A 56,979-nucleotide genomic window follows, 5' to 3' on the forward strand; every position below is an offset into this window, starting at 1 on the left:
CTCCCGCTTGAGCATTGCCAGCAGCCGATCGGCGTCGGCGTGCTGCCCGGCCTGACGCATGCGCAACACATTGTGCAGTTGCAGCTCCAGGGGCGGCGCCTCGGGCACATCGGAATGGCCCAGGGTTTCGGCCAGTTGATCCTCGCTTAGCTCCTCATGCAACGCATTGCCTGCCTGTATCTCCGAACGTTGCTTAGCCGCTTGCGCCGCTGCCTTAGCCTTTGCCTGAGCAGCTGCCTGAGAGCGGGCCTCCTCACGCGCCGCATCGGCTTCGGCTGGGGCGGCGGCAGAGTCGGCCATGGCTTCGACCGGCGGCGCTGCCAGGGGCTTGGCCGGGGCCATCTGCCGCGGTGCGGCGGTAGCCGCTGGCGAGACCGAGAAGGAAGCGCCCGAATCCAGGGCGCCTGCCACGGACTGCTCCGGCTGCTCGGCCTTCTTGTACTCGCGCTCGGCGCTCTGCTTGCGCGCCTCCGCTATCGGTGCCGGGGCCATCTCCTGCAACGCCGGGGCGGACGCCGGGGCCGGCGCATCGTAGGTCTGCGGCAACTGCTCACGGGTATGCAGCGACAGATTGAGGCCGATGCCGAATACCGCCAGGCCGGCCACAGCCATGGACCAACGGGTGCGGCTGCCGGCGCCAAACAGCCAGGCGTGCAGGCGCTGCGACCAGCTCAAGCGCGGTTGCGCCAGGGCCTCACGGGCGGCCGCCATGATCAGCGCATCCACGGCGGCAGACGGCTCGCCCTGGCTGTGCTGACGGAAATGCTCCAGCAGTTGCTGTTCCTGCTGCAGATCGTGGTCGTGTTGGCTCATGCGGATACCTCCTCGGCCGAAGCCGGATCGGCCAGCAGCCGACGTAACTTGTTCAGCGCATAGCGCAGGCGGCTCTTCACGGTTTCCGCCGGAGTACGGGTGAGTTCGGCGATCTGGTGAAGTTCAAGGTCGCCGTGGGCGCGCAGCAGGAACACCTCGCGCTGCTCCTCGGGCAGATCGGCCAGCGCCGCCTGCAGGCGCTCCTGGTCGCGACTCAGCAGCAACTGCTGCTCGGGACCGGGCCCCGGATCGGCACTGGCGTGCTGCGCCTCGTCGTACTCATCGAGCTTTCCCTGGTGGCGCCCGCTCTTGCGCCAGTGGTCGATCAGGCGGTTGCGCGCGATCTGGTACAGCCAGGTCTTGAACAGCACCGCCTCGCGCTGCTCGCTGGCGCTGCGGATCAGGCTCATCCAGGTGTCCTGGAACACCTCCTCGGCCAGCGCATGATCGCCGCACAGACCGAGGAGGAAGCGAAACAGACCGAGGCGGTGGCGCTCGTAGAGTTGGGCGAACGCCGCCGCCTCGCCATTGCGATAACGCCGCAACAGCGCGGCATCATCGTCCATCAGTGGTTGGTTCAATTAGTCGGCCCTGACTTGAACGTTTTGCGGAGTTTGCAGGCTCTGCGCCAATTCGACCAGCTGGACGAACTCGCCACGCAAGCCGAACGGGTCCTCGCCCTTGGCGCCACGTGCCAGCTTGGCACTGTCGGCCAGCGAGAAGTTGCCAGTGTATTGACCATCGCGCAGCTGTTGGGCAAAGGCGGCTACCGCGGCGGCGAAGCGTAGATCGTCGCTGGCATTAGCGATAGGCGTCGCTTCGTTCTTGGCAATCGGGCGCTCGACCAGCTTGCTGGCACCGCCCTCCGGCGCCTTGTAGCGCAGGCGCAACCAGGCGATCTCGCCGGCCTTGCCCTGTTCCTTGACTTGGGCATAGCGCAGTGGCTCCAGCCAGCCCTTGGCGCCCACCGGCACCACTTCGTACAAGGCTGTAACGGTATGCCCGGCGCCGATCTCGCCGGCATCGACCTTGTCGTTGCTGAAGTCTTCACGCTTCAGGGCGCGGTTCTCGTAGCCCAGCAGGCGGTATTCGCTGACCTCGGCCGGGTTGAACTCGACCTGGATCTTCACATCCTTGGCCACCACGGCCAGGGTCGAACTGAGCTGGTCGACCAGCACCTTGCGCGCCTCGCGCAGGTTGTCGATGTAGGCGTAGTTGCCGTCGCCGGCATCGGCCAGCTGTTCCATCAGTTGCTCGTTGTAGTTGTCGGTGCCGAAGCCCAGGGTGGTCAGCGACACACCGGTCTTGCGCTTGTCGGCGGCCAGTTGCTTGAGCGTCTCGAAGTCGCTGATACCGACATTGAAGTCACCATCGGTGGCCAGCAGGATGCGGTTGATGCCGCCCTTGAGCAGGCCCTTCTGCGCTTCCTGATAGGCCAGCTGGATGCCCGACTCGCCGGCAGTGGAGCCACCCGCGGTGAGTTGATCGATGGCAGCACGAATCTTGGACTTCTCGCTACCGGCGGTGGACTCCAGCACCACGCTGGCATTGCCGGCATAGGTGACCAAGGCCACGCGGTCCTGCGGGCGCAGCTGATCGACCAGCAGCTTGAGGGTGCTCTGCACCATCGGCAGGCCTTCGCGACGATCCATGGAGCCGGACACGTCGACCAGGAACACCAGGTTGGCCGGTGGCAACTCGGCGGCGCTCAGATCGGCGGCCTTGATCGCCACGCGCAGCAGACGGGTCTCGGGATTCCACGGGGTTGTTGCCAACTCGGTGGCAACGCTGAACGGCACGTCGCCCTCGGGCTTGGGATAGGCGTAGGGGAAGTAATTGACCAGCTCCTCCAGGCGTACCGCGTCCTTGGGCGGCAGGCTGCCGTCGTTGAGGAAGCGCCGTACGTTGGCGTAGGCACCGGTGTCCACGTCGATGCTGAAGGTCGATACCGGCTGCTGGGCCACGGCCTGCACCGGGCTGCTCTCGATCTTCTGGTACTGCTCGCGGTAGACGTCCTGGTAGCCGAAGGCGGCGCTATCAGCCATCGGCGCCGGGGCGATCATCGGCACGCTTTGCGGCATGGCCTTGCGCGCCTCCAGGGCACCGGCCACGACCGACGGGGCGTAGGCGGCGTTGGCGTCGACCTCCTCGCGCAGCACCTCTTGCTTCATCTTGGGCTCCGCCACCTTGGGTACCACGAGGCTGGTGGCAGGCTCATCGTTGGAGGCGCTACAGGCGGCCAGGCCCAGCAACAGGGTGGCACCGAAGCCGGCGAGCAGGGGTTGGCGGATCAGAACGGTGATGCTGGACATGGCGGGTTCTCCTCGGGCGAAAAGTCCATTCGCCTGGGTAGACGCAGCGCCATGTCGGTCCGGGTTAAGCCCCCTGCGAAATTCCCTCGGCGGCCCGGGTGGCGGCCTGCTGGTGGAACTCGCGGAAGCTGATCATGCGCCTGGCCGCCGGGTCCCAGAGTTTGAGATTCAGGCAGCGCCAGATATCGCGCGGATGCAACGAGGTGACCGTCGGCTCGCGCAGCGCCGGGATCGCCGCCATCGCCTCGGGCAGGCGATAGAAGGGAATCGTCGAGTTGGCGTGGTGCACGTGGTGGTAGCCGATGTTGGCGGTGAACCAGGCCATGATCGGCCCCGTGCGCATATAGCTGGAGGAATGGATCGCGGTCTCCACGTAGTCCCAGTCCTCGCCCTGTGGATAGCGCGCGCCGGGGAAGTTGTGCTGGCAGTAGAACATGTACACGCCCAGCGCCGAGCCGACCAGGATGGGGATCAGCAGCAGGTACAGCAGCAGGTCGGGGGCGAAGTGCGACAGCAGCAGCACCGTGGCCAGGTTCAGCGACAGGGCCAGCAGCGACCACCAGCGGTGGCGGGGCTGGGTGATCAGCGAAACCAGGCAGATGCTGAATACGAAGATGGTCTGCGAGCCGAGCAGGATCATCAGCGGGTGGCGGGCGACGTGGTAGCGCAGGCGCTTCCAGGTGCTGGCGCGGGCGTATTCCTCGGTGGAGATCAGCGGGAAGGTGCCCAGGTCGGTGTGGGTGGACAGCAGCGGCAGGCGTCCCTGCTCCGCACCAACGTACTGGCAGCTGTGGCCGTGGTGGTAGTCGTGGGACTGCTTCCACAGGGTGGGCGGCGCCAGCAACATCAGGCCGTACCCCTTGAAGAACAGGTCGGCGAAGCGCGAGCCGCGCAGGATCGCGCCATGCATGTAGTCGTGGAACAGCACGAACATGCGCACCAGCGCCAAGCCGAGGAGCACGCTGAACACCAGGCGCAGCGGCCACCACAGCGGCGTGGCGGCGCCAGCGCCGAACAGCGCCAGCGCCGCGAAGCTGGTCCAGAAGTGCCACCAGCTGCGGCGCCGGTCTTCGACGGCGAAGGGCAGCGTCTGGCGGATCAGCTCCTTGCCGAAGCGCGCCAGTTCCTCGCGGCTCAGCGCGTCGGTGGGCCAGGGCACAGCCGTTTCCGCGGTTTGCCCCTGGGGCTCGTGGACCGTCATCGCGCCTTCCTCGCTCAAGCCAGGGCCGGTGTGGCTGCCTGCAGCTGCAGGAACAGCTCGGGCCGCCGCTGCTTCCAAGGCTGTGCCTGTTCGAGCTGGCCGGCCAGACGCAGCAGCAGTGCCTCACCACCGAACTCGGCGCTGAGCATCAGGCCGATCGGCAGCCCCTCGGCGTTCCAGTGCAGCGGCAGGGAGATGGCCGGCTGCCCGGAGGCGTTATGGATGGCGGTGAAGGGGCTGTAGTCGAGCAGCGGCGCGTAGGCCTTCTCCACGTCCTCTTCCTGCACGTCGACCACGCCATTGCGGATCGGCGGTGTCGCCAGGGTCGGAGTCAGCCAGCAGTCGTAGGTCTGATGGAAACGCGCCATCTCCCGACCGACCTGCTGCAGCACCAGCTCGGACAACTGGTATTCCACGGCGCTGACGGCACGGCCGCGCTGCTGCACCGCACGGGTCAGGCCTTCCAGCTCGCCCTCCTGCGGTGGGCGCCCCAGCTGCAGGCTCATCAGCTCCACGGCGAAGGCGATGCCGGAGAACCACAGGGTGGTAAAGGCGCCGACGAAGCTCTCCGGCTCGATCTGCGGCTGCGCCTCCTCGACCATATGGCCGAGCGATTCGAGCAGCCTGGCGGTTTTCTCCACCGCCTCGATGCAATCGGGATGCAGCGGCCGCCCGGCCGGATCGACGCGGGAGAAGGCGATGCGCAGCTTTCCGGGCTCACGACCGACCTCGTCGAGGAAAGCGCCGTTCATCACCGGAGCACGGTAGGGATCACCCGGCACCACGCCGTGGGTGGCGTCCAGCAAGGCGGCGCTGTCACGCACCGTGCGGGTCAGCACATGCTCGTCGAGCAGGCCGCTGAGCAGTTCGCCGAAATCGGGGGCCAGCGAGTTGCGCGCCCGGGTCGGCTTGAGCCCGACCAGGCCGCAGCACGAGGCGGGAATGCGGATCGAGCCGCCACCGTCGTTGCCATGGGCCGCCGGCACCATGCCGCAGGCTACCGCCGCCGCGGCGCCACCGCTGGAGCCGCCCGTCGAGTAGTCCAGATTCCAGGGATTGCGCGCCGGCCCGTAGAAGGCGCACTCGGTGGTCGGCAGGATGCCGAACTCCGGGGTATTGGATTTGCCGATGAAGTTCAGCCCCGCCTTGCGCCAGCGGCTGACCAGCTCGCAGTCCTGCTCCATCACCCGCTCGCGCAACATGCGCGACGACAGCGCCGACGGCATGCCCTGGCAATCACCGAGGATGTCCTTGAGCAGGAAGGGCACGCCGTGCAGCGGGCCGGCAGGCGTGGCCCGGTCCTGTTGCGCCGCCAGCGCCCTGGCCATGTCGTAGGCCTTGTAGACCACCGCGTTGGTCGCGGGGTTGAGAGCCTCGATGCGGCGGATAGATTCCTCTACCAGTTCCGACGGCTTTACCTCGCGCTTGCTGACCAACTCGGCCAGCCCGAGGGCATCGAATTCCGCGTATTCGGTAAAGGGCATCGCACTCTCCTGACTAGTTGTTCATTCAACGCAACGCAATCTTGAAAAGTGGCTGTCACAGGCCTGTGTAAGTGTTCGAAATAACGCCACCAATTCCAATAGCGCTGGCTTTGCAATATCGCGAAATATAGAACCTGTCGGTTCACATATAAGGACACCAAAAGACCGGAAATCCTTCGGGAGTTGAACTCGTCGACATATCGGACCGTTTGTCGAATATGCGGTAGGCAGAGAGATGGCAGATATACGCCGTTTGGAGTATTCCCTTCGGATAGATGCTTCAAGAGGATGAATGCGGCAAAGCCTTCTACGCAGACGGCTCCGGTTGTTCGAAATAATGGTCATAGAAGATCGATATAAGTGATCGGGGAAAGTTGAGCACATGATCGAAAAAGAGCATAACCAGCACCTCTCTTACGCAAACTTTGCCGAGAGTCTGCAACACCACGCCCGGACCATTCCCGATCAACTCGCCTACCGACTTCTGCTGGATGGCCGCGACAGCCAGATCACCATCACCTTTGCCGAACTGGACCTGGCCGCCCGCGCCACGGCCGCCACCTTGCAACGCCATTGCGCGCCTGGCGACCGGGTGCTGATCCTGCTCAAACCCGGCCTCGACTATGTGACCGGGTTCCTCGCCTGCCTGTATGCCGGCCTGATCGCGGTGCCCGCCTACCCGCCGGGCGCCACCAAGACCCTGGATCGCCTGGATGGCATCCTCGGCGACTGCAACCCGGCGGCGGCCCTGACCACCCGGGAAGACACCGAGGCGATTCGCACCCGCTTGGCCGAGACGGCGCCGGCCACCCGGGTGCTGGACATCACCCAGCTCGACACCAGCGCCAGCGACTGGAACCCGGTCGCGGTCACCCGCGCCGACGCGGCCTTCCTGCAGTACACCTCCGGCTCCACCGGCACGCCCAAGGGCGTGGTGGTCACCCACGGCAACCTGATCCACAACTCGCAGAGCATCCACGAGAACTTCTCCACCCATCAGGGCAGCCACAACGTCAGCTGGCTGCCGCCGTACCACGACATGGGCCTGATCGGCGGCATCCTGCAGTCGGTCTACGTCGGCTACCCCTGCACCCTGATGGCGCCGATTCACTTCCTGCAACGCCCGCTGCGCTGGCTGCAGGCCATCAGCAAGTACCGCGGCACCATCAGCGGCGGGCCCAACTTCGCTTACGAGCTGTGCCTGAAGAAGGTCAAGGACGAGGAACTGGCCGACCTCGACCTCAGTTGCTGGGAGATCGCCTACAACGGCGCCGAACACGTAAGGGCGCAGACCCTCGAATCCTTCCATGCCAGGTTCTCCCGCTGCGGCTTCCGCAGCGGTGCCGCCTTCCCCTGCTACGGCCTGGCCGAAGGCACCCTGCTGGTAACCTGCGACCGCGCCCTGCGCGAACCGGTGATCCGCCACTTCCATGCCCCGCTGCTCGAAGACAACCGCGCCGAGCCGGTGGCCAACGCCTTCGTCATGGAGTCACCGGAGGTGCGGGTGCGCACCCTGGTCAGCAGCGGGCGCGGCATTCCTGGCCACGAGCCTTTCATCGGTGACCCGCAGACTGGCGAACGCCTGCCCGAGGGCCACGTCGGCGAGATCTGCGTGGTCGGCGACAGCGTCGCCCAGGGCTACTGGCGGCGTCCGGAGAGCACCGCCGAGGCATTCCTCCCGGCGCGCCCGGAGCAGGCCGAGCACAGCAGCTACTTCCGCAGCGGCGATCTCGGCTTCCTGCTCGATGGCGAGCTGTATGTCACCGGCCGCCTCAAGGACCTGATCATCCTCAACGGCGTCAACCACCATCCCGGCGATATCGAGAGCACGGTATTCCGCGCCGACGAGAGCTTCCGTCCGGACGGTTCGGCCGTGTTCAGCGTCGACCTGGGGGACAGCGAACAACTGGTGGTGGCCCAGGAAGTGGAGCGGCGCTCCGTCCGCCAGCTGGACGTGGCCCGCGTGCTGGCCGATATCAAGGCCGACCTCTGGCAACAGCACCGGGTGGCACAACCGATAGTCCTGCTGGTATTCGGCGGCACGCTGCCGCGCACATCCAGCGGCAAGGTCAGGCGGCAGGAGTGTCGCCGCCTGTTCGAGCCATTGATCCGCACGCTGCAGGAGGAATTGCCGGCGGACAGCATCGAGGTGAGCAGGAAAGTCGTGGTCGCCGAGCTCGGCGGTCGCGTCCTGCTCGATTCCACCCTCAACAGCCAGACCCTGGAAGCATGAGCTTCCTCTCGGGCAGCGCCCTGCTCCGGGCCCCGGCCACCAGCCTGCTCCCTCGTACGCTGAGGGCACCGCTGGCGGCCGTGTATGACGGCGAACGCAACTCGCCGCCGGTGCTCCCCCTGTTGCCGGAAGCCAATCAGGAGCGTCTGAGCCTAGTGAGGATGCTTACCGCCATCGCCTCGGTACGCACCATCGACGACCTCAAGCTGCGCACCCAGCAGGCCCTGGCGATGTACCTGCCGTGCGAACACTTCATCTTCGCCAGCGGCCGGATCAGGGCGCACCGCGCCTTCGTCTACAACCTGATCCATACGGACGCCATGTCGGAACAGTGCCTGGGCGAGATCGTCGGCAACGAAGGCATGGTGCCGCCGCTGGACATCGACCTGGCCGAGCACTACGGGCGACCCAAGTTCACCACCACCAGCGAGATGAAGACCCCGACCGAGCGCATCTGGGCCGATATCTTCCGCCGCCACGGCATCGCCAACGTGGCCTGGATGGTGCTCCCCGGGCTGCAGCGCAACACCTTCACCGGCTACTACTTCATTAACGCGACCGCGGACATCAGCCACGAGAACAAACTGCGCATGACCGTGCTGGCGCCCTACCTGCACATCGCACTGAACCGTGTGCGCGGCAGCAAGCAGCTGCGTGAGCAGCAGAACGACAGGGGCAGCCCACAGGCCTCTTCGCTGCTGTCGAGCCGGGAAACCGAGATCGCCCGCTGGGTGGTGCGCGGCAAGACCAACTGGGAGATCGGCCAGATCCTCGGCATCAGCGACAAGACGGTGAAGACCCACATGCAGAACATCCTCAGCAAACTGCATGCATCGAGTCGGGCGCAGATCGCCGCCTTATTCTCCGACGAATAACAGATAACTCCTTCCGGATATAACTGGAACGACAGTGTTGAACTGTCGTCCCATATCGCCGCTCGCCTAAGATAATTCATGACATTTATATGCCAGCGCAGAAGTCACAAATAAGCGGTGCCATTACTCCATCTGGAGTATTGAGCGCGCAACATTGGACACCCAACATCGCAACTCCCAAGTGATATCCCACAAGGAAACACTTGTCCTCGAGAGTAATTCCGCAAGCACCATAAAAATAACTATTCGTGCCCTCGGGCATTCTTGCCGCTGCGCTTACAACACCCAAGTCTTATTCCACTTCGTGGCGATATGGACCTTTTATATGGACAGGGAACTTGTGGAGGACATGTGCATATTGACGAGATAACCGCCTCTGTCACGGCAACCGTGGCTGGGCTACTGGAACTCGATTCGAGCTCCCTCGATCTGGAGCGCTCGTTCCACGAGATGGGCGTCGACTCGGTGCTCATCGTCGGGCTCTCCGCCGAGTTCGAGGATCTCTTCGGCATCTCGCTGGACCCCGAGTTCGCCTACCAGCATGACAGCGTGCGCAAGATCAGCGCGCACCTGCATTCCGTCATCACCGCGGATGCGAGGTAAGCCAGCATGAGCCCTTCCCTGATCAACCGCACCCGCCAGGAACTGCTCGACTTCGCCGGTCTCGACGAGACGGTGACCAGTGCCCAAGGCACCCGCATCACCACCGAGAGCGGACACACGCTGATCGACTTCGTCGGCCAGTTCGGCGCCGTACCCTTTGGCTACGGCGCGCCGCAGATTCGCGAGGCGGCCATCGCCTTCCTCGACTCCGGCCTGCCCTCCTTCATCCAGCCGCTGGGCAACCCGCTGGCCGAACAACTGGCCGCGCGCCTGATCGAGATCGCCCCCGGCGAAATGGCCAGGGTCAGCTTCGCCACCAGCGGCGCCGAGACGGTTGAAGCCGCCATCAAACTGGCGCGCGCCGCCACCAACCGCGAGCTGATCGTCGGCACCCACACCGGTTTCCACGGCAAGACTCAGGGCGCCGTGGGCGTGACCGGCAAGCCGGTCTACCGTGAGCCCTTCCATATCCGCGGCAACGGTTTCACCCACGTGTCCTATGGCGACCTGGAGGCCCTCGAAGCCGTATTGAAGGAGCAGCGCGTCGCCGCCTTCTTCGTCGAGGCGGTGCAAGGCGAGGCCGGCATGATCACCCCGCCTGCTGGCTACCTGCTGGCCGCGCAGAACCTGTGCCGCAAGCACGGCGCCCTGTTCGTACTGGACGAGATCCAGACCGGCCTGGGCCGCACCGGCCAGCTGTTCGCCGCCGAAGCCAACGGCCTCACCCCTGACATGCTGCTGCTGGCCAAGGCGCTGGGCGGCGGCCTGGTGCCGATCGGTGCCTGCATCTACGGCGAACAGTGCTGGAGTCGCGACTTCGACCGCCACCACAGCTCCACTTTCGGCGTGAACGGTTTCACCGCAGCCATCGGCCTGGCGGTGGTCGAGCACCTCACCGCCAACGACCGCGCCGTGGTGCGTCAGGCGGCCGAACGCGGCGCCTATCTGCGAACCCGCCTGGAAAACCTGGTGCAGAGCTACCCGCAGGTGTTCGAGAGCCTCGACGGCCGTGGCCTGATGCTCGGCCTCAAGTTCCGCCGCTGGTCCGGCGAGCGCCTCTACACCCTGTCGCTGGCCAGTGCCTTCGGCGCCCTGGTACCCATCGTCTGCGGCTACCTGAAGACCCGCCACGGCGTGTACTGCCTGCCGACCCTCAACGAGGGCAACGTGCTGCGCATCCAGCCGCCGCTGAGCATCGACCAGGACGATATCGACGTGCTGGTGGACGGCCTGACCGCCGCCGCCGAGCTGATCGCCCACGACCAGCAGCATCGCCTGATCCTCGAGGCCCAGGGCTTCCCGGCACAGCGCGGCCCGCTGGCCAAATGGTCGGCGCCCAGCGCCAGCAAGCCGCGCAGCCACGACCGCGGCGGCCGCTGCCTGGGACGCTTCGCCTTCCTGCTGCACCCCACCACCCAGGAGAGCGTCAACGGCGACAACATAGTCGACGCCCTCGGCGTGGTCGGTGAAGAGAAGGCCTTCATGCAGGATTGGCTGAGCGAATTCTCCGACTGGGCCAAGCCCGATCTGGACGCCGGCGTGTCCTTCCATGTCCGGCAGATCTACAACGACCAGGGCGACTACGTGGAAGGCTGGCTGGTCGGCAGCCTGCTGCAGCCGCGCGATCTGATGCGCCTGAGCCTGGGCAAGCGGCGCAAGCTGATCGACAACTACCTGGACGCGGTGCGCCCGCTGGGCGTCGACTTCGTCGGCCTCGGCGCCTACACCTCGGTGATCTCCAACGCCGGCCTGGATGTGGTCAACGACCGCTTCCACACCACCACCGGCAACAGCCTTACCGCCATGGTCGGCGTCGACGCCCTGCTCAGCACCTGCGCCAACCGCGGCGCTCCGCTGGCCAAGCGCCTGACCGGGGTGATCGGTGCCTACGGCTCGGTGGGTCGCCTGGCCAGCCTGCGCCTGGGCAAGTTCACCGAACACCTGGTGCTGCTCGGCAACGCGGCCAATCAGGGTGCCATGCACGAGCTGCGGCTGGTCGGTGGCGAGCTGTATGCCACGGCCCTGCGCGGCATCCACAGCGGGCATCCGAGCGGCATCGGCAAGCCCCTCGCCGCTCTGCTGTCGGCACAACAGGTGGAGCAACTGCTCGACCGCGATCTGGGCGACGACGCCCAGCTGCGCGAGCTGTTCGACACCGTCGATGCCCTGGTGCGCGAACACAATGGCGTGCAACCGCCGGTGGTGGTCGCCTCCGACCTGGCCCACTGGCTACCGAAGCTGGAGGCCGTGCTCTCGGCCACCTCCAACGGCTCCGCCTTCATCGACCCGGCCGCGCTGCACCACAACGCGATCATCTGCGACTGCGCGCAGCCGCCGGATATCGGCCATTCCTCGCTGCCACAGCGCCCGGATGTGACGGTCATCGAGGGTGGTCTGATCCACCTGCCCGAACGTGGCTACCGCTTCGGCAACCAGAACCTCACCGACCTGCCCACCGGCGTGACCTTCAGCTGCCTGGCCGAAACCATGGTGCTGACCATGGCCGGCAAGACGCGCGACTACAGCATCGGCAAGCGCCCACCGCTGGAAGAGGCCGAGGCCATCTTCGAGCTGGCCCTGAACTTCGGTTTCGCCCCCGCCGTCGAGCAACTGGTCGAGATGGCCGGATAACCACAAGAACAACTCGAGAACTATCCCATGTCGATGAAACACGCACGAAGCGTCACCGAAGCCCGCCTGCCGGGCCTGATCGCCGCACTCGAAGCACGCGGCCGCATGGCGCTGGAGAAGGCAGATTCCAGCGAGCTGTGCGAGCTGTTCCGCCGCTACAAGGCCGCCGGCCTGATCATCCCCGAAACCTACGGCGGCCTCGGCGCCTCGCCGCGCGAGACGGTGGAGATACTGCGTGCGGTCGGCGCCCTGTGCCCGTCGCTGGCAGTGATGATGACCATGCACCACCACACCATCGCCACCATCGTGCAGCTCGGCGGCCTGATTCCGGCGGCGGACGAGCTGCTCTACGGCATCTGCCAGGACCAGCTGCTGATCGCCTCGGCCTTCGCCGAAGGCAAGGTCGGCGCGGAGATCTTCAACACCAGCGTCAAGGTCACTCCGGTCGAGGGCGGCTATCGGCTGCGCGGCACCAAGAAGCCCTGCACCATGAGCCACAACATGGACGTGATCGTGGTCGGCGTGGCCCGCGAGAACGATGACGGCAGCATCACCCAGGGCTTCGCCGTGGTGTTCAACGACGGCAACGGGGTATCCCGCGAGCGCTTCTGGAACACCCCGGTGCTGCAGGCCGCCGACAGCAACGCGCTGGTATTCGACGACGTGTTCGTACCCGCCGAGCGCATGCTGCTGGCCGAGGCCGTGGACGACGAAGCGGTGGCCGCCTCCGCCCAGGAAACCTCGCTGTCCGGCCTGTGCTGGTTCCAGCTGATGGTCGGCGGCACCTACCTGGGCGTGGCTTCCGCGCTGGTCGAGCTGCTGCTGAAGAAACGCCACACCGAGGATGCCCCGCTGGCCCAGCTGGCCATCGAGCTGGAAGGCGCGCACCAGGCCCTGGTCGGCGCGGCCCGTGACCTGGAAGAACAGCGCGCCGCCGACGAGGCCAGCTACAGCAAGGCGCTGTGCACGCGCTTCATGGTCCAGGGCACCATCGAGCGCTCCACCAACCTGGCAGTGGAGTTGCTGGGCGGCATGGCCTTCATCGCCTCCGACGAAGTCGCCTACCTGCTGGCCGCCTCCCGGGCGATCTGCTTCCACCCGATCTCCCGCGCCGCCGCCACACCGCTGCTCGCGGCGTACCTGCGGGACTCGGCAGCCGCACCGGCGGCGCAAGGCTAAGGCGCTGCGTCGCGCCGACCGAGGTCGGCGCGAAGCGATGATTCACATGACTCAGCAGGAAGCCTGACATCATGGCGACGACAGACACGCTCTATCCGGTGCGGCCGGGCAACATCCATCCGCTGTTCCACTTCTTCGCCATTCCGCTGTTCGCCGTGCTGCTGGTGTTCAACGCCGCGGCCATCGGCGTGATCCTCGCCATGGCGCTGACGCTGCAGCTGGGCCGGCGCATTCTGCAGGCGATTCCCGGTGTCTCCGCCCTCGGTGGCGTCATCACGGACACCTATCACGCTCAGGTCCAGCGCCTGGCCAACCGGGTGCTGAAGGACCCGCGCGACGAGCCCATCCTGGCCGCGGCCATCACCCTTGGCCTGACCGCCATCCCGATCTTCATCGCCCAGCTGGTTATCGTGGAGATCTCCTGGCCGCTGGTGCTGGGCTTCTACGCCTGTGTCTACGGCCCGAACATCCGCGCCTTCGTGCGTTCGTTCAGCTCCATGCACCAGGAAGGCCACAAGGTCGGCGGCCTGTTCAAGCGCGCCAGCCTGGTGGAGAAGTGGACCGGCAACTCCTTCCTCTACATGTTCTTCGCCATCCCCATGGGCCTGACCCCGCATGCGGCGGCGCACCTGCAGCAGCATCACCGGGAAAACGCCGGCCCGCTGGATGTCTACGCCACCGCCCGCTACGACCACGCCAACGCCTGGCACTTCATCGTCTACATGGTGCGCGAGGTGATGTACCAGCAGCTGCTGGTGTCGCCGTACCTGTACTTCCGCAGCAAGCGCAAGCCGGCGCAGATGCGCAGCATGATCGTCGGCAACCTGCTGCACCTGGCCCTGTTCGCCCTGCTGGCGCTCTACAGCTTGCCGATCGCGGTGCTGTACATGCTGGTGCCCTGGTGCGCGAGCAACTTCCTGATGGGCGTCATCCACTGGAGCCAGCATGCCTTCTACGGCGGCCAGCAGGACCCGAAAGACTTCATGTACAACACCGTGACCCTGCTGGAAAAACCGGTGAACACCCTCAACGAGGGCTACCACGTCTGCCACCACCACTGGGAGAACGTGCACTGGTCGGAGAGCCCGGCACTGTTCGAGCGCATCAAGCCGGAGATGAAGGCCGCGCAGTCCCTGGTGTTCCGCGACCTCAGCGTGCTCGACCTGTTCCTCATGCTGATGCTGCGCCGCTTCGACGCGCTGGCCGACAAGCTGGACTGGTGGGAGCCGCTGTCCCAGGCCGAGAAGGTGGCCCTGCTCAAGCGCCGGGTCGCCCCCGCGCCCATCGCCGAGCACGAACAGGCCTACCAGCAGAACGCCGCCGGCCACCAGGCCGCGCCACGCCCTCTGCACTTCCCCCAGCAACCACAGCGGACGTGACCTCGCCATGAGCAAAGCACTGACCCTGAAAGTGGCCTACATCGAGCGGGAAACCGAGGATGCCGTGACCATCCACCTCAAGCAGCCGCTGCTGAGGAAGATCCGCTACACCGCCGGCCAGTACCTGACCCTGGAAGTCGACGTGGATGGCGACGGCGCCAAGGGCTGCCGGGCCTACTCCATCAGCAGCACGCCGGGCCTGGACAAGACCCTGTCGATCACGGTCAAGCGCATCGCCGGCGGCAAAGTATCCAACCGCCTGGTGCAGCAGCTGGCCGCCGGCGACGCGGTGCAGACCCTGGGCGCCCACGGCCGCTTCACCTTCGCTCCGCAGGCGGGCAAGCGCCGCCACCTGGTGCTGTTCGCCGCCGGTAGCGGCATCACGCCGATCTTCTCCATCCTCAAGTCGGCCCTACACTTCGAGGCGGACTCGCGGGTGTCGCTGATCTATGGCAACCGCAACACCGACTCGGTGATCTTCCGCGACAAGCTGGAGCATCTGCAGCGCCTGTTCGGCGAGCGCCTGAACCTGCTGCACGTGCTGTCCCAGCCGGAGTCGCCCCACCCGCACAGCGGCCGCCTGACCCGCCAGCGCGTCGGCGAAATCCTCCAGGCACTACCGAATCCGCCGGGCTACACCATCGAGTACTACGCCTGCGGCCCCAACGGCATGATGGATGAAGTGACCGAAGCCCTGCAGGCCATGGGCGTGCCTGCCGAAGCGGTGCACATGGAGAGCTTCACCCCGGCCAAGGCCAGCACCCAGCCGCCGGCGCAGTCCAACGCGCCGAAGCAGGTGCAACTGCTGATGCAGGGCCAGGAATTCAGCTTCGCCGTGCCGCCGGGCCAGACCATTCTCGAGGCCGCCCTGGCCAACGGCGTACAACCGCCCTTCTCCTGCCGCAGCGGCTTCTGCACGGCCTGCATCTGCACCAAGCTGTCCGGCGAAGTGGAGATGCGCGAGGACCACGGCCTGTCCTCGGCCGAACTGAAGATGGGCCACGCGCTCATGTGCATCGGCTATCCGGCGACGGACGATGTGCGACTGCAGGTCGAGTAACCCAGAACAACTCCAGGAAGGTGGACGTGGTGGATAGAGAAGCGATTCTGGCGGCACAAGACGAGATCCGCCTGGCCAAGCGCGCGGAGCTCAAGGTCGACCGCGAGCGCCAGGCGCAGCTGCTGGCCCTGCAACAGCCCGACCCGGTCAGGTTCCTGCTCTGGTCAGCGCTGCACGTGGCAGTGTGGGTCGCCGGCGCCGCCGCCATCCTGCTCAGCGAGCACTGGCTGGTGCAGCTGCTCGCCGTGCTGGTACTCGGCAACCAGATGCACGCCTTCACCATCCTGCAGCACGACTGCGGCCACCAGAACGCCTTCCGCTCCAGCCTCTGCAACCTCTGGGCCGGGCGCTTCTTCGCCTGGTTCATCGTCTTCCCCTACTCCTCCTTCACCGAGTGCCACAAGCACCACCACCGCTACCTGGGCGATGCGGACAAGGACCCGGACGAGTGGAACTACGCCGGCGGCGTGAAGTGGATGTTCCTGCGCATCGCCGTGTTCGTGCCGCGCTTCACCTACTTCTCCCTGGTGCGCTACGGCAGCAAGGTACGTAACCTGGTGCTGCGCGAGCTGGTGTTCAACCTGCTGACGATGGTGGCGCTCGGCGTCTGGTTCGCCAGCATGGGCATGCTCTACCAGTTCGTGCTGATCTTCATCCTGCCGGTACTGCTGCTGGCGCTGCTGATCAACCCGATCTCGCGCGGCTACGAGCACTTCCCGATGGCCACACTCGGCAGCGAGGACGAGCAGCGCCTGGACCTGGCACACAACACCATCACCATTCCTAGCCGCGTGCTCAGCCTGATCTGGGCCAACATCAACTACCACGTCGAGCACCACGTCTATCCGGGCGTGCCGTTCTTCAACCTGCACAAGGTCCACGCGCTGCTCGACAACAAGCCGTTCCTGCGCGACCGCTGGCTGCTCGCCCGCCTCTTCGCCCGTCAGCCGCAGGAGCCTCGCCACGGGGCTGCTCCAGCCGCCGATGCCAGCTGAGGAGATGGCCATGGACTGTATGTTCTGCAAGATCGCCGCGGGCAGCGAGCGCTCGGTAAAGGTTTACGAGGACGAGCACTGCTTCGCCTTCATGGACATCCACCCGCTGGGCCAGGGCCACGTGCTGCTGATTCCGCGCCAGCACGTGGAGACCCTCGACCAGCTGCCGGCCGCCACCCGCCAGCATCTCTACCTGAAGTTCGACCAGCTGCTCGCCGCCCAGCGCCGCGCCGGTTTCGGCGTCGAGGGCTCGCACCTGATCGTCAACGACGGCAAGGCCAGCAACCAGCACATTCCCCATGCACACCTGCACCTGATTCCGCGCAAGCGCGGCGACGGTCTGGGCTTCGGCTGGCGCATGTTCCTGCACTTCACCGGCCTGTTCGGCCCGCGCACCGGCCAGGACATCCTGCTGCTGCAGGCGGACGCCATCGCCGCGCAGATCGAGCAGCCCGCCCGGACGCGTGCGCCGGCCGACGAGGCGCTGGCTCAGGTCCGTTGAGCTTCCCGCGCGATAGAAACCCCAGCAGCGACAGAGAAGAAGATGACTGCACAGCTCAACGCGTCCCTGACTGCGGAGAAGGTCTACCGGGTCCTGATCATCGGCGCCGGCTTCTCCGGCATCGGCATGGCCGTGCGCCTCAAGCAGCGCGGCGAGAAGGACTTCGTGGTGTACGAGAAGGAGGCCGGCGTCGGCGGCACCTGGTGGGTCAATCAGTATCCCGGCTGCGCCTGCGATATCCCCTCGCACCTCTACTCGTTCTCCTTCGAGCCGAACCCGGACTGGTCGCGGCGCTTCTCGCCGCAGCCGGAGATTCGCGGCTACCTGGCGCATTGCGCGAACAAGTACCAGCTGCTGCCGCATATCCAGTTCAAGCGCGAGGTCGCTTCGTTGCGCTGGCTGGAGAAGCGCGCGCTGTGGCAGATCACCGATGGCGCGGGTCAGGTGGTGTTCGCCCGCTTCGTGGTCGCCGGCACCGGCGCCCTGTCCACGCCCGACTACCCGAACATCGCCGGCCTGCAGCGCTTTCGCGGGCGCGTGTTCCACTCCCAGCACTGGGACCACGACTACGACCTCAACGGCAAGCGCATCGGCGTGATCGGCACCGGCGCCTCGGCCATCCAGTTCATTCCCGAGATCCAGCCGGCGGCGGCTGCACTCAGCGTGTTCCAGCGCACCCCGCCGTGGATCATCCCCAAGCCGGACCGCGGTTTCTCGCGCTTCGAGCGTGGCCTGCTGCGCCGCTTCCCGCGCCTGCAGAAGCTGGTCAGAAGCCTCACCTACGCCACCCACGAGACCCGCGCCCTGGGCTTCGCCTTCAATCCGAAGTTGATGGCCTTCCACCGCTTCCTGGCCCTCAACATGCTGCGCCGCCAGGTCCGCGATCCGGAGCTGCGCCGCCAACTGACGCCGCGCTACGCCATCGGCTGCAAGCGCATCCTGATCTCCAACGACTACTACCCGGCCATCACCCAGGCCAATGTCAGCCTGGTGACCCAGGGCATCCGCGAGATCGACGAAGACGCGGTGATCACCGAGGACGGCCAACGCCACCCAGTCGACCTGCTGATCCTCGGCACCGGCTTCAAGGCCAGCACGCCCTTCCCGCGCGGGATGATCTTCGGCCGCGACGGCCAGGACATTCTCGATACCTGGAGCCAGGGCCCCGAGGCCTACAAGGGCACTACGGTGGCGGGCTTCCCCAACCTGTTCCTGCTGATGGGCCCCAACACCGGGCTCGGCCACAACTCCATCGTCTACATGATCGAATCACAGGTCGCCTACATCCTCGGCGCCCTGGATACCCTGGAGGCCCAGGGGGCGAGCAGCCTGGATATCCAGCCTCAGGTCCAGGAGCGCTTCAACGCGGCGCTGCGCAACCGCATGCAGGGCGCGGTGTGGGACGTCGGCAACTGCCGCAGCTGGTACAAGCACGCGGAGAGCGGGCGCAACGTGGTGATCTGGCCGGGCTTCAGTTGGAGCTTCCGCCGCGCGACCCGAAGCTTCGACGCCGAGGCCTACCGGCTGACCGATACCACCGAGTGATCCACCTTCAGTACAAGGAAACTGTGATGAGCCCGTCCGGAAAAACCGTCTTCGCCTTTGGCTGCTACCTGCTGGTGCTGGGGGCAACGCTGCTGCTGGCGCCCAACCTGCTGCTGGCGCTGTTCGGCTTCCCACTGACCGAAGAGGTGTGGATCCGCATCGTCGGGATGCTGGTGATCTACCTGGGCATCTACTACAGCTTGGCCGGGCGCCGCGACCTGCGTTCCTTCATCGCCGCCACGGTGCCGGTGCGTGCCTCGGTGCTGGCGGTCTTCGGCGTTTTCGTCGCCACCGGCATGGTCTCGCCCATGCTGCTGGTACTCGGCGCGCCTGATCTGCTCGGCGCCTTGTGGACCTGGAAGGCGCTGCGCAGCGAGCGTTTCTCGACCGCCCTCGCCAGCACCTGAGAGACATGACCCGCCTAGCGGCGGGTCGGTTAATCGCGGCTTATTGCTGGCCGCCCGTCTCCTGACACAACTGCTTGGCCAGCATGCCGAGGGTCATGATCGCCCGCTCCGACTCGCGGTTCCACGGCACGCCACAGGTCAGGCGCAGGCAGTGGTTGAACTGCTCGGTATTACTGAAGATCATCCCCGGCGCGATGCTGATGCCCTGCTGCAGCGCCCGCACATGCAGCTCCTGGGCGCTGACCTTGCCCGGCAGACTGACCCAAAGGATGAAGCCACCATAGGGGCGGGTCATCTGCGTGCCTTCCGGGAAGTGCTGCTGCACCGCCAGCTGGTAGGCGGTCATGTTCTTGCGGTACTCCTGGCGGATGTGCCGCAGGTGGCGGTCGTAGCCACCGTTTTCCAGGTACGCGGCCACGCCCATCTGGGTCACGCTGCAGGCCGAGTGGGTACTGAAGGTCTGCAGCCGCTCCACCTCTTCCTGATAGCTGCCGGCGATGATCCAGCCAATGCGCACACCGGGCGACAGGGTCTTGGAGAAGCTCGAGCAGTACACCACTTGGTCGTCGCGATCGTGGGCCTTGAGCGCCTTGCTGCGTCCGGGTTCGAACAGCAACTCGCCGTAGATGTCGTCCTCGATCACCTGGATGCCGTGATCGCGGGTCAGACGCAGCAGTTGCTTCTGCCGCTCCTCGGGAATGCTGCCACCCAGCGGGTTGCTCAGCCGTGCGGTGAGCACCAGGGCCTTGATCGGCCACTGGTTGGCGGCCAGCTGCAGGGCCTCCAGACTGAGGCCGGTGGTCGGGTCGCTGGGGATCTCGATGACCTTGAGGCCGAGCACTTCGGCCAGTTGCAGCAGGCCGTAATAGGTCGGCGACTCGGCGGCGATCAGGTCGCCAGGCTGGGTCAGCACGCGCAGGGCCATGTGGATGGCGTCCACGCAGCCATGGGTGATCACCACCTCGGACGGATCGACCACCACGCCGGCATCGCGCATGCGGATCGCCACCTGGCGGCGCAGCGGCTCGTAACCGGGGCTGAACATGTAGCTGAAGGCGCGCGGACTCTGGAAGCGGGTGACCTTGGCCAGTTGCTGGTGCAGCGAGCGCACCGGCAGGTAGTCCACATGCGGCACCGCCGCGCCCAACGGGAACACGCCCTCCTGGCGGGACTCGGTGAGCACCTGGCTGATGATGCTGCTGCGGGTGACCATGGCCGGCCGTTCGACGCGGGCGATATCCGGGGTGGAGGCGGTCAGGCCGGCCGTCTGATGCACGTAGAAACCGGATTGCGGGCGGGCGCGGATCAGGCCCATGTCCTCCAGGTTGGCGTAGGCCTGCAGCACGGTGGCGTGGCTGACGCTGAGCTGCGAACTCATCTTGCGCACCGAAGGAACGCGCTCGCCCGGCTGATAGACACCGCGGCGGATATCCTCGGCCAGCTGCTGGGCGATGCGCTGGTAAAGCAACAAACTGGTCATGAGGAGGCTCCTTGCGCTACTGGACCGTAACAGTAGCGAAATGCGGTCAAGGCTTGACGATACAGTCAGAACATTTGCTAACGGTACAGTTTCATCTGTTCTAGCTTAGGCGCTGCTCTGCACGGCCATGATTAGACTTTGGTCTAATAAAAAACCCCGGGCCGAGGCACCGGGGTTTTTAGTTGCAGGCAGTTCGCTTAACGGTATTCGCCGAGCTTGCCAGCCTCGTCGGAGATCAATATCTCGACCCGACGGTTCTGCGCGCGCCCCTTGACCGAGGCGTTTTCCGCCAGCGGATGCGCCTCACCGTAGCCCTTCACCTGCATGCGCTTGGCGTCGATGCCGAGGTCTGCCAGTACGTCGGCCACGGCCTGGGCACGGGCCCGCGACAGCTCCAGATTTTCTGCCGCCACGCCACGGTTGTCGGTGTAGCCCTCGATGCGAATGGTGCGCCGCGGGTTGATCTGCAGGAACTGCACCAGCTTGAGGATGGTGCGGTTGGCGGAGGCTTTCAGTTCGGTACGACCGGCGTCGAACAGCACATCACCCAAGGTCATGACTAGGCCGCGATCGGTCTCGCTGGCGGCCAGGCTGACCACCTGCTCCTCCAGCCACTGGCCCTGTTGCTGGGCATTGAGCAGCTTGGCCTCGCGCAGCGCCAGTTGCAGGCGCTCGCGCTCCAGATCGAGCTTGGCCAGGCGCTCCTGGTTGAGGTTGAGATCGGCGTGCTGGCGAGCGATCTGGCTGTAGCGCTGGCTGAGGAAAGCATAGTGTTCGACGTCGTCGGCGCTGCCCCAGTAGTTGGACAGACGCTCGGCACGGGCCAGCGACTCGCCGGCACGGATCACGTCCTTGGGCGCGCTGCGCAGCACGTCCGGATCTTCCTTCACCTGCTGGAAGCTGGCCTCGGCCTCGCCCAGCACCTGCTGGCTGTGCTGGCTGGCGCAACCGCCCAGCAGGGTCAGAGACAGCAGCAGCGCGCTGCCCATAGTCATTTTCGGCATCACGGCAGCTCTCCCAGTTGCTTGCGCAGGCGGGTGAGGCGCGCGTTCAGTTCATCGAGCTGCTTCTGGCTCTTCTGGTTAAGCACCTTGGCTTCGGCGAGGCGAGCGTCGAGCTCGGCCTGTTCGGCGAACACCCGGGCGCGCTTGTAGTCCTCCTCGCCCATGTTCTTCTCGGCGCGGGCCAGCTTGCGCTCGGCCTCACGCATCTCCTCGAGTTGCGGATCTGCACCGACCGCGCGGGCCTGCTCGACGGCCTGCACGGTGAGGCGCATCTGCTCGTTCGGCGCCGGGTCGTTGGCGCAGCCAGCCAGCGCCAGCATGGCCAGGACAAGGATTAGACGTGGGTTCACTGAGAATCTTCCTGCTCTTGCGGGGGAACGTCGGCGGCTTGCAACTGCTGGGCTTTCCAGCGCTCCAGATTGCGCTGCAGGAGAGACTCAGGCAGGCCGGCGGCGGTCAATTCTGTCATCTTTTTCGCCAGCTGTCCGCGCAGCCAGGGATCGTTGCAGGCGGAGTTGTGCGACAGGGTCAGGTACAGACCTTCACTGGAGATCGGTGGCTCCAGGGTTTCCAGGTTCTCAAGCATGCCCAGGGTGTTGGCCAGCGCCACGCCAGGGTAGCGCTCGTAGATCACGTAGTCGGTGCGCCCTAGCAGCAGTTTCTGGAAGGCCTGGATCAGGCTGGGCACTTCCTCGAGGCTGAGGTTGGCCTTGGCAAAACTGTCGAACTGCTGGCCGAAACTGTTGTGCACCAGCGTGCCACCGGTACGCCCGCGCAGATCCTCCCAGCCGCTGTAGGGGAAGCCCTGGCCCTTGCGCACCCAGACCACGCTAGGCGTGCTGAAGAAGGCCGGATGCACGTAGTCCATGCTCTCCAGACGCGGCAGGGTGAGGAAGGCGCCGGCCAACAGGTCGACGCGCCCGGTGCGCACCTCGTCCTGGGCGCGAGACCAGGGGCCGGTATGGATGATCTCGATCTTCACCCCCAGTTGCTCGCCGATCAGCGCCAGCAGGTCGGCATTGGCGCCGATCAGGTGCTGCGGGCTTTGCGGGTCGCGCCACAGATAGGGCGGATACTCGGGGTTGCCGGTGGCCACCAGGCGTTCGCACTTGCCGGCGGCCGGAGCCAGACCGGGAAGCAACAGCCCCAGGAGGCCGAGGATTTTCAACGACAACATTTTTCGCATCGGAAGCACCGCTGGTATGCGTGGCAAGCGGCGGGCCTTCACCAGCCCCCGCGCTCTTCATGCTAGCGTAGCAAGCACGCCTAATAATTATTAGCGATAAGGATTCGCCATGAAAAAAATCGCCCTCGGCATCGCCCTGTTGCTGGCAGGCGCGGCCGGCGCTCTGTACCTCTCCCCTGCCGCGCTGGTGGCCGGCGTGCGGTTCGTCGAGCGCCAGCTGGCTGGCGTCTCTCCGCAGGAAATCACGGTCGACGAGCTGACCATACATTACTACGAAGGCGGGCCGGCAGACGGTGAAACACTGCTGATGATTCACGGATTCGGTGCCGATCGCGATAACTGGCTGCGCTTCTCCCGTCACCTTACCCATCGCTACCGCGTCATCGCCCTCGACCTGCCAGGCTTCGGCGAGAGCAGCAAACCGGATGCCAGCTACGATGTGGTCAGCCAGATGGAGCGCGTGCGGGCCTTTGCCAACGCTCTGCAGATCGACAAGCTGCACCTGGTCGGCAATTCCATGGGCGGACATATCGCTGCGCTGTATGCCGCGCGACATCCCGAACAAGTGCTGAGTGTCGCGCTTCTGGACAATGCCGGAGTCACCGCACCGCAGAAGAGCGAGATGATCCAGCGCCTCGAGCGCGGCGAGCCCAACCCGCTGGTGGTCCGCAGAGCCGAAGACTTCGATGCGCTGATGAACTTCGTCTTCGTCAACCCGCCGCCGCTGCCGGAGTCCCTCAAGCGCTACTTTGCCGAAAGGTCGGTGGCCAACCAGGAGCGCTACGACCGCATCTTCGCCCAGTTGCGTGGACACTATGTGCCGCTGGAACCTGAACTGCCGAACATCCAGGCGCCGACACTGGTGTTGTGGGGCGAGCAGGATCGTGCCCTGCATGTCTCCAGTATCGAGGTGATGCAACCGCTGCTGAAGAGGCCAACCGTGGTGGTGATGAAGGATTGCGGCCACGCGCCGATGATCGAGCGCCCCGAGGAAACGGCGCAGCACTATCAGGCCTTCCTCGACAGCCTGTAGAAGCCGGTCTTCCGAAAACAAAAAACCCGCTCGATGAGCGGGTTTTTTGCGAGAGCGAAGAAGCTGGATCAGACCAGTTTCTCGAGCTCCGGTACGGCTTCGAACAGGTCAGCCACCAGGCCGTAGTCAGCCACCTGGAAGATCGGGGCTTCTTCGTCCTTGTTGATAGCGACGATGACCTTGGAGTCCTTCATGCCTGCCAGGTGCTGGATGGCACCGGAGATACCGACCGCGATGTACAGCTGCGGAGCGACGATCTTGCCGGTCTGGCCAACCTGCATGTCGTTCGGCACGAAGCCGGCATCGACGGCAGCGCGGGAAGCGCCAACGGCAGCGCCCAGCTTGTCGGCCAGAGCGTACAGGTGCTTGAAGTTGTCGCCGTTCTGCATGCCTCGGCCGCCGGAAACGACGATCTTGGCAGCGGTCAGTTCCGGACGGTCGGACTTGGCCAGCTCTTCGCCAACGAAGGACGACTTGCCGGCGTCGCCGCCAGTGGCAACGGCTTCGATGGCAGCGGAGCCACCTTCGGCGGCAGCGGCGTCGAAGCCGGTGCCACGCACGGTGATCACTTTCACGGCAGCCGAGGACTGCACGGTAGCGATGGCGTTACCGGCATAGATCGGGCGCTTGAAGGTGTCGGCGCTTTCGACGGCAACGATCTCGGAGATCTGGTCGACGTCCAGCTGAGCGGCAACGCGCGGCAGGATGTTCTTACCGTTGCTGGTGGCGGCAGCCAGGATGTGGCTGTAGCCCTTGCCCAGCTCGGCAACCAGCGGAGCGACGTTCTCCGGCAGCTGATTGGCGAAGGCGGCGTTATCGGCAACCAGCACCTTGCTCACGCCAGCGATTTTGGCAGCGGCTTCGGCAGCAGCACCGGCATTGGAGCCGGCGACCAGCACGTGAATGTCACCACCGATCTTCTGAGCAGCGGCAACGGTGTTCAGAGTGGCAGCGGCCAGAGCGGCGTTAGTGTGTTCTGCAACAACCAAGATAGTCATTTAGATTACCTTCGCCTCGTTCTTCAGTTTCTCGACCAGTTCAGCCACGGACTTGACCTTGATGCCGGCGCTGCGGGCAGCAGGCGCTTCGACTTTCAGGGTCTTGACGGTGGAGGCGGTGGAAACGCCCAGGGCGTCCGGAGTCACCACGTCCAGCGGCTTCTTCTTGGCTTTCATGATGTTCGGCAGCGACGCGTAGCGCGGCTCGTTCAGACGCAGGTCGGTGGTGACGATCGCCGGCAGGGCCAGGGCAACGGTCTGCAGACCGCCGTCGATTTCGCGGGTCACGTTGACCTTGTCGCCAGCCAGTTCGACCTTGGAAGCGAAGGTACCCTGGGCGAAGCCAGTCAGGGCGCCCAGCATCTGGCCGGTCTGGTTGTTGTCGCTGTCGATGGCCTGCTTGCCCATGATGACCAGTTGCGGCTGCTCCTTGTCGACCACGGCTTTCAGCAGCTTGGCCACGGCCAAGGAGTTCAGCTCTTCATTGGTCTCAACCAGGATCGAACGATCAGCACCCAGGGCCAGAGCGGTACGCAGTTGCTCCTGAGCGGCGTTCGGGCCGATGGTGACGACGACGATCTCGCTCGCCACACCTTTTTCCTTCAGACGTACGGCCTCTTCCACGGCGATTTCGCAGAAGGGGTTCATCGACATCTTGACGTTGGCGAGGTCGACGCCGGAGTTGTCCGCCTTGACGCGGACTTTGACGTTGTAGTCGACCACTCGTTTGACAGCTACAAGAACCTTCATGGATTCCTCGTTACTCTCCGGTGAATAAGAATGTCGCCAAGGCAAGCCTGGCCGGTGATGCTAGTCGGCCGGAACCGACGGTCAGCCCATACGGCGAACGCAAAACCGCCCGTATCTTGACCGGAACGCCCTTTTCGGTCAACACGAAAAACTCCCATTTATCTGGCGCCAAGCCTTGCGCTACACGGCTTTGACAAAATTCAAACAAACGTTTGTATTGGACGTGCAAGGGGCTATATATATAATGCCCAGCGCGCAGGCCAGAGAAAGCCTAGCCATAGCCAGATCAATAACACCGAAGAAGCCTTGAGTAGGAGATTCTCTGTGGAACGCGAATTTATGGAATTCGACGTCGTCATCGTCGGCGCCGGCCCCTCGGGCCTGTCCGCCGCCTGCCGACTGAAGCAGAAGGCCGCCGACGCCGGCAAAGAAATCAGCGTCTGCGTGGTCGAGAAGGGTTCCGAAGTCGGCGCTCACATCCTCTCCGGTGCGGTCTTCGAGCCGCGCGCTCTGAACGAGCTGTTCCCCAACTGGAAAGAGCTGGGCGCCCCGCTGAACACCGAAGTCAAGCGTGACGACATCTATATGTTGAAGAACGCTGACAGCGCCATCAAAGTGCCGGGCCTGTTCGTGCCCAAGACCATGCACAACGAAGGCAACTACATCATCTCCCTGGGCAACCTGTGCCGCTGGCTGGCCCAGCAGGCCGAAGCCCTGGGCGTCGAGATCTACCCGGGCTTCGCCGCCCAGGAAGCGCTGATCGACGAGAACGGCGTAGTGCGCGGCATCATCACCGGTGACCTCGGCGTCGACCGTGAAGGCCACCCGAAAGAAGGCTACTACACCCCCGGCATGGAACTGCGCGGCAAGTACACCCTGTTCGCCGAAGGCTGCCGTGGCCACATCGGCAAGCAACTGATCAAGAAATTCAACCTGGACTCCGAAGCCGACGCCCAGCACTACGGCATCGGCATCAAGGAAATCTGGGACATCGACCCGGCCAAGCACGAGCAAGGCCTGGTGGTACACACCGCCGGCTGGCCGCTGGACGTGGTCGGCACCGAGAACACCGGTGGCTCCTTCCTCTACCACCTGGAAAACAACCAGGTCGTGGTCGGCCTGATCGTCGACCTGTCCTACGGCAACCCCTTCCTATCGCCGTTCGACGAGTTCCAGCGCTACAAGCATCACCCGGTGATCGCCCAGTACCTGGAAGGCGGCAAGCGTGTTGCCTACGGTGCTCGCGCCATCTGCAAAGGCGGCCTGAATTCGCTGCCGAAGATGGTCTTCCCGGGCGGCGCGCTGATCGGCTGCGATCTGGGCACCCTGAACTTCGCCAAGATCAAGGGCAGCCACACCGCCATGAAGTCCGGCATGCTGGCCGCCGAAGCGGTAGCCGATGCACTGCTGGCCGACGGCCAGGGCGGCGACCTGCTCAACGGCTATGTCGATGGCTTCAAGGCCAGCTGGCTGTACGACGAACTGTTCCGCAGCCGTAACTTCGGCCCGGCACTGCACAAGTTCGGCCCGGTCTTCGGTGGCGGCCTGAACTGGCTGGACCAGAACGTGTTCGGCGGCAAGATCCCCTTCACCCTGCACGACACCAAGCCAGACTATGCCTGCCTGAAGCCCGCTGCAGAATCGAAGCGCATCGACTATCCGAAGCCGGACGGCAAGCTGAGCTTCGACAAACTCTCCTCGGTGTTCCTCTCCAACACCAACCACGAGGAAGAGCAGCCCTGCCACCTGAAGCTCGCCGACGCGAGCATTCCGATCAACGTCAACCTGCCGAAGTACGACGAACCGGCGCAGCGCTACTGCCCGGCTGGCGTGTATGAGGTAGTGACCAAGGAAGACGGCGAGAAGAAGTTCCAGATCAACGCGCAGAACTGCGTGCACTGCAAGACCTGCGACATCAAGGACCCGGCCCAGAACATCACCTGGGTCGCCCCGGAAGGCACCGGCGGCCCGAACTACCCCAACATGTAATTCGAGCCGTATTGAAAAAGCCGCCGCGAGGCGGCTTTTTTATGCCCGTCATACGCCGGTGAAAACCTACTGCCGCTCGGCGATGCCCGGCATCCTCATACGCAGCATGACCTCGGTCACCCGCAGCACGCGAGCAACCCTCCGCCGTCAGCAGTTATAGCAACACCTCCACCTACCAGGACAGGCCGCCGTGGCGCCTCTTGGCCTCCAGCACCGCTGCCCCCCCCCCCCGGAATGCCACTATCCAACCACCCGCCTCTCTCGCTCGAGCACTGGCAACGGGATAGCCGCTCCTTCAGTTGATCGTTACCCCAACCGGGGATAAACAGCAGGCAATAAAAAAAGGGCTCCCTAGGGAGCCCTTTTCAGTATCGCGTCCGATCAGTGGGCGAACAGCGAGCCACCTTTCTTGCCGGCCAGCTTCTCCGGCTTGATCAGGAAGCGCGCCAGGGCCGGCAGCAGCCATAGGGCACCGAACATGTTCCACAGCAGCATGAAGGTCAGCATCAGACCCATGTCGGCCTGGAACTTGATCGCCGAGAAGATCCAGGTGACCACGCCGATGGCCAGGCACAGACCGGTGAACAGCACGGCCTTACCGGTGGAGCGCAGGGTCTGGTAGTAGGCTTCCTGCAGCGGCATGCCGGCGCGCAGGAAGCTCTCCAGGCGACTGTAGATATAGATGCCGTAGTCGACACCGATACCCACGCCGAGCGCGATCACAGGCAGGGTCGCCACCTTCACGCCGATGCCCAGCCAGGCCATCAGGGCGTTACCCAGGATGGAGGTAAGGATCAGCGGCAGGATGATGCACAGCATGGCGCCGAAGGAGCGGAAGGTGATCAGGCACATCACCGCCACGCAGATGTACACCAGCACCAGGATCTTCAGCTCGGAGGTGGCGATCACCTCGTTGGTGGCGGCCTCGATACCGGCGTTACCGGCAGCCAGCAGGAACTGCAGATCGTCCTTGTTGTTCTCCTTGGCGAACTCTTCCACCACGCCAACGGCACGCTTGAGCGTTGCAGCCTTGTGGTCGTTGAGGAACACCAGCACCGGCGCCAGCGAGCAGTCGGCGTTGTACAGGCCGTCCGCACGGGCGATGGAGTTGTTGAGGATGTCCGGGTTGCGCGACAGGGTCTCCCACTTGAGGCTGCCCTCGTTCATGCCCTTGATCACCTGCTTGGACACGCTGACCATGGAGATGGCCGACTGCACGCCCTCGGTGTTCTCCAGCTGCCACATCAGTTGATCGATCGGCGCCAGGGTCTGGTGCGTGGAGCAACCTTCGTTCGGCGTCTTGACCATCACCACCAGCACGTCGGAGCTGGTCGAGTAGTTGCTGATGATGAAGTCGTTGTCCTTGTTGTAGCGCGAGTCCGGACGCAGCTCCGGCGCACCCTGGTCGAGGTCACCGATCTGCAGGTGAGCCTTCTGGTACCAGAAGGACGCCACGCCGGCGGACAGGGCGATGACCACCGAAATCGGCGCCACCACCGGATGGGCGAAGTTGGACAGCAGGCGCCAGAACGGCTGATCGCAGTTGGCCTCGCGCTTGCTGCGCTCGACGGCCTTCTTGCTGATGCCGATGTAGGAAATCGCTACCGGCAGCAGGATCAGGTTGGTGAACACGATCACGCCAACACCGATGGAGGCACCGATGGCCAGCTCGCGGATCACGCCGATGTCGATGATCAGCAGGGTGATGAAGCCGACGGCATCCACCAGGATGGCAATCATGCCCGGCAGGAACAGCTGACGGAAGGTACGGCGCGCCGCGGTCAGGGCGTTGTCGGCGTCGCTCGACTGCAAGGCGATACCGTTGATCTTCTGCACCCCGTGGGAGATGCCGATGGCGAAGATCAGGAACGGCACCAGCATCGAGTACGGGTCGAGGCCGAAACCGGCGAGGTTCATCAGGCCCAGCTGCCAGACCACCGCGATGAGGGTGGTGGAGACCACCGAGATGGTCGAGCGAATGCACCAGCTGAACCAGTACAGCAGCACCAGGGTGATGACCAGGGCGATGCCGAAGAAGGCCACCACCATGATCAGACCATCGATCAGGTCACCGACCTTCTTGGCGAAGCCGACGATGTGCACCTGCACATTGGGATTCTGTGCCTGGTACTTGTCGCGGATCTTCTCTTCCAGCTCGTGGGAGAACTGGCGATAGTCCAGCTTGAGCAGCTTGCTCTGATCCTTCGGGTCCGGGTACTGCTCGAGCAGTGGCACATCGACGATGCTGGACTTGAAGTTGTTGGCCACCAGACGGCCGACCTGGCCGGACTTCAGCACGTTGCCACGCAGCTCACCGAGGCTCTGCGCGGAGCCGTCGTAGGTCTGCGGAATCACTTCGCCGCCGTCAAAGCCCTCTTCGGTCACTTCGGTCCAGCGCACGCTGGGGCTCCACAGCGACTTCAGACCGGAACGGTCGACGCCGGGGATGTAGAACACCTCGTCGTGGATCTGGCGCAGGGTCTCCATGTACTCCTTGGAGAAGATGTCGCCATCCTTCGCCTCCACGGAGATACGCACGGTGTTGCCCAGGTTGGCCAGGTCATTGCGGTGCTCGAGCATCTTCTCGATGAAGGGATGCTCCAGCGGGATCATCTTCTCGAAGCTGGTCGAGGGACGGATGTGCGAGGCCTGCCACAGCAGCAGCATGGTGATCACCGTGCACAGCGCGATCACGATGGGCCGGTTGTTGAAGATCAGGCGCTCGAGGAAGGTCGCCTTGTCCTGGTGATGGCTACTCATGGAACTCATATGCTCATTCGCCCCGGATTATTGTTTTTGGCCTGGCTCGGCGCCAGTCGGAGAAGCGATCTGCACGCCGCCCTGCCCCACCAGGACCAGGTTGCCTGCCGCGTCGTCGGTGGCACCGGCCAGGGAGGCACGGTCCGGACGATTGACCACGGTGAAGGTGCGCCCGGAGTCCTTGCTGGTCAGGACGCTGCCGCCATGGCCGACGATGACCACGGTGCCGTCCTTGAGCAGGCTGGCGTTGGCCAGACCGAATTCCAGCGGGCCGCTGTCAGAGAGCAGTTTGACCTGCTGCCAGGTGGCGCCGAAATCGGTGGAGCGGAACAGGTTGCCGCGCAGGCCATAGGCCAGAACGGTGTTGGCGCTGGCGGTGCCGATGGCGCCGAACAGGGTGCCTTCATACGGACCCTTGACCTTTTCCCAGGTCTGGCCCCAGTCGGCGGAGCGGAACATGCTGCCCGCCTCGCCCACCGCGAACAGGCCGGCGTCCTTCACGGCGGTGATGCCGTTGAGGTGGTAGCCGTCCTCGTTGTCCATGCGGTCGCTGACGTCGTTCCAAGTCTTGCCGCCGTCGGTAGTTTCCAGCAGCGCGCCATAGGCGCCGACTGCATAACCGGTGCTGGCGTCACGGAACCAGACGTCCAGCAACGGTGCTTCGCGCTGCAGGTCTTCGAACTGCAGATCCCAGTTGGCGCCGCCGTCGTCGGTGGCGAGGATCTGCGCGTCATGGCCGACGGCCCAGCCATGCTTGTCGTCGGCGAAGTACACCGCGGTCAGCAGCTGGCGGCTCGGCACACGAGCCTGGACCCAGTTGCGCCCGGCGTCTTCGGAAAACAGGATGTGGCCACGATCGCCAACGGCGACCAGGCGCTTGCCGGCGTGGGTCACGTCGAGCAGCAGGCTGGTGACGGCCTGGGGCGATTCGATGGAAAGGACGGCGGCTGCGTCCGCGGCCTGCAGAGGCAGGGGCGCGGCGAATGCCAGAACGGAACATACGCTGAGCAGCGACAGCGCTTTCGCCAGCGGCGAGTGATGACGGGCCGGGGCCTGGACGGAAGTCAGACAACCGGAGCGGGTGCGCCGCACGACGGGCTCACGCATATATTTCCCCCTTTATTCTTATAGGTGGGTTCATTGCCTTTTATCAGGCGGACTCATGCTATACGGCTTTGGAAAAACCTGACAATCGGCGTGACGTTATGTTTTGTTAAGCGCCGAATCGCCGAGAATCGCCACAGAGTAAAAGGCCGCCCGCACTCTAGCGGCCTTTTGCCTTCACGTCTCTGCCAACTCAGCGAGCCCCGACTCGGCACAGGGTTGCCAGCGAGAAGCGGTTGGACTCGGGTAACGGCTGGCTGAAGCCCAGCAGCTTCCACTCATAGCGGGCCGGCGCGCCGTTGCACATGTCCTTGTCAGCGGTTCGTAGGCCACATTGAGCCCGGCACTGGCCGGCGACGTAGCCCAACCTGACGAGCAGCCCCATCCGATCCAGCGCCTCATGCACCAGCAGCGCAGCGCCGGCCATGCAGAAGACCGAGAGATCCGAAACATTCAGAAAGGCCAGACAGAAAAATGTCGACCCGGCCGCAGACCGGGTCGCAAAAGCCACTCGAACGAGCGGTGGGAGTAGAACTGGTGAACGGCGGAGGCAGGCCTCCGCCTTGCTGCAACTTAGCGAGTGCCGCGGCGACGCAGGGCGGACGGGGTGAACTCGCTCTCGGCCGGAATCGCCTTGCTGAAGTTGGCGGTGGTCGGCTCTTCGCTGTCCAGGTTCTGCACGTAGTAGCGACGGCTCTGCAGATCGTGGAAGGCCTCCATGGCCGACCAGGTGGTGGGCAGGTCGTAGTAGTTCTTCAGGTAGGCGATGGACACGCGCCACAGCTCGCCACGGGTGTCGTACTGGTCCACTACCGCGGCCTGCCAGCTGTCCTCGTCGAGGAACAGAGTGCGCTTGCCGTACACATGGCGGGCGCCCGGCTTCAGCGTGCCTTCCACCACCCAGACGCGATGCAGTTCGTTGCGGGTCAGTTCCGGATTGACGTGACCGACTTTCAGCACGTCGTCGTATTTCACCCCGGCCGCAGCGATGCGGTAGTTGTTGTAGGGGATGTACATCTCCTTCTTGCCCAGCAGCTTCCACTCGTAGCGATCCGGCGAGCCGTTGAACATATCGGTGTCGTCGGCGGTGCGCAGGCCCTCGGAAGCGGCGATCGGCGTGTCGTAGGCCAGGTTCGGCGCGCGGCGCACGCGGCGCTGGCCGGCGGCATAGGCCCAGGCCTGGCGCTGCTCCTTGACCTGGTCGAGGGTCTCGTGGACCAGGGCGGCGCCACCGGCCAGGCGAGCCGGACTCTTGGTGAAGTTCAGGTAGTAGAACAGGATGTTGTTCAGGTCACCGTAGCTGCCCTTCGGATCGTAGTAGCGGAATAGCGCCTCGACCTCGGACACCACCGGCGAATAGGCGCCGGTGCGCTGCACCGCGGCCTCCACCGAGCGGCGGGTGATGTAGGTGCCGCGATAGCGCACGATGTGGTTCCACAGCGCCTCGACACCGTCCTGCGGGATCGGGAACGGCACGCCGCCATAAGCGTCGGCGAAGCCGTTGCCGCCCTCTACCAGCTTGGCAGTGGTGGCGTTCTTGATGCTGTTGTCGTAGATCCACTGCGGCGCCGAGCCCGAGCGACGGCTCTGGTACACCGGCATCTTGAAGGTCTCGGGGTAGGAGTTGAACAGGGCGATCTGGCCCGCGCTCAGCTTGTCCTTGTACTGGTCCAGATTGGCCTTGGTAATGGTGAACAGCGGCTTGTCGTCCGGGAACGGATCGACGTGATGCTGACCGGAACCCTTGTAGCCAGCGGGGGCCTGGGTGATACCGCCGGTCCACTCAGGAATGCTGCCATCGGCATTGCCGGCCTTCTCGGCACCGAAGGGGGTGAGCGTGGTACCGAGCTTGGCCGCATCGGCGGCGGAAACAGCGGCCATGGCGCTGCCGGCGGAAAGCGCGAGAGCGACTGCGGCGCCCATCAGCGTGTGTTTCATCAACATGGTGGTTCTCCGTACTAGCGAGCCGGGCGGCTTGGCCGCCCTGCCCTGTGATTCGGCTTCAGAAGGAATACTTGAGGTTGACGCCAAGGTTGTCACGGTCGCGACCGCTGTTGTTCTGTCCGCCGCCGTAGTACTCGGTGTACTGCACTTCGGCCTCCAGGCTGTTCAGGTAGCTGGCGCGCAGGCCGACCGAGTAGGCCATGGCCCCCTCGACGAAGTTGCCGGTCTGATGCGAGTTGCCCTGGAAGTTGTGCTTGAACACGCCAAAGGGCGACAGGTTGACCCCGGCGTACACATCGTTCCAGGTACCGGACAGGGCCAGGGTGTAGCCGTACGCGTCGCGGCTGATCTGGTCCTCGTCGTCGTAGTCGGAGACGTAGGCGCCGTTCGGGCGACCGGCGAAGCCACGCCTGCTGCCGTCATAGGCGGTGTAGGTCAGGCTGCTGGCGCGGGCATGCTCGGAAGCGATCTCGGCCACACCCATCAGCGAGTCGAAGCTGATCGCCGGGCCGAAGTTATAGATAGTGCCCAGAGAGAGGTTGAACGCTTCGATGCGCTCGTAGTTGTGGAACATCGGACCACGGCACAGCTGCTTGCCGGAGATGTCGGCGCAGGCCTGGTCGCCGGCAACGTTGCCGTCATAGATGTTGGTCTGGCCAAAGAAGCCCTGGCCCAGCAGATCGCCGAGCAGATCGTTGGTGGCGCTGATCCCCACCGGCAGGTTCGGCCGGTAGGCAATCTCGCCGAACACCGAGGCCTCGCCGATGGTGGTGTTGAAGCTGAAGCCGTAGACGCGGATGTCTTCCACGTACTCACGGCGGGCGACGGCATTGCTGGCGGCGTCCAGGGTCGCCACGGCCGGCGAGAGTGCGGGTCCAAATGGCCCAAGAGCCGCACTTATGGCGTCCAGATCGACGCCTTCGTAATGGCTCAGGTCCACCGCGATCTGCGGTTCCTTGGCGTGATAGTTGATGTAGTAGAAACCGAACTCGGTGAGGTTCAGTTCCTCGGCCACGTAGCGCAGGGCGAAGCCGTACTGGCCATCGTTCTTGGCGTTGATGTCGCTACCGACGTTTGCCACCTTGAATACGTTGTACTGCGGGTCCAGGTAGGCATTCGGACCGAACGGGCCATTGCCGACCAGACCGGCGCCGAGTGCGCTCTGGTAGCCGGACATCACCACAGGCAACAGCGGGTTGTCGTAGCGGGTGTAGGCCGTATTGCCGCCCTCGGCGAACAGGTCGGTCTCGGAGAAGAAGGTGCCGGCCGGATCGATGGCCGACTCTTTCCAGTTCCACTGGTAGAAGCTTTCCAGCGACAGGTTGTCGGTCAGGCCGATGTTGAAGTTGAAGGCCTCCACCGGCACCAGCACTTCCTTCAGCTCGGAGCCCGGCAGACGGAACTTGGCGGCATCGATCGGGTTGGTGGTGTTGATGCCACCACGGTAGAAGATGCCCTCGCCCCAGTTGAATACCTGGCGGCCGACCTTGACGGTCAGCGGCATGGTGCCGACGTCCCAGTTGCCATAGACATAGGCGTCGAGGATCTCGGCGCTGTTGCCGGCGTTACGGCGGGTCTCGTCGGTGAAGTGGTCGTTGTTCGGGTAGCTTTGGCTCGGGCGGAAATCGTCGTTGTCGTTGCGCTTGTCCATGATCTGGGTGTCATAGAACGCAGTGCCGCGCACGAACATGCCGTAGTTCTGGTAATTGGCTTCCAGGTCCGAGGTGATCTTGAACACTTCGGAAACCAGGCCGGTATCGAAGTTACGGTTACCGTCGTTGCCGTTGGTGTCGTCGTTGGTCTTGTCCTGGCCCTGCACCCGGTACAGCTGGCCGTAGGACAGGGTGGTGTCGAGCGAGCCGGTCACTTCACCATCGACGAAGCTGAACTCGACGGCACTGGCCGGCACGGCCAGCAGCAGCGGAATGAGCCCGGCGAGGGCGAAACCCGCCTTGGCGGGAGCGAGACAAAGAGACGACTTGCGCAAGGGGATGGCCATCGGCAACTCCATGGATCGATTGTTCTTGTTATGTCCGACTTACCGGGCGCGCCCGGTCTCGGCCGACGCGGGACCATTCAAGATCGATACCAATAAACCAATTCCACCGAGAGTTTTTCGATGTCAGGCATGCCAGTCCCCGATATGGCCAATGCCGCCTGCGGATGTCCCAATTTGTCGCCCAGCTGGCGCTATCTAACCTTGTGATTGCGTTCACCTTTTCGCAACGAAAGCGTCTGGAACGGGGCTTTGGCGACCAGTGAAAACTGACCAGGAGAAAAGGAAACAGTGCGGTAACAACGGATGCTACCGAGCAAGCGCTCGGTAACATCCGCTTACCGATCAGGCCAGGCTCTTGCTGACCACCTCGTAGACATCGCTGGACAGCTCGCCGGAGACGAGGATGCGCTCCAGCTCGCCACGCATCAGCGCCTGGCGTTGCGTGTCGTACTTGCGCCAGCGGGTCAGCGGCCCCAGCTGGCGCGAGGCGATCTGCGGGTTGGAGGCGTTCAGGCTGATCACCTGGTCGGCCAGGAAGCGGTAACCGCTGCCATCGGCGGCGTGGAAGTTGACCAGGTTCTGCCCGGCGAAGGCACCGATCAGCGCGCGCACCTTGTTCGGGTTCTTCATGGTGAAGGCCGGGTGCTGCATCAGCGCCTGCACGCGAGCCAGACCGCCCGGCAGGGTGCTGGCGGCCTGCACGCTGAACCACTGGTCCATGACCAGCGCGTTGTCCTTGAAGTGCTCGGCAAAGGCGTCCAGCGCCTTGGCCTTCTCCGCCTCGAAGGACGAATTGACCAGCACCGCCAGCGCGGTGAGGCGCTCGGTCATGTTGTCGCACGCCTCGTACTGTTCCAGGGTCGCGGCCAGCACTTCCGGCTTGCCGGTGAGCATCAGGTAGGACAGCGCGATGTTCTGCAGGCTGCGGCGGGCGAAGTGGCGGGACTCGGCCACGTAGGGCGTGCTGCGCGACAGCTCGCGGTTGGCCTGGTAGCGCTTCCACAGCGGCTCGAACAGCGCCTCGGCCAGCTGCGCGCGAGCGAACTCCCGGGCGGCGTGGATGGCGTCGACATCGGCCACTTCGGCGATCTCGGTGAGGTAGGCCTCACCGGGCAGCGAGAGCATTTCGGCGACCATGGCCTGGTCCAGCGACTCGTTCTCCAGCACGCTGCGCAGCGCGGTGAGCAGGCGCTTATCCAGCACCAGGGGCTTGCCACGCTGGTGCTGGCCAATCAGCTCTTGCAGCACCTGCACGGACAGCTGCTGGCCGGCCTCCCAGCGGTTGAAACCGTCGGAGTCGTGCTGCATGAGGAACATCAGCTGGTCGCGGCTGTAGGGGAAGCTCAGCTTGACCGGCGCGCTGAAGCCGCGCAGCAGCGACGGCAGCGGCTTGGCCTCGATATTGACGAAGGTGAAGGCCTGTTCGGCCTGGGTCACCTGCAGCACGCGGGTGCGGCCGACCGGCTTGTCCTCGCCGACCAGCTGCAGAGGCAGCTCGCGGCCCTGGGCATCGAGCAGCGCCAGTTCCAGCGGAATCACGAACGGCAGCTTCTCGGCCTGCCCCGGCGTGGCCGGGCAGCTCTGGCGCAGCTGCAGGCGATAGGTATTGGCCGCTGCATCGTAGCTCTCGCTGATATCCAGGCGCGGCGTGCCGGCCTGGGTGTACCATCGCTTGAACTGGGTCAGGTCGACACCGCTGGCATCTTCCATGGCCTTGACGAAGTCATCGCAGGTCACCGCCTGGCCGTCGTGGCGCGCAAAATACAGGTCGGAGCCTTTGCGGAAGGTCTCGGCGCCCAGCAGGGTGTGGATCATGCGCAGCACTTCGGAACCCTTCTCGTAGATGGTCAGGGTGTAGAAGTTGGAGATTTCCATGTACGCATCCGGGCGTACCGGGTGGGCCATCGGGCCGGCGTCTTCGGCGAACTGGTGGGTGCGCAGGTAGGCCACGTCCTCGATGCGCTTGACCGTGCGCGAGTTCATGTCGGCCGAGAACTCGGCGTCGCGGAACACGGTGAAGCCTTCCTTGAGCGACAGCTGGAACCAGTCGCGGCAGGTCACGCGGTTGCCCGACCAGTTGTGGAAGTACTCGTGGGCCACCACCGCCTCGACCCGCTGGTGGGCGGCATCGGTGGCGGTCTCGGCACGAGCCAGCACGCAGCTGGAGTTGAAGATGTTGAGACCCTTGTTCTCCATGGCGCCCATGTTGAAGTCATTGACGGCGACGATCATGAAGATGTCCAGGTCGTACTCGCGCCCGTATACCTCCTCGTCCCACTTCATCGACTTCTTCAGGCTGTCCATGGCGTGCTGCACCTTGTCGATGTTCTCCGGCTCGACATAGATACGCAGGGTGACTTCGCGCGCGCTCATGGTGGTGAAGCTGTCCTCCACGCACCACAGGTCGCCGGCGACCAGGGCGAACAGGTAGGCCGGCTTCATGAACGGGTCTTCCCAGGTCGCCCAGTGGCGGCCATCACCTTCGCTGCCGCTGGCAATCGGGTTGCCGTTGGACAGCAGCACCGGATAGCTGTGCTGCTCGGCGCTGAGCGTGGTGGTGAACTTGCTCATCACGTCCGGGCGGTCGAGGTAGTAGGTGATCTTGCGGAAGCCCTCGGCCTCGCACTGGGTGCAGAACATGCCGCTGGACTTGTACAGCCCTTCCAACGCGGTGTTGCTCTCCGGATGGATGCGCACCGTGCTGTCGATGACGAAGCGTTCTTGCGTCGGCTGCAGAGTCAGGTGGCTGTCGCTCAGCTGGTAGTCGGAGGCAGCCAGCTCGCGGTCATCCAAAGCCACGCGGAGCAGCTCCAGCTGCTGGCCGTCCAGCATCAGCGGCGGCAAGTCGGCGATCAGTGCCGGGTTGCGGCGCATCACCAGTTGCGCGTGGACCAGGCTGTGGTCCTCGTACAGCTCGAAGGTCAGATGGGTCTCGTCGATCAGGTAGTCCGGCGCCTGATAGTCCTTGAGGTAGATCATTTTCGGCTGTTCGGTACGCATCGGCTTGTGGCCTCTTATTCGGTGAGTACGGCGACCTGGTAGGCCGTGTATTTGCGCAGATTGATCACGCCCGTGTCGAGAATCAGGTACTGGCCCTTGATGCCCTTGAGGATACCCTCCACCACCGGGGTCTTTTCCAGGTCATGGCTGGCGACCTTGGTCGGATAGGCATCGACCGGGTAGCGGATTTCCAGCACCTCGACATCGCTGACCGGCTGGATGGCCTGCAGACCGAAGCGCTGCTGCAGCGCAGCGATGCCTTCGGCGCAGCTGCTCATCAGTTGCTCGCGCACGCCAGCGAGGTCGACCGGCTCGGCATCGCCCTTGAGCAAGGCACGCCAGTTGGTCTTGTCCGCCACCTGGGTGCGCAACAGATCTTCGACGAAGCCGGACTGCTGGCGGGTAGCCACACGGAAGATCGGCAGCGCCTGGCTGGCGCCCTGATCGAGCCAGCGGGTCGGCAGCTGGGTGGCGCGGGTGATGCCGACCTTGATCCCGGAGGAGTTGGCCAGATACACCACATGATCGGTCATGCAGTACTGCTCGCCCCAACCCGGCTCGCGACAGGTGCCCTGCTCGTGGTGGCACTTCTCCGGGCTCATGATGCAGCTGTCGCACTGCGGCAGTTTGGTGAAACAGGGATAGCAGTAGCCCTGGGCGAAGCTCTTTTTGGTCTTGCGCCCGCAGTGGCTGCAGTGGATCGCACCGAGGAATTCCAGGCGGATGCGCTTGCCCAGCAACGGGTTGACCGGAACCTCAGTCTCGTCCAGGCGGAAGGCGTATTGCGCCGTCTCGCCCAGGCGGATGGTCATCTTGCTCAGCGCACCACGGCCCAGCTCGTTCATGGCCTGGGTCATCAGTGCAGGGTGTCGTTGGATTTGAACAGCAGGTTCGGGATCGGCTCGGCGTGGGACTGGCACTCCTGCGGCCCCATGTAGCCGGTGCGCTCTTCCTCGGGCAGGTTTTGCACCTCCCAGGCGATCATCGCCTGCAGCGACAGCTCCTTCTGCTCCTGGGTCAGCTTGCGGCCGTCCGGCCACTTGCCGATCTCCACCGCCAGCTTGAGGCTCTGATAGATCTCGGGGGTGATGTTCTCGATCATTTCGGCAAAGGACGACATCCAACGGACTCCGACAACGGAAGCTAAACAGGGGGCCAAGTTTACCGGCGCGCACGCGCCAGTGCACCGCCGATCAGGCCGGCGGCGCATCCGGCGGCCAGCCCGCCGACGTGGGCAGCATTGGCGATGGAACCGAAGCCTAGGGTGTCGATCACCCCGGACAGGCAGACCAGCAGCCAGATCAGCATCATCGCCAGCACGCCACGCGGCAACGCGTAGGCCGGGGTCGGCGCCAGCAGCTGGAAGATCCAGCAATAGCCGAGCAGGCCATAGAGCACGCCGGACAGGCCGCCGAATAAAGAAGGGCCGCCGAACCAGAACTGCGCCAGGTTGGACAACAGACCGAACAGCAGGCTCAGCCCCAGCAGGGCAAAGGCGCCCTGGCGAAACTCGATGCGCCGGCCTAGCTCCCAGTACCACATGGCGTTCATGGCCAGGTGCAGCACGCCGAAGTGGATGAACATCGGCGACACCAGGCGCCACCACTGCCCCGCCTCGAGGCTCGTCAGCCAGGGCTGGAAGTAGATGTAGTCGCCCTGGATGTGGAAGTCCTGGAAGGTCAGCCAGCGCAGGGTGGTGAAGTTGTCACCGAGCAAAGTGACTGTAGCCACCAGGAGCGTCAGCAGCAGCACCGCGCTGGTCATCCAACTGGCCCGCAATTGCGCCACCAGGCCAGGCCGCAGTGGGTGCGCGGGTGTGGGTACATCCTCCTCCGCGGCACCACGTGGATAGCGCAGGTACAGTTCGCGCACCTGAGCAACCAGCGGTTCGACCGGCACCCACAGCACCTGCGCATCACGCTCCTCGCTGACCCGGTGCGGCACCTGCAACCGGCGCAACAAGCTGACGAAACCGCTGAGGTCTTCCTGCAACGGCCGGCGCAGCGCCTCTACCCGGCTCACTGCGGCGCCTCCGGCCGTTCCACCTCGACCCAGACGAACTTGTCCGGATCGATCTGCAGCTCGTCGTCCAGACGGTAAGCCACCAGCTTGCCGTACATCACCGCGCTGTAGTCCAGACAGGCCAGGTTGGGCCGCAGCGGCGCCGGGCGGCCGCGGCGCCAGTAGTGGCCGACGAACAGCATCGGCTCGTCCAGGCCGTACTGCAGCAGGCGGCCCTTGTCGGTCGGGGTCAACGGCAGGCTGGCCACGCTGTCGGGCAAGGCATCGGGCTGGAACACCACGTCGCCATAGGTCTGCGGGTCGTCTTCCCAGAACTTGGTGCGGAAGTAGGCGCGGGTGAAGCCTTCCTCGCTGGTCAGGGTCAGGCCCTGGGGCAGGCGCAGGTCGGTACCCCGCAACAGACGCTCGAACACTCGGTTGGCGAAGCTGCCCGGCACCGCCGAGGCCACCACGAAGTCGCGGTCGATGCGGCCGTCCGGGTAGTCGGCCTTGAGCGCGCCGATCAGGCTGTCATCCCAGCAGGCATGCACCAGGCGGAAGCGCCCGGCGTCGATGAACAGCGGCATCTGCTGGAACCAGTCGAGGAAGTCGCGCCAATCCTGCGGATGTTCGGCGAACTGGCGGAAGGTCTGCTGCAGCAGGCGCTCGTGGCGCGGCGTGTGTTCGCGCACATGGCGGCGCTCGCTGTGCGGCGGCGCCTCGGTGTACCAGCCGAGGGCGTTGTATTCATGATTGCCCATGATGCACAGGGCCTGGCCAGCCTCGACCATGTCGTGCACCAAGTGCAGCGCCTCGCGGATGCGCGGGCCGCGGTCGATCAGGTCGCCGAGGAACAGCGCCATGCGCCGTGGATGGCGCCAGACACCGCCCTCGCGGCGATAGCCCATCTGTTCCAGCAGGCGCGCCAGGCTGCGACCGCAGCCGTGCACGTCGCCGATCAGATCGTAGCCGCGCGCGGGGTCGAGCATCTCAGTCGTGACTCCACTGGCGGCCGCCCCAGCCGAGCTTGGTGCGGCAGGCCTCGTAGTAGTTATGGTCGAGCGGATGGATCAGGCGCAGCTTGTGCGGCTTCTTGGCCACCGTGATGGTGTCGCCGGGCGCGCAGGTGAAGTGGTTCTGGCCGTCGCAGGACACCAGCGGGTAGATCGGCAGATCGTCGGCCACTACGATCTTCAGTTCGCTGTTGCCGTCGACCACGATGGGCCGGCTGGACAGGGTGTGCGGATACATCGGCACGATGACGATGGCATCCAGCTTGGGATGCATGATCGGCCCGCCAGCGGACAGCGAGTAGGCGGTGGAGCCGGTCGGCGTGGCGATGATCAGGCCGTCGGCCTTCTGGCTGCAGACGAAGTGGCCGTCGATGAACAGTTCGAACTCGATCATCTTGGTCGACTTGCCCGGGTGCAGCACCACGTCGTTGAGCGCATCGCCCTGACCGATGGCCTCGCCGTGGCGCCGTACCTCGGCCTCCAGCAGGAAACGGCTCTCCTCGAGGAAGCGCCCTTCCAGCACCTCGGCGACCTTCACCTCCAGTTCGTCCGGCTTGATGTCGGTGAGAAAGCCCAGGCTGCCACGGTTGATGCCGAGCACCGGAATCTTGTGCCGGGCCAGGGCGCGGGCGGCGCCGAGCATGCTGCCGTCACCGCCGACCACCACCACCAGGTCGCAGATCTCGCCGAGGTTCTTCCGCGAGCAGGTCTGCAGGCCGTGGCCGGGCAGCACTTCGGCGATGGTGTCTTCGAGGATCACGTGCAGGTGACGCTCGAGCAGGAACTTCTTCAGGCGGCGAATGGTGTCGAGCACCTGGGCGCTGCCCAGGCGGCCGATGATGCCGATATTGCGAAATTGCTCCATGGGGCGCTCTGCAACGGGGGAGTTGCCCGGATTATGGGCGAAAGCCGCTGATCGCAGCAAACCGCCTCGGCTATGCTCGGCCCATGAATTCGCCGCTGGATGACCTGCTGGCGCAGCTGCGCCAGCCCCAGGTACGCGACCTGGCCTGGGCCCTGCTCTCTCCCGCCCTGCTCGATGGCAGCGAGCTGCCCCTGCGCCATCCACTGGCCGCCAGTCGCTGGTTCGATGAGCCGCAGCGCCTGGTCGACTGGCTGCTGCACCAGGAAGCGCACAGCGCGGCGCTGCAAGAGCACCTGGCCAACGGCTCCAGCCGCCTCGGTCGCTATTACGAGCGACTGTGGCAGTTCGCCCTGCAGGCGGCCCCGGACGTGCAGCTGCTGGCCGCCAATCTGCCGATACGCCAGGACGGCCACACGCTGGGCGAGTTGGACCTGCTGCTGCAGGACGACGAGGGCGTGCACCACCTGGAACTGGCGATCAAGCTGTACCTGGGACCGGATCAGCAATCCGGCACGGACGCTGCCAACTGGCTCGGGCCGTCCAGCGAGGATCGCCTGGGGCTCAAGCTGGACCACCTGGCTCGCCACCAGTTGCCGTTGGCATCCAGCCTGGCGGCCCAGGCAACGCTGGCGCAGCTGACAACGCAAGCACCCCGCTCCGCCGCCTGGCTGAGTGGCTACCTGTTCTACCCCGCGCCCGGCGACTGCCGCGCGCCCTCGGGCTGTAACCCCGAGCACCTGCGCGGGCGCTGGCTGCGCCGCAGCGACTGGGCGCGACTGACCACAGCGGAGCAACACTGGCAGCCGCTGGAAAGACATGCCTGGCTGGCACCCGCGCACGTGCCAACGTCAGCACTGTGGTCGCCCGCACAACTGGCTGTATGGATGGAAGGATTGTCCGAGCAGGCACCGGCACAATTGCTGGTGCGCCTGGAGCGGGATGACGATGAGTGGCGCGAGGGCGAACGGCTATTTCTGGTCAACGACCAATGGCCGCACTGTGCCCCGCGCTAGCGATCAGTGGCTGCGCTCGGTGCGCCCGCCGGAACGGGCCAGGTAACCCGGACCGTTTTCGCACAGCAGTGCGCCACGCTGTACCGCCGGCAGCGCATCCAGGCCATCGCGCAGCGCATAGGCGCTGAAGCCCATCTGCGAGAGCAGGAACACGGCGCTGGCGCTGCGCTTGCCGCTGTCGCAGTAGCACAGGTAGGTACGCGACTTGTCCAGCAGACGCACCTTCAGGCGCAGCAGGTGCAGCGGCATGTTCAGCGACTCTTGCGCATGGCCGCGCTCGTATTCCGCCTGCAGGCGCACATCCAGCCACTGGGCACCGGCCGACAGTAGGCGCGCGGCCTCGCCGAACGACACTTCGTCCACCACCGGCGCCTTGAGCAGGGCGAAGAAGTCCTGGCGGTCCAGGCGCAGCACCATGCCGGGCTCGATCATGGTCACGGTGGCGTTGCGCGGTTGATCGGAAAGCAGCGCCTCCTCGCCGAAGCAGGCACCGACTTCCAGCTCGGCCAGCACCTGGCGGCCGCCCTCGCCGCCGCGGAACACCTCGGCGCGCCCGCTCTTGAGGAAATAGCAGCAGTCGCCGCCCTCGCCCTCCACCAGCACCCGGCTGCCGGTCGGCAGATCGATCGGACGCAGGCGTTCGAGCATGGCGCGCACGTTGGCCGGCGGCACCTTGGTGAACAGCGGATTTTCCAGTAGACGCTCCAGCCACTCGACGTCGTCGCCATTGCTGCCTAGGTCCAGCAACAGGTCCTGGTAGGCCAGGCGCCAGGTCAGCAGGCGACTGAGATTGGCGCTGTCCAGGGCCAGCACGCTGACGTCGGTCAGCGCCCGCGCCTCGTGCTGACGCGGCAGGGTCGGTGACAGGGGATGGCAGCTGGCCTCGCTGCCGGCCTGCAGACGCTCCTCGCGGCCATCGGCATCGCGCAGCAGCAGCTCGCCGGACAGCAGGTAATAGGTGGTGCGGGCCTGGTCGCCCTGGCGGAACAGCAGCTGGCCGGCCAATAGCGGCTGCGGCACCAGCTGGGCACGCAATTCGCGCCATTGCTGCTCGGAAAGCACGTTGAGCGGGGTAAAGCTGCGCAGCTGTTCGGGATTCAGCGGCTCGGTCATCGACACCTGTCCTTCATTATTCTTGGCGTACTGCTGCCAGTTCTTCCAGGCGTTGGGCCATGGCCCGGCGCCCCTGCAAGCCTCCGGTGTGGAGCAGCAGCAGGCGCGTACCCGGAGCAAAGTAACCGGCCTCCACCTCGCCGCGCAATGCCAGCATGGCCTTGCCCGTGTAGAGCGGCTCCAGCGGCAGTCCACTAGCTCGCTCGCAATCGTCGATACACTGCGCCAATGGCGCATCGATCCGGCCAAAACCGCCGCGACTGGCGTCCAGCAGGCGGTAGCCCGCATCGAGCCGCCCCGCCTCATGGCGGATGGCCTGCAGCTGGCTTTCCACACCATGGCCAGGCGGCACTGCCATGGCCACATGCACCGGGCGTTCGCCGCCTTCGGCCAGCACCAGACCGGCCGCCGTGGTACCGGTGCCGGCCGCCAGCCACCAGCCGTGGTAGTCGCTCCAGCCCAGTTCGGCCAATTGCGCCCTGGCCAACTCGACTATAGCCGCGCAGGCCCGGGCCGCCAGCAGGCCACCGCCGCCTTCGTTCACCGGCAACAGCTGCGGATAGCGCTCGCGCCAAGGCTGCCAGAAGTCGGCGCGATGCCGCTCGCGATAGCCGGCGTAGCCGAGCCAGTGCAGACGCATGCCGTATTCCTGCAGATCACGGGTCGTGGGCGTGTCCTGCGGCTCACCGCGCAACAGGCCGACGGTCTCGAAACCGAAGCGCCGGCCGGCCGCGGCCAGGGCATGCAAGTGATTGGAATGGGCACCGCCCAGGCTGATCAGACCATCGGCACCCGCGCCCGCGGCAGCCTCGATATGCGGCCTGAGCTTGAACCACTTGTTGCCGGAGATCAGCGGATCGAGCAGGTCCAGGCGCAGCACGGCGACCTCGACGGCGGCGAGCGCGAGCCAGTCGAGACGCAGGGGCTGCAGGGGGGCGGATGGGTTCCAGTGCGGCAGGACAATAGACATGGGAGCTGATCGGCTGGGCGCCAGGAGTCAGGCGCCGGGCACCATGGTAACCGCTCAGCTCACGGTGCGCAGGCGCGCTCCGGCCTTGTGTCGCGCACAGCAGTTGGACTCGCCGACCACGAAGCGGCTGGGCGTTTCCACCCGGTCGATAGGCATGGCACAGCGATCACCGGACGGCAGACTAGCCTCGCACGTCGGCTGCTGGTAGTGCGCCAGCCACTGGCGGTACTGCTCCTCGGAGACGAAGCACTTGGCCGCCGCGTAGCTCATGGGGTTGTTCTGGTAGCGCGCGATGTCCTGCAGCGGGATGGTCAGGTGGCCGGCGCCCGGGTGATAGACGACGAACACCACACCGAGCTTGGCCAGGCGCTCGAGGATCTGCTCGCCGCCCTGGCTGGCCAGGTCGTCGCGCTCGCGCTTGAGACGCTCCAGCTCATTCTGCAGCTGAGTTTCCTGCTCGGCGCGGTAGGCCAGCTCGACGTCGCGAATGGCCACCTGCTCCTTGAACTCCGCCACTGCGGCGGCAACCCGGGCCTGCAGCTCGGCATCGAACTGGGCGCGCAGGATGTCGGCCTCGGTACGGCCGTGGCGCTCCAGATCGCGCAGCTGACGGGACAGCTCCTCGCGGGTCTGCTGCATACCATCGGCCTGGGCGCCCAGCTGTTCCTTGAGGCTGGCATTCAGCTCTTCCTGCTGGCGCAGGGCCTGGTGCAGGTTGTGGATCTCGGTCTGCAGCGAGCGCTGGCGCTCATCGGCAGCCAGCTTGAAGCGGGCCTGCTCTTCCTCGTACTGCTTGCCCAGGGTGCTGATGCGCAGGCGCTGCTGCTTGATCAGCTGGGCGGTCTTCAGGCGATGCTCCTGCTCCTTGCGCTCGGCCTGCTTATCGGCCTCATCGCGAGCGGCATCCGGCGCCTGCCATTTGTCTTCGGCGGCCACCTGCAGGCGCTCCGGCAGCACCACGGCGGTCTCTTCTTCCGCCAGCAGGCCGAGGGCGTTGCGCTTGACCACGTCGCGGATCACCGCCAGGTCGTTCTTGCCCGGCGCCAGGCTGGGGTCCCACAGGTGCATCTGGTGCCAGGACACCGGGCACTGGCTGCGGCAGGCCAGGCGGATCGGGCCGGCGCCGAGGTCCGGGCCGCGTCCGGCGTTGTCGGCGAGATGGCGCAGCGGCAGGTTCCAGCCCTTGTCGGCCGCGCCACTCTCGTCGAAGTCCAGGTAGAAGAACACCGCGGCACGCACCATCAAACGCGGATTGATCAGCACATAGGCCATGCGCATCTGCTGGTCGGCGAACTCGGGCATGCTCACCACGTTGTCGAGCAGGGCCTCGAACTCGGGGAAGAGCATTTGCTTGCAGACGCCCTGTTCATTGAAGAACAGCACCGCCTCAACCATCTGCGCTTTGTTCTGCATGCTCATGGATTTTCCTCAAGGCCACCGGGATCACGATCGGCGCGCTACGGTTGTTCCGCGCGTGCACATAACCTGCGAAGCAGGCGCCATCCATTGTTTCAGGCAAGTCTAGGGGAAAACGGAACGCGGGCAATGTGACTGGGTTGGCAGCGCCCTGCCACCGCGCGGCAGCAGACCGGCGGCAGGGTGAAACTGTGACGGGCTGGGCGTTAGAGCCTGCTTACGATCTCGCGAGCTAGAGATAAACGGTGGCGAGAACAGCCGAGGACGCGGAGTTTACGAGTGGTAAATGAGCAGTCCGAGGCTGTTTTCAACACCGTTTAGCCGACGCGCAGCAGATCGTAAACAGGTTCTCAGGCCTTGGCGGCAGCCAGGTAGGGCGCCAGACGGCGGCCCATTTCCTCACCGAGCGCCTGCAAACCGCTCATCGGACGGACCATCACCTCGAACTCGACGATCTTGCCGCTCTCGTCGAAGCGGATCATGTCGATGCCCTTGAGCTCGCGCTCACCGACGCGGGCGGAGAACTCCAGCACCACATTCAAACCATCGGCACTGACCAGTTCGCGGTGATAGGCGAAGTCCTGGAACACCTGCAGCACGGTATTGAGGATCAGATTGACCGCCTGCGCGCCCGGATAGGGGCTGTGCGCCATCGGCGAGCGGAAGACCGCCTGGGCATGCAGCAGCTCGGGCAGCTGGCGCAGATCCTTGGCGGCGATGAATTGGTGCCAACGCTGCAGGCTGGCAGCGGCCGCCGGTTGCAATTGCAGATCGGTGGACATGGGGTTTCTCCTTGTTGTTATGCGCCACATAGCAAACGCCCCGCACTGGGCGGGGCATTTTCGTTACAGCTCGGCGGCGAGGCGCGAGCCCTGGTTGATCGCCCGCTTGGCGTCCAGCTCGGCCGCCACGTCGGCGCCACCGATCAGGTGCACGCTCTGGCCGGCGGCGACCAGGCCATCCTGCAGCTCGCGCAGCGGGTCTTGGCCTGCGCAGACGATCACGGTGTCGACCGGCAGCACCTGCGGCTCGCCCTCGGCGATGCGGATGTGCAGGCCGGCGTCGTCGACCTTGAGGTACTCGACCGAGTTGAGCATCTGCACGTTCTTGTTCTTCAGGCCGGTACGGTGGATCCAGCCGGTGGTCTTGCCCAGGCCGTCGCCGACCTTGGTCTTCTTGCGCTGCAGCAGGAACACTTCACGGGCAGCCGGATGCACCTCGGCCTTGATCCCGGCGATGCCGCCACGGGCGTCCAGCGCGGTGTCGATGCCCCACTCCTTCCAGAACGCATCGCGGTTCAGGCTGGTGGTCTCGCCGGCGTGGGTGATGAACTCGGAGACGTCGAAGCCGATGCCGCCGGCGCCGATCACCGCGACCTTCTGGCCGACCGGCTTGCGCTGCAGGATGGCGTCCAGGTAGCTGATCACCTTGGCGTTGTCGATGCCTTCGATGGCCGGGGTACGCGGGGCGATGCCGGTGGCCAGGATGATCTCGTCATAGCCGCCCTTGGCCAGGTCATCGACCGACACTCGGGTATTCAGGCGCAGGTCGACACCGGTGGTTTCCAGCTTCTTCTTGAAGTAGCGCAGAGTCTCGTAGAACTCTTCCTTGCCCGGCACGCGCTTGGCCACGTTGAACTGGCCGCCGATCTCGCCGGCTGCATCAAACAGGGTCACGCTGTGGCCGCGCTCGGCCGCCACGGTAGCGGCGGCCAGACCCGCCGGGCCGGCGCCGACCACGGCGATCTTCTTCACGGTGGCGGTGGGGATGTAGTTCAGCTCGGTCTCGTGGCAGGCACGCGGGTTGACCAGGCAACTGGTCAGCTTGCCGCCGAAGGTGTGGTCCAGGCAGGCCTGGTTGCAGCCGATGCAGGTGTTGATCTCGTCGGCGCGGCCGGCGGCGGCCTTGTTGACGAAGTCCGGGTCGGCGAGGAACGGACGGGCCATGGAGACCATGTCGGCGTCACCTTCGGCCAGCACCTGCTCGGCCACTTCCGGGGTGTTGATGCGATTGGTGGTGCACAGCGGGATGCTGACTTCGCCCTTGAGCTTGGCGGTGACCTTGGTGAAGGCCGCACGCGGCACCTTGGTGGCGATGGTCGGGATACGCGCTTCGTGCCAGCCGATACCGGTGTTGATGATGGTAGCGCCGGCCTTCTCGATGGCCTTGGCCAGCAGGACGATCTCGTCCCAGGTGCTGCCGCCCTCGACCAGGTCGAGCATGGACAGGCGGTAAATGATGATGAAGTTCGGGCCTACGGCCTCGCGCACGCGGCGGACGATTTCCACCGGCAGGCGCATGCGGTTCTCGTAGCTGCCACCCCAGCGGTCGGTGCGGTGGTTGGTGTGGGCGGCGAGGAACTGGTTGATGAAGTAGCCCTCGGAACCCATGATCTCGACCCCGTCGTACTCGGCCTGCTGGGCCAGCAGGGAGCAGGTGACGAAGTCCTGGATCTGCTTCTCGATGCCTTCCTCGTCCAGCTCACGCGGCTTGAACGGGTTGATCGGCGCCTGGATGGCGCTCGGCGCCACCGACTTCGGGCTGTAGGCATAGCGCCCGGCATGCAGGATCTGCATGGCGATCTTGCCGCCCGCCTCGTGCACCGCCTTGGTGACGATCTTGTGCTTCTCGGCTTCCTCGACGGTGGTCAGCTTGGCCGCGCCGGAGTACACGCCACCCTCCTCGTTCGGGCCGATGCCGCCGGTGACCATCAGGCCGACGCCGCCACGGGCACGCTCGGCGAAGTACGCTGCCATGCGCTCGAAGCCGTTCGGCTTCTCTTCCAGGCCGGTGTGCATGGAGCCCATTAGGGTGCGGTTCTTCAGGGTGGTGAAACCCAGGTCCAGGGGGGCCAGCAGGTTCGGGTAGGCGTTGCTCATGGTCATCTCCACAGCGTCGGGCTTATCACGGTCTGCCACGCACTGATTCGCACGTGGTCGTTGTTGCGGCAGACGATAAAGAGCGACCGCCGACCGCTCAATGATCGAAAAGCACAAGTTATTGATCGTAACTGACAGCCCGACTAGGCAAAGGCGACGCCTTGCCCTAGGCTGGCGGCTTTATTTCCACCAGGCCTCATCATGCTCAAGTTGCTCCACCGCACCTTCTGGCTGCTGCTCGTCATCCTGCTGATCGCCTACGCCACCTGGATCCAGTGGCGGCCCGCCAGCCATTTCCTCAGCGACCTGCGCAGCTCGCTGGCCTTCAGCCTGGGCAGCGACCAGGGCCGCGGCAACCTGCTGGGCATCCAGCCCGAGCTGTACCGCGCCGACTACCGCAGTTCCCTGCACCTGCACCGCAAGCTGGCCGCCTACCTGGACCAGGCCCAGAGCCAAGGCCTGCTCAACCCGAAGACGGTGGTGGTGCTGCCCGAACATATCGGCACCTGGCTGGTGGCGGTCGGCGAGAAGCGCGAAGTATTCGCCGCCCGCGACCTGGCCGAAGCCCGCATCTGGCTGGGCCTCAGCCATCCTCTGGAGCTGATCCGCGCGCTACTGGCCAACCAGGGCACGGCGCGCTTCAGCGACGCCCTGCTGCGGATGAAGGCCGAGCAGATGGCCGCCGACTACCAGAACCTGTTTGGCGGCCTGGCCGAGACCTACGGAGTGACCATAGTCGCCGGCTCCATCGTGCTGCCGGAACCTCGCGTCGAGGAAGGCATGCTGCAGGTCGGCGACGGCCCGCTGTACAACGTCAGCCTGGTGTTCGGCAGTGACGGCATGCCGCTCGGCCAGCCCCAGCGCAAGGTGCTGCCACATCGCGACGAGGACAGCTTCACCGCTGCAGCCTCAGACCAGGCGCTACACGTAGTCACAACCCCGGCCGGTCGCCTGGGCGTGCTGATCGGCACCGACAGCTGGCGGGCGGAGAGCTACGCCCCACTGGTCGCGCAACAGGTGGAGCTGCTGGCAGTGCCGGCCTTCCTGCATGGCAACGACCATTGGAACGGCATCTGGTCCGGTACTCCCAACGACCTGCGCAGCCGCGCCAGGGAGCTCAGCGAGGGCGAGGCCTGGTTGCGCCACTCCCTGCCGGCGCAGCTGCAGGAGACGCCCGCCCGCGCCGGTATCGCCGTGTTCATGCGCGGTCAGTTGTGGGGCCTGGGCAGCGACGGCCGCAGCATGGCGGTGCAGCGCGACCACCACCAGGTGGTCGACGAAGCGCCCGGCGCGCGCCTGCTCAACCTGTGGCTGTGAGATGAAGCCGAGCCGCGTCCGCCTCGGCGACCTGTCCGTCGCCTTCGTCCACGGTCTGGTGGCCGCCCTGGCCGAGAAAAGCCTGGCCGCCGACGATCTGCTGCGCCAGTTCCGCCTGGACGCCGCCCGCCTGGCCCTGCCGCGCGAGCGCTTGTCGATTCCGCGCTACATGCGCCTGGGCCACAGCGCCATCGGCCTGTGTGGAGATCGCGCCCTGGGCCTGGAGATGGGCCGCCACAGCCGCATCAGCCAGGCCGGCCTGGCCGGCGTCACGGCCGGGCAGGCACCGACCCTGCGCGAGGCGGCGCGCACGCTGATCCATTTCGAACCACTTTACGCCCACAACTACCGCGGGCAGTCGAGTTTCACCGAAGACACTGGTGGCGCCTGGTTGAGCTTCTACTCGATCAGCCCCTACAACGACTTCAATCGCTTCGTGGTGGATTCGGTGCTCTCCAGCTGGCGCCACCAGCTCGGCGCCCTGCTGGGCGAAACGCTGGTGGTGGAACGGGTGGAGATCGAGTTCCCCGCGCCGGACTATGCCGAGCGCTACGAAACCTGTTTCGGCTGCCCGGTGGAATTCGGCGCCGCCCACAACCGTCTGCGCCTGGCCAACGCCAGCCTCGACCAGCCGCTCTCCCAGCACTGCCCCAGCACCTGGCAGCAACTGCTGGAACTGGCCGAACGGGAGCTGGAGCAATTGACCCGCACCCGCAGCCTGCGCGAACGCATCACCCATCTGCTCGGGCCGATGCTGCACGGCCGCGAGCCGGAACTGGACGAAGTGGCGAGGAAATTACAGCTGCCGAGCTGGACGCTTCGGCGCAAGCTGGCCGAGGAAGGCACGCAGTTCCGCACCCTGCTCAATGAAACGCGGCGGGATCTGGCGATGGCCTATATCCGCGATACTGAACTGGCCTTCGGCGAGATCGCCTACCTGCTCGGCTTCGCCTCGGCGGAGGCGTTCCAGCGCGCCTTCAAGCGCTGGAGCGGGCAGACTCCAGGGGAGTTCCGCCGCAGCCAGCGTCTACAGGCGACTTGAGAACGAGCCTTACAGCTCGGTGGCATCTTCGGCCGGGTCGGCCGGATCATGCTCGATAGCGTGGGATTCCAGCAGCTCTTCGACGTAGTCATCCATAGGTTCTTCCTCCTGTCGTTAGGTCTTGATTGAAACAAAGACCATGCCAACAGACTGAAGATTCCCAATGACAAAACGGTGACGACGAAACTTTTCCGCCAGATGCGAAAAGCCCCCAGCTCTTGCGAACTGAGGGCTTCTCTGTATATGGCGCAGCGGACGGGACTCGAACCCGCGACCCCCGGCGTGACAGGCCGGTATTCTAACCGACTGAACTACCGCTGCGCGTCGGTCTCGCAAGAGATATGGTGGGTGATGACGGGATCGAACCGCCGACCCTCTGCTTGTAAGGCAGATGCTCTCCCGGCTGAGCTAATCACCCGAGTAGCCTTGCGAGGTGGCGCAATTTACGCAGAGGCCTTTGCTAAGTCAATACCCTGCTTGAAATTTTTCTTCAGGATCGGTTTTTACGACGGTTCTGCTCATGCCCGATACGGGTGCCGAGGGCACCCGTCTGGTGCAATCGCAATCAACCCGCGCGCAGCAGCAGGCGAGTCGTCACCAATCCTTTCTCGGCCCGCTCCAGTCCCGCTTCGTCGACCCGCACGCCCTGCTCCTCCAGGCTCACCAGCCAGCGCAACAGGCGCGCGAACTCGGTTGGCTGCAGGCTGACCTGCAGGCCACCGTCGCCCTGGTTGTCCAGGCGCTCGACATTCAGGCCCTGGCTGGCCGCGCTGCCGGTCACCAGGCCCTGCAGGGCAGTGGCGTCGATGCTGACCTGCGGACGCCCCTGCAGCGAGCGCACCTGCGGCGCATGCTCCTGCAGGTAGGCATGCAGCGCCCGCTGCTGCTGGAGGAAACTGCGCGCCTGCTCCAGGTTCTGGCTGACCGGCCGCCACAGCAGCAGATAGAGCAGCACCAGCGCCAGGAAGCCGCCGAGCAGCACCAATGCCAGACGGTCACGCGCGGGCATCCCCTGCCAGCGGGCGGTCAGCGGATGATGGGCGACCCGCGCCTGTAGTTGCGAAGCCAAGCCGCTCATCCATTACCTCCAATCACCAGGCGTGCGCTGACGCCGCTGTCTTCACGGCTCGCCGAGCCCATGTCCACCGCCAGCCCAGCCTCCTGCAGGCGCGTACGCAGGCTCTCCAGCGAGGCAAAATCGTTGGCCTGCAGGTTAAGCGCCAGGTCGCCGCGCTGAGCATTGAAGTCCAGCTGCTGTACCTGCACCTTCGCGCCTTCCTGATTGATCGCCGCGGCGGCCTGATCGAGCAGGCTGAGTAACTGGCTCTGCCCTCCTCCTTCGGCCTCGGCCAGGTGCTGGTCGAACTGCGCACGCAGGTTGATCAATTTGCTGTCGTCGGGGAACAGCTCGCGGTACAGCTCCTGACTGGCCTGGGCATAACGTTCACCCTCGCGCTGCAGGTACCAGCCCTGAGCCAGATTGAAACCCCATTGCAGCACCAGACACAGACCGACCAGCGCAGCCAGCGGCCTCCAGCGCTGCCACTGACCGGACGGCTCGCGCCGGGCAAACGGGCCCTGCGCCAGATTGCACTGGGCCCGCTGTTGCGCCAGCCAGGGCAACAGCTGGGTCACTTCATGAGTCTCGTCGACGTCCGCGGGCGCCGGTTGGCCGCTCGCCACATAGGCGACCCGAGGGGATGGGCAGAGCGCGGCCAGTTGCGGCCAATCCTCGCTGCGCAGGGCCAGACGCGCCTCACCGGTGCCGCCGAGCAGCCAGCGATCGCCCAGGCACAGCAGCTGACTGCCCTCCTCGACCAGCAGATCGGCATCCACCTCGATGCGCTGCGGCGGGTTGTCGCCACACAGCGCCAGCCAGCCGGACAGCCACACACGGCGCACCGCATAGACCCGATGACGACCATCGGCCAGTTGGCCGCCAACGCTCAGGTGAAACTGCTCCACATCCTCGGCCAGCAGCTCCTCCACGGCGAACGGCAATGCCTTCTGCAGCCAGCGCGCCTTGGTGGTGGGCAGCTGTACGGCGCAGACGGTCACCGCCTCCACCGGCAGCACCAGGCGCCAGGCCTGATCCTCATGCGGCAGCGCTTCGGCGAAGGGGCGCTGGCTGCAGATATCGCCATCGACCCGCCAAACCGGCAGATCGGTCGCCGTTTCGGCACAGGCCTGTGGCGGAAGAAAAACGCTGAGCAGACTCATTCCTCGGACTCCTCGACGGGCATGGGCGCCAGGCCCTCCTGCCCCAGATCGCGCGCCATGACACGCACGCGCCCATCATTACCACGTTGCAGATAGCTGGCCAGCACCTGGCGCCGGTCACCCAGCAGCACTTCGGTGGTGACACGAAAATACTGGCTACCGGTGAGCAGCCCCTGAGGGCTCACCGCATAGGCGGTCAGCTGCTGGGTGAACGCACCGGTATCACGGTAACCGGTACGCCCGCGCCCCTCGATCACCGTTTTCAGCGCCGACTCGGGGATGTTGTCACCCAGGCAGGCCAGCACTTGGGCGCTGGCGGTATTGATATTCAGCCCGATGTCTCTGGGCAACGCACTGACGAAGGGCGCCAGGCGCCGGTAGTCGGCCTCGTTCATGCCCAGCAGCAGGCGCAGTTCGGAGACATCGGCGATGCGCCCTACCCCGGTCCGATAGGGCGGCTTGAGCAGCAGGTACTGATCGTCCTCCGCGCCGGACATGCCGCCGGGGTCCTGATCGCCATCGACCCAATCCAGCAGGCGATCGGCATAGGCCGGGCTCAGCTGCAATGTCTGCAACAGCCGACGCAGCCGCAGCAGCGCCTGCTTTCCGGCCTCGCCATCGGCGGCCAGGCTGTTGAGGTTGAAGCGTCCGGACAGGTCCTCGATGCGCAGGCGCAGCTCGCCGCCTTCGTCCAGCGTGAAACTCAGCTTGGGATTGGCCCAGGGCTCGGCCAGGTGATCCACCTGGTCGGTGCCCAGATCACGCCGCAACATGGCCTTGGCCAGCAGCTCACCGCCCTCAGCGTAGTACTGCGCCTGGCGCACCAACAACTGATTGCCGGTGCTGCGGATCGCCAGTTGCTGGCGCAGCAGCAGTGCAGCGCAGATGATGGTCACCAGCGCCACCACCAGCAGCACGGTGATCAGCGCCACCCCGCGTTGGCGCCTCATATTTGCGGCTCCTGCGGCAGCTCCGGGCTGGGCTCTTCCGGCAACAGCTCGCCGCCGTCTTCTGCCCCATCCTCGCCATTGGGCGGTGTGACCTGCTCCTGCGGCGGCATCTCCGGCATGCGCCAGAGGCGCCGCAGCTCGCCGTAGTAACGGTGTTCGATGGTCAGCTCGACGGCCTTGGGCAACTGACGCAGCGCCTCGTCGGCGCGACTGTTGGCCGCCGGCCAGCTCTGCAGCCAGCGGCCTTCTTCATCGAGAAAGCGCAGCTCGAAGCGCTTGACCCCCTCCAGCGCCTGCTGCACCCGCGGCTGGCTGTCCTGGGCCTGATCCAGCACCGACCAGTAGGCGCGCTGCCAGCGCTCGCCTTCCAACTGCCAGCGCACCCGCTGCAAGGTGGCCCGCGGCTGGCCAAGCGGATTGCGCCAACCGCTGCGCGTGAACTCCAGCTGGGTATCGCGCCCGCTGTCGCCACGCATGGAAGGCAGCGGGTCGCCCAGCGGGTCACGCACCGGGCGTGCATTCACCTGCAGCAGATCGCGTTCGAAGGCGGCCATGGCCTTGGTCAGCTCACGTAGACGCTGCTCTTGCTCGCGCTGGCCGCGGTCGGTCTGCATCACGCTGTCGAGCATGCGGTAGGTGGCCATGGCCAGCAGGGCGAAGATGGCGATGGCGATCAGCACCTCCAGCAGGGTAAAGCCACGTTGCCTCATGGCTCGACCCCGACGAAGCCACTGAGGGTGACCAGCGCGTTGTCCTCGATCTTGCCGCGCAGGCCGCGCTCGGGACGCAACGCCACCCGCACGGTGACGCGCAGCATCTCCGGCTCGCTGGTGGCCTGCACTTCGCTCTGCCACAGCCAGCGGCGGCCGGCGTATGTCTCCTCGCCCTGCTCGCGCCCCTCGCCCGGAGGACTGTCCGCCAGCTGGATATCCTGCAGGCGGTTGTCCGCCAGCCAGGTGGCGAAGGTCTTGTCCTCCAGCCGGGCAGCGGTCTTCAGCGAGCGGGCGCTGGCGCTGAGCACGCTGGCGGCGACCACGGCGAAGATCGCCAGGGCCACCAACACCTCGAGCAGGGTGAAGCCACGGGCTCGCCTCATCCGGAGCGCCCCTTGGCATTTTCCGGCTTCAGCTGCGGCTCGGCGAAGCCATCGCTGCTCAGCAGCAGCACCGGCGCGCCGCGCTCGCGACCACCGGCCAGACGCAGGGTGAAGGGCGTCAGCTCGCCACTGGAGAGAATCAGCAGCTGTGGCGGCTTGGGTCCGGACTTTTCCTTGTCGCCCTTGGCCGTCGGCAGGCCGACATTCTGGTCTTCCACCTCGATGCTCAGCTCGACCCACTCCGGCAACTCGTGAATCCTGTTATCCAGCGGCTCCCAGCGCGACTTCAACGGCTCGTAGCGCAGCACCTGGTAGCTGTGCGCCTCGAAGCGCACGCCGTACTCGCGGTTATCCAGCACGGCCTCGTCGAGCAGGACGCGCAGCAGGCTGTTGAGGCGATCGGCCTCGTCATTGAGCTTGCGCGCGGGGCTGCTGGCGAGGCCGCTGCCGATCACGGCGAGGCTGGTCAGCACGCCGAGCAGGACCAGCACCACCAGCAACTCGATGAGAGTGAAGCCCCGCGCAGCTCGCATCGAAAATCAAAGGTCCCAGTTACCGATATCGGCGTTGGTACCGTCGCCACCTTCCTGGCCGTCAGCGCCGAGAGAATACAGGTCA

General features: G+C 65.2%; 49 protein-coding genes, 2 tRNA genes and 1 pseudogene (1 of these 52 running past the window's edge). 16 read left to right on the plus strand and 36 right to left on the minus strand.

What is annotated here, in order from left to right:
* The 5 genes from N7607_RS17005 to N7607_RS17025 all read right to left on the minus strand — a co-directional run.
* On the minus strand, positions 1-813 hold the 5' portion of the coding sequence (locus N7607_RS17005; RefSeq protein ID WP_279866101.1) for a hypothetical protein. It extends 75 nt beyond the left edge of the window; 813 of the gene's 888 nt are visible here — the first part of the coding sequence; its start codon is at positions 811-813; its stop codon lies off the left edge, out of view.
* Positions 810-1,394: an RNA polymerase sigma factor gene (locus tag N7607_RS17010; protein ID WP_279866102.1), complete on the minus strand. Its 585-nt coding sequence runs from the start codon at positions 1,392-1,394 to the stop codon at positions 810-812. Before N7607_RS17010 ends, N7607_RS17005 begins: the two co-directional genes overlap by 4 nt.
* On the minus strand, positions 1,395-3,125 hold the full coding sequence (locus N7607_RS17015) for a VWA domain-containing protein (RefSeq protein ID WP_279866103.1): 1,731 nt from the start codon (positions 3,123-3,125) through the stop codon (positions 1,395-1,397).
* Positions 3,126-3,189: 64 nt separating this feature from the next.
* Positions 3,190-4,326, minus strand: coding sequence for a fatty acid desaturase (locus tag N7607_RS17020; RefSeq protein ID WP_279866104.1), 1,137 nt, complete (start codon positions 4,324-4,326; stop codon positions 3,190-3,192).
* Between the two features lie 14 nt (positions 4,327-4,340).
* On the minus strand, positions 4,341-5,810 hold the full coding sequence (locus N7607_RS17025) for an amidase family protein (RefSeq protein WP_279866105.1): 1,470 nt from the start codon (positions 5,808-5,810) through the stop codon (positions 4,341-4,343).
* Between the two features lie 382 nt (positions 5,811-6,192).
* Here N7607_RS17025 and N7607_RS17030 point away from each other — a divergent pair, with 382 nt between their 5' ends.
* The 11 genes from N7607_RS17030 (at position 6,193) to N7607_RS17080 (ending at position 19,219) form a co-directional block, all read left to right on the plus strand.
* Positions 6,193-8,043, plus strand: a complete 1,851-nt coding sequence (locus N7607_RS17030; RefSeq protein WP_279866106.1) for a fatty acyl-AMP ligase — start codon at positions 6,193-6,195, stop codon at positions 8,041-8,043.
* A complete protein-coding gene (locus tag N7607_RS17035; protein ID WP_279866107.1) occupies positions 8,040-8,918 on the plus strand; it encodes a LuxR C-terminal-related transcriptional regulator in 879 nt (292 codons plus the stop codon). Before N7607_RS17030 ends, N7607_RS17035 begins: the two co-directional genes overlap by 4 nt.
* Before the next feature lie 351 nt (positions 8,919-9,269).
* Positions 9,270-9,521 (plus strand): acyl carrier protein, encoded by a 252-nt coding sequence (locus N7607_RS17040; RefSeq protein WP_279866108.1) that lies wholly within the window; start codon positions 9,270-9,272, stop codon positions 9,519-9,521.
* A 6-nt stretch (positions 9,522-9,527) separates the two neighbouring features.
* On the plus strand, positions 9,528-12,152 hold the full coding sequence (locus N7607_RS17045; protein WP_279866109.1) for an aminotransferase class III-fold pyridoxal phosphate-dependent enzyme: 2,625 nt from the start codon (positions 9,528-9,530) through the stop codon (positions 12,150-12,152).
* 27 nt (positions 12,153-12,179) lie between these two features.
* Positions 12,180-13,331, plus strand: coding sequence for an acyl-CoA/acyl-ACP dehydrogenase (locus N7607_RS17050; RefSeq protein ID WP_279866110.1), 1,152 nt, complete (start codon positions 12,180-12,182; stop codon positions 13,329-13,331).
* A gap of 71 nt (positions 13,332-13,402) precedes the next feature.
* Positions 13,403-14,710, plus strand: a complete 1,308-nt coding sequence (locus N7607_RS17055) for a fatty acid desaturase (protein WP_279866111.1) — start codon at positions 13,403-13,405, stop codon at positions 14,708-14,710.
* A 7-nt stretch (positions 14,711-14,717) separates the two neighbouring features.
* Complete coding sequence (locus tag N7607_RS17060; RefSeq protein ID WP_279866112.1) at positions 14,718-15,770, plus strand: ferredoxin--NADP reductase; 1,053 nt, start codon at positions 14,718-14,720, stop codon at positions 15,768-15,770.
* Between the two features lie 26 nt (positions 15,771-15,796).
* Complete coding sequence (locus N7607_RS17065) at positions 15,797-16,765, plus strand: fatty acid desaturase (RefSeq protein WP_279866113.1); 969 nt, start codon at positions 15,797-15,799, stop codon at positions 16,763-16,765.
* 10 nt (positions 16,766-16,775) lie between these two features.
* Positions 16,776-17,267: an HIT family protein gene (locus tag N7607_RS17070; RefSeq protein ID WP_279866114.1), complete on the plus strand. Its 492-nt coding sequence runs from the start codon at positions 16,776-16,778 to the stop codon at positions 17,265-17,267.
* 42 nt (positions 17,268-17,309) lie between these two features.
* Positions 17,310-18,812: an NAD(P)/FAD-dependent oxidoreductase gene (locus N7607_RS17075; protein WP_279866115.1), complete on the plus strand. Its 1,503-nt coding sequence runs from the start codon at positions 17,310-17,312 to the stop codon at positions 18,810-18,812.
* 26 nt (positions 18,813-18,838) lie between these two features.
* Complete coding sequence (locus tag N7607_RS17080; protein ID WP_279866116.1) at positions 18,839-19,219, plus strand: hypothetical protein; 381 nt, start codon at positions 18,839-18,841, stop codon at positions 19,217-19,219.
* Between the two features lie 40 nt (positions 19,220-19,259).
* Here the strand turns inward: N7607_RS17080 and N7607_RS17085 are convergent, their stop codons facing one another.
* From N7607_RS17085 to N7607_RS17100, 4 genes are all read right to left on the minus strand, one after another.
* Positions 19,260-20,699, minus strand: coding sequence for a PLP-dependent aminotransferase family protein (locus N7607_RS17085; RefSeq protein WP_279866118.1), 1,440 nt, complete (start codon positions 20,697-20,699; stop codon positions 19,260-19,262).
* A 197-nt stretch (positions 20,700-20,896) separates the two neighbouring features.
* Positions 20,897-21,703 carry an OmpA family protein gene (locus N7607_RS17090; RefSeq protein WP_279866119.1) on the minus strand — a complete coding sequence of 269 codons (807 nt, stop codon included), beginning with the start codon at positions 21,701-21,703 and terminating at the stop codon, positions 20,897-20,899.
* Complete coding sequence (locus N7607_RS17095; protein WP_279866130.1) at positions 21,703-22,023, minus strand: DUF4398 domain-containing protein; 321 nt, start codon at positions 22,021-22,023, stop codon at positions 21,703-21,705. Before N7607_RS17095 ends, N7607_RS17090 begins: the two co-directional genes overlap by 1 nt.
* A gap of 26 nt (positions 22,024-22,049) precedes the next feature.
* Positions 22,050-22,880 carry a transporter substrate-binding domain-containing protein gene (locus N7607_RS17100; RefSeq protein ID WP_279866120.1) on the minus strand — a complete coding sequence of 277 codons (831 nt, stop codon included), beginning with the start codon at positions 22,878-22,880 and terminating at the stop codon, positions 22,050-22,052.
* 118 nt (positions 22,881-22,998) lie between these two features.
* Here N7607_RS17100 and N7607_RS17105 point away from each other — a divergent pair, with 118 nt between their 5' ends.
* Positions 22,999-23,922, plus strand: coding sequence for an alpha/beta fold hydrolase (locus N7607_RS17105; RefSeq protein WP_279866121.1), 924 nt, complete (start codon positions 22,999-23,001; stop codon positions 23,920-23,922).
* 68 nt (positions 23,923-23,990) lie between these two features.
* Here the strand turns inward: N7607_RS17105 and N7607_RS17110 are convergent, their stop codons facing one another.
* Positions 23,991-24,920, minus strand: a complete 930-nt coding sequence (locus N7607_RS17110; RefSeq protein ID WP_279866122.1) for an FAD-binding protein — start codon at positions 24,918-24,920, stop codon at positions 23,991-23,993.
* On the minus strand, positions 24,921-25,670 hold the full coding sequence (locus tag N7607_RS17115; protein WP_279866123.1) for an electron transfer flavoprotein subunit beta/FixA family protein: 750 nt from the start codon (positions 25,668-25,670) through the stop codon (positions 24,921-24,923).
* Positions 25,671-25,976: 306 nt separating this feature from the next.
* Here N7607_RS17115 and N7607_RS17120 point away from each other — a divergent pair, with 306 nt between their 5' ends.
* Entirely contained in the window at positions 25,977-27,659 is a 1,683-nt protein-coding gene (locus N7607_RS17120; RefSeq protein WP_279866124.1) for an electron transfer flavoprotein-ubiquinone oxidoreductase, read from the plus strand.
* A 381-nt stretch (positions 27,660-28,040) separates the two neighbouring features.
* On the opposite strand, the gene N7607_RS17125 is transcribed toward N7607_RS17120, so the two are convergent.
* The 11 genes and pseudogenes from N7607_RS17125 to N7607_RS17170 form a co-directional block, all read right to left on the minus strand.
* Positions 28,041-30,428, minus strand: coding sequence for an RND family transporter (locus N7607_RS17125; RefSeq protein WP_279869298.1), 2,388 nt, complete (start codon positions 30,426-30,428; stop codon positions 28,041-28,043).
* 18 nt (positions 30,429-30,446) lie between these two features.
* On the minus strand, positions 30,447-31,526 hold the full coding sequence (locus tag N7607_RS17130; RefSeq protein ID WP_137972568.1) for a YCF48-related protein: 1,080 nt from the start codon (positions 31,524-31,526) through the stop codon (positions 30,447-30,449).
* A gap of 259 nt (positions 31,527-31,785) precedes the next feature.
* Positions 31,786-31,950: pseudogene (locus tag N7607_RS23090) on the minus strand (DUF1329 domain-containing protein); the annotation flags it as partial.
* Positions 31,951-32,096: 146 nt separating this feature from the next.
* Positions 32,097-33,467, minus strand: coding sequence for a DUF1329 domain-containing protein (locus tag N7607_RS17135; RefSeq protein ID WP_279869299.1), 1,371 nt, complete (start codon positions 33,465-33,467; stop codon positions 32,097-32,099).
* A gap of 58 nt (positions 33,468-33,525) precedes the next feature.
* Positions 33,526-35,466 (minus strand): DUF1302 domain-containing protein, encoded by a 1,941-nt coding sequence (locus N7607_RS17140; RefSeq protein ID WP_279869300.1) that lies wholly within the window; start codon positions 35,464-35,466, stop codon positions 33,526-33,528.
* A gap of 342 nt (positions 35,467-35,808) precedes the next feature.
* A complete protein-coding gene (gene pepN / locus N7607_RS17145; protein WP_279869301.1) occupies positions 35,809-38,466 on the minus strand; it encodes an aminopeptidase N in 2,658 nt (885 codons plus the stop codon).
* Between the two features lie 14 nt (positions 38,467-38,480).
* Positions 38,481-39,311, minus strand: coding sequence for a DUF2797 domain-containing protein (locus tag N7607_RS17150; RefSeq protein ID WP_279869323.1), 831 nt, complete (start codon positions 39,309-39,311; stop codon positions 38,481-38,483).
* A gap of 11 nt (positions 39,312-39,322) precedes the next feature.
* A complete protein-coding gene (locus N7607_RS17155; RefSeq protein ID WP_021699693.1) occupies positions 39,323-39,586 on the minus strand; it encodes a DUF1315 family protein in 264 nt (87 codons plus the stop codon).
* A gap of 41 nt (positions 39,587-39,627) precedes the next feature.
* Positions 39,628-40,488, minus strand: a complete 861-nt coding sequence (locus N7607_RS17160) for a rhomboid family intramembrane serine protease (protein ID WP_279869304.1) — start codon at positions 40,486-40,488, stop codon at positions 39,628-39,630.
* Positions 40,485-41,456 (minus strand): metallophosphoesterase, encoded by a 972-nt coding sequence (locus tag N7607_RS17165; protein WP_279869305.1) that lies wholly within the window; start codon positions 41,454-41,456, stop codon positions 40,485-40,487. Before N7607_RS17165 ends, N7607_RS17160 begins: the two co-directional genes overlap by 4 nt.
* Before the next feature lies 1 nt (position 41,457).
* Positions 41,458-42,345: an NAD(+) kinase gene (locus N7607_RS17170; RefSeq protein WP_279869306.1), complete on the minus strand. Its 888-nt coding sequence runs from the start codon at positions 42,343-42,345 to the stop codon at positions 41,458-41,460.
* Between the two features lie 83 nt (positions 42,346-42,428).
* Here N7607_RS17170 and N7607_RS17175 point away from each other — a divergent pair, with 83 nt between their 5' ends.
* Positions 42,429-43,358, plus strand: coding sequence for a DUF1853 family protein (locus N7607_RS17175; protein ID WP_279869307.1), 930 nt, complete (start codon positions 42,429-42,431; stop codon positions 43,356-43,358).
* Positions 43,359-43,361: 3 nt separating this feature from the next.
* Here N7607_RS17175 and N7607_RS17180 read toward each other — a convergent pair whose 3' ends face one another.
* The 5 genes from N7607_RS17180 to N7607_RS17200 all read right to left on the minus strand — a co-directional run bounded on the left by N7607_RS17180 (position 43,362) and on the right by N7607_RS17200 (position 49,742).
* Positions 43,362-44,471 carry a cyclic nucleotide-binding domain-containing protein gene (locus N7607_RS17180; protein ID WP_279869308.1) on the minus strand — a complete coding sequence of 370 codons (1,110 nt, stop codon included), beginning with the start codon at positions 44,469-44,471 and terminating at the stop codon, positions 43,362-43,364.
* 16 nt (positions 44,472-44,487) lie between these two features.
* Positions 44,488-45,441 (minus strand): pyridoxal-phosphate dependent enzyme, encoded by a 954-nt coding sequence (locus N7607_RS17185; RefSeq protein ID WP_279869309.1) that lies wholly within the window; start codon positions 45,439-45,441, stop codon positions 44,488-44,490.
* A gap of 54 nt (positions 45,442-45,495) precedes the next feature.
* On the minus strand, positions 45,496-46,860 hold the full coding sequence (locus N7607_RS17190) for a chromosome partitioning protein ParA (RefSeq protein WP_279869310.1): 1,365 nt from the start codon (positions 46,858-46,860) through the stop codon (positions 45,496-45,498).
* 347 nt (positions 46,861-47,207) lie between these two features.
* Positions 47,208-47,639, minus strand: coding sequence for a nuclear transport factor 2 family protein (locus tag N7607_RS17195; protein WP_279869311.1), 432 nt, complete (start codon positions 47,637-47,639; stop codon positions 47,208-47,210).
* Positions 47,640-47,702: 63 nt separating this feature from the next.
* Positions 47,703-49,742, minus strand: a complete 2,040-nt coding sequence (locus N7607_RS17200) for an NADPH-dependent 2,4-dienoyl-CoA reductase (protein WP_279869325.1) — start codon at positions 49,740-49,742, stop codon at positions 47,703-47,705.
* A 195-nt stretch (positions 49,743-49,937) separates the two neighbouring features.
* On the opposite strand from N7607_RS17200, the gene N7607_RS17205 reads away from it, so the two are divergent.
* On the plus strand, positions 49,938-51,053 hold the full coding sequence (locus tag N7607_RS17205) for a carbon-nitrogen hydrolase family protein (RefSeq protein ID WP_279869312.1): 1,116 nt from the start codon (positions 49,938-49,940) through the stop codon (positions 51,051-51,053).
* Between the two features lies 1 nt (position 51,054).
* Positions 51,055-52,095 (plus strand): AraC family transcriptional regulator, encoded by a 1,041-nt coding sequence (locus N7607_RS17210; protein ID WP_279869313.1) that lies wholly within the window; start codon positions 51,055-51,057, stop codon positions 52,093-52,095.
* Between the two features lie 244 nt (positions 52,096-52,339).
* On the opposite strand, the gene N7607_RS17215 is transcribed toward N7607_RS17210, so the two are convergent.
* The 9 genes from N7607_RS17215 to N7607_RS17255 form a co-directional block, all read right to left on the minus strand.
* A tRNA-Asp gene (locus N7607_RS17215) sits at positions 52,340-52,416 on the minus strand.
* 21 nt (positions 52,417-52,437) lie between these two features.
* Positions 52,438-52,513: transfer RNA gene (locus N7607_RS17220), tRNA-Val, on the minus strand.
* Positions 52,514-52,660: 147 nt separating this feature from the next.
* Positions 52,661-53,173: a type II secretion system protein M gene (locus N7607_RS17225; protein ID WP_279869315.1), complete on the minus strand. Its 513-nt coding sequence runs from the start codon at positions 53,171-53,173 to the stop codon at positions 52,661-52,663.
* Positions 53,170-54,315, minus strand: coding sequence for a type II secretion system protein GspL (gspL, locus tag N7607_RS17230; RefSeq protein ID WP_279869316.1), 1,146 nt, complete (start codon positions 54,313-54,315; stop codon positions 53,170-53,172). Before gspL ends, N7607_RS17225 begins: the two co-directional genes overlap by 4 nt.
* Positions 54,312-55,265: a type II secretion system minor pseudopilin GspK gene (gene gspK, locus N7607_RS17235; protein ID WP_279869317.1), complete on the minus strand. Its 954-nt coding sequence runs from the start codon at positions 55,263-55,265 to the stop codon at positions 54,312-54,314. The genes gspL and gspK overlap by 4 nt, the downstream gene beginning before the upstream one ends.
* Positions 55,262-55,975, minus strand: a complete 714-nt coding sequence (gene gspJ / locus N7607_RS17240) for a type II secretion system minor pseudopilin GspJ (RefSeq protein ID WP_279869318.1) — start codon at positions 55,973-55,975, stop codon at positions 55,262-55,264. Before gspJ ends, gspK begins: the two co-directional genes overlap by 4 nt.
* Positions 55,972-56,361, minus strand: a complete 390-nt coding sequence (gspI, locus tag N7607_RS17245; protein ID WP_279869320.1) for a type II secretion system minor pseudopilin GspI — start codon at positions 56,359-56,361, stop codon at positions 55,972-55,974. The genes gspJ and gspI overlap by 4 nt, the downstream gene beginning before the upstream one ends.
* Positions 56,358-56,894: a type II secretion system minor pseudopilin GspH gene (gspH, locus tag N7607_RS17250; protein ID WP_279869321.1), complete on the minus strand. Its 537-nt coding sequence runs from the start codon at positions 56,892-56,894 to the stop codon at positions 56,358-56,360. The genes gspI and gspH overlap by 4 nt, the downstream gene beginning before the upstream one ends.
* Positions 56,895-56,900: 6 nt before the next feature.
* A partial coding sequence (locus N7607_RS17255; RefSeq protein WP_279869326.1) for a type II secretion system protein GspG occupies positions 56,901-56,979 on the minus strand: 79 nt, incomplete at its 5' end.

It is taken from the genome of Pseudomonas sp. GD04019, from assembly GCF_029837695.1.
Lineage (GTDB): Bacteria > Pseudomonadota > Gammaproteobacteria > Pseudomonadales > Pseudomonadaceae > Aquipseudomonas.

What these genes read in the sequence shown, in the direction of transcription:
- N7607_RS17015 (WP_279866103.1), bottom strand. Translation starts at nt 3,125, where the DNA reads ATGTCCAGCATCACCGTTCTGATCCGCCAACCCCTGCTCGCCGGCTTC.
- N7607_RS17020 (WP_279866104.1), bottom strand. Translation starts at nt 4,326, where the DNA reads ATGACGGTCCACGAGCCCCAGGGGCAAACCGCGGAAACGGCTGTGCCC.
- N7607_RS17025 (WP_279866105.1), bottom strand. Translation starts at nt 5,810, where the DNA reads ATGCCCTTTACCGAATACGCGGAATTCGATGCCCTCGGGCTGGCCGAG.
- N7607_RS17030 (WP_279866106.1), top strand. Translation starts at nt 6,193, where the DNA reads ATGATCGAAAAAGAGCATAACCAGCACCTCTCTTACGCAAACTTTGCC.
- N7607_RS17035 (WP_279866107.1), top strand. Translation starts at nt 8,040, where the DNA reads ATGAGCTTCCTCTCGGGCAGCGCCCTGCTCCGGGCCCCGGCCACCAGC.
- N7607_RS17045 (WP_279866109.1), top strand. Translation starts at nt 9,528, where the DNA reads ATGAGCCCTTCCCTGATCAACCGCACCCGCCAGGAACTGCTCGACTTC.
- N7607_RS17050 (WP_279866110.1), top strand. Translation starts at nt 12,180, where the DNA reads ATGTCGATGAAACACGCACGAAGCGTCACCGAAGCCCGCCTGCCGGGC.
- N7607_RS17055 (WP_279866111.1), top strand. Translation starts at nt 13,403, where the DNA reads ATGGCGACGACAGACACGCTCTATCCGGTGCGGCCGGGCAACATCCAT.
- N7607_RS17060 (WP_279866112.1), top strand. Translation starts at nt 14,718, where the DNA reads ATGAGCAAAGCACTGACCCTGAAAGTGGCCTACATCGAGCGGGAAACC.
- N7607_RS17070 (WP_279866114.1), top strand. Translation starts at nt 16,776, where the DNA reads ATGGACTGTATGTTCTGCAAGATCGCCGCGGGCAGCGAGCGCTCGGTA.
- N7607_RS17075 (WP_279866115.1), top strand. Translation starts at nt 17,310, where the DNA reads ATGACTGCACAGCTCAACGCGTCCCTGACTGCGGAGAAGGTCTACCGG.
- N7607_RS17080 (WP_279866116.1), top strand. Translation starts at nt 18,839, where the DNA reads ATGAGCCCGTCCGGAAAAACCGTCTTCGCCTTTGGCTGCTACCTGCTG.
- N7607_RS17085 (WP_279866118.1), bottom strand. Translation starts at nt 20,699, where the DNA reads ATGACCAGTTTGTTGCTTTACCAGCGCATCGCCCAGCAGCTGGCCGAG.
- N7607_RS17090 (WP_279866119.1), bottom strand. Translation starts at nt 21,703, where the DNA reads ATGCCGAAAATGACTATGGGCAGCGCGCTGCTGCTGTCTCTGACCCTG.
- N7607_RS17095 (WP_279866130.1), bottom strand. Translation starts at nt 22,023, where the DNA reads ATGCTGGCGCTGGCTGGCTGCGCCAACGACCCGGCGCCGAACGAGCAG.
- N7607_RS17100 (WP_279866120.1), bottom strand. Translation starts at nt 22,880, where the DNA reads ATGTTGTCGTTGAAAATCCTCGGCCTCCTGGGGCTGTTGCTTCCCGGT.
- N7607_RS17105 (WP_279866121.1), top strand. Translation starts at nt 22,999, where the DNA reads ATGAAAAAAATCGCCCTCGGCATCGCCCTGTTGCTGGCAGGCGCGGCC.
- N7607_RS17110 (WP_279866122.1), bottom strand. Translation starts at nt 24,920, where the DNA reads ATGACTATCTTGGTTGTTGCAGAACACACTAACGCCGCTCTGGCCGCT.
- N7607_RS17115 (WP_279866123.1), bottom strand. Translation starts at nt 25,670, where the DNA reads ATGAAGGTTCTTGTAGCTGTCAAACGAGTGGTCGACTACAACGTCAAA.
- N7607_RS17125 (WP_279869298.1), bottom strand. Translation starts at nt 30,428, where the DNA reads ATGAGTTCCATGAGTAGCCATCACCAGGACAAGGCGACCTTCCTCGAG.
- N7607_RS17130 (WP_137972568.1), bottom strand. Translation starts at nt 31,526, where the DNA reads ATGCGTGAGCCCGTCGTGCGGCGCACCCGCTCCGGTTGTCTGACTTCC.
- N7607_RS17135 (WP_279869299.1), bottom strand. Translation starts at nt 33,467, where the DNA reads ATGTTGATGAAACACACGCTGATGGGCGCCGCAGTCGCTCTCGCGCTT.
- N7607_RS17140 (WP_279869300.1), bottom strand. Translation starts at nt 35,466, where the DNA reads ATGGCCATCCCCTTGCGCAAGTCGTCTCTTTGTCTCGCTCCCGCCAAG.
- pepN (WP_279869301.1), bottom strand. Translation starts at nt 38,466, where the DNA reads ATGCGTACCGAACAGCCGAAAATGATCTACCTCAAGGACTATCAGGCG.
- N7607_RS17150 (WP_279869323.1), bottom strand. Translation starts at nt 39,311, where the DNA reads ATGAACGAGCTGGGCCGTGGTGCGCTGAGCAAGATGACCATCCGCCTG.
- N7607_RS17155 (WP_021699693.1), bottom strand. Translation starts at nt 39,586, where the DNA reads ATGTCGTCCTTTGCCGAAATGATCGAGAACATCACCCCCGAGATCTAT.
- N7607_RS17165 (WP_279869305.1), bottom strand. Translation starts at nt 41,456, where the DNA reads ATGCTCGACCCCGCGCGCGGCTACGATCTGATCGGCGACGTGCACGGC.
- N7607_RS17170 (WP_279869306.1), bottom strand. Translation starts at nt 42,345, where the DNA reads ATGGAGCAATTTCGCAATATCGGCATCATCGGCCGCCTGGGCAGCGCC.
- N7607_RS17175 (WP_279869307.1), top strand. Translation starts at nt 42,429, where the DNA reads ATGAATTCGCCGCTGGATGACCTGCTGGCGCAGCTGCGCCAGCCCCAG.
- N7607_RS17180 (WP_279869308.1), bottom strand. Translation starts at nt 44,471, where the DNA reads ATGACCGAGCCGCTGAATCCCGAACAGCTGCGCAGCTTTACCCCGCTC.
- N7607_RS17185 (WP_279869309.1), bottom strand. Translation starts at nt 45,441, where the DNA reads ATGTCTATTGTCCTGCCGCACTGGAACCCATCCGCCCCCCTGCAGCCC.
- N7607_RS17190 (WP_279869310.1), bottom strand. Translation starts at nt 46,860, where the DNA reads ATGAGCATGCAGAACAAAGCGCAGATGGTTGAGGCGGTGCTGTTCTTC.
- N7607_RS17195 (WP_279869311.1), bottom strand. Translation starts at nt 47,639, where the DNA reads ATGTCCACCGATCTGCAATTGCAACCGGCGGCCGCTGCCAGCCTGCAG.
- N7607_RS17200 (WP_279869325.1), bottom strand. Translation starts at nt 49,742, where the DNA reads ATGACCATGAGCAACGCCTACCCGAACCTGCTGGCCCCCCTGGACCTG.
- N7607_RS17205 (WP_279869312.1), top strand. Translation starts at nt 49,938, where the DNA reads ATGCTCAAGTTGCTCCACCGCACCTTCTGGCTGCTGCTCGTCATCCTG.
- N7607_RS17210 (WP_279869313.1), top strand. Translation starts at nt 51,055, where the DNA reads ATGAAGCCGAGCCGCGTCCGCCTCGGCGACCTGTCCGTCGCCTTCGTC.
- N7607_RS17225 (WP_279869315.1), bottom strand. Translation starts at nt 53,173, where the DNA reads ATGAGCGGCTTGGCTTCGCAACTACAGGCGCGGGTCGCCCATCATCCG.
- gspL (WP_279869316.1), bottom strand. Translation starts at nt 54,315, where the DNA reads ATGAGTCTGCTCAGCGTTTTTCTTCCGCCACAGGCCTGTGCCGAAACG.
- gspK (WP_279869317.1), bottom strand. Translation starts at nt 55,265, where the DNA reads ATGAGGCGCCAACGCGGGGTGGCGCTGATCACCGTGCTGCTGGTGGTG.
- gspJ (WP_279869318.1), bottom strand. Translation starts at nt 55,975, where the DNA reads ATGAGGCAACGTGGCTTTACCCTGCTGGAGGTGCTGATCGCCATCGCC.
- gspI (WP_279869320.1), bottom strand. Translation starts at nt 56,361, where the DNA reads ATGAGGCGAGCCCGTGGCTTCACCCTGCTCGAGGTGTTGGTGGCCCTG.
- gspH (WP_279869321.1), bottom strand. Translation starts at nt 56,894, where the DNA reads ATGCGAGCTGCGCGGGGCTTCACTCTCATCGAGTTGCTGGTGGTGCTG.